The 54126-nt window shown below is 69.3% G+C and carries 68 protein-coding genes (1 of these 68 only partly in view); 24 read left to right on the forward strand and 44 right to left on the reverse strand.

Annotation, left to right across the window (positions count from 1 at the left end; translation table 11 throughout):
• Positions 1-56: 56 nt before the first annotated feature.
• From ACH0A8_RS03540 to ACH0A8_RS03575, 8 genes are all read right to left on the reverse strand, one after another.
• Positions 57-812, reverse strand: a complete 756-nt coding sequence (locus ACH0A8_RS03540) for a copper resistance protein CopC (RefSeq protein ID WP_406906531.1) — start codon at positions 810-812, stop codon at positions 57-59.
• 79 nt (positions 813-891) lie between these two features.
• Positions 892-1329, reverse strand: a complete 438-nt coding sequence (locus ACH0A8_RS03545; RefSeq protein ID WP_271825854.1) for an ester cyclase — start codon at positions 1327-1329, stop codon at positions 892-894.
• Between the two features lie 165 nt (positions 1330-1494).
• Entirely contained in the window at positions 1495-2280 is a 786-nt protein-coding gene (locus ACH0A8_RS03550) for a DUF4097 family beta strand repeat-containing protein (RefSeq protein WP_406906533.1), read from the reverse strand.
• Between the two features lie 62 nt (positions 2281-2342).
• On the reverse strand, positions 2343-3005 hold the full coding sequence (locus ACH0A8_RS03555; protein WP_209684806.1) for a response regulator transcription factor: 663 nt from the start codon (positions 3003-3005) through the stop codon (positions 2343-2345).
• Complete coding sequence (locus ACH0A8_RS03560) at positions 2993-4201, reverse strand: sensor histidine kinase (RefSeq protein ID WP_209684804.1); 1209 nt, start codon at positions 4199-4201, stop codon at positions 2993-2995. The genes ACH0A8_RS03555 and ACH0A8_RS03560 overlap by 13 nt, the downstream gene beginning before the upstream one ends.
• Before the next feature lie 142 nt (positions 4202-4343).
• Entirely contained in the window at positions 4344-5195 is an 852-nt protein-coding gene (locus ACH0A8_RS03565; RefSeq protein ID WP_406906536.1) for a LamG domain-containing protein, read from the reverse strand.
• Positions 5192-6073: a S26 family signal peptidase gene (locus ACH0A8_RS03570; RefSeq protein WP_209684801.1), complete on the reverse strand. Its 882-nt coding sequence runs from the start codon at positions 6071-6073 to the stop codon at positions 5192-5194. Before ACH0A8_RS03570 ends, ACH0A8_RS03565 begins: the two co-directional genes overlap by 4 nt.
• Positions 6074-6367: 294 nt before the next feature.
• Positions 6368-7021, reverse strand: a complete 654-nt coding sequence (locus ACH0A8_RS03575) for a hypothetical protein (RefSeq protein ID WP_209684798.1) — start codon at positions 7019-7021, stop codon at positions 6368-6370.
• 164 nt (positions 7022-7185) lie between these two features.
• Here ACH0A8_RS03575 and ACH0A8_RS03580 point away from each other — a divergent pair, with 164 nt between their 5' ends.
• Together ACH0A8_RS03580 and ACH0A8_RS03585 are read left to right on the forward strand one after the other, a co-directional pair.
• Complete coding sequence (locus ACH0A8_RS03580; RefSeq protein ID WP_271825857.1) at positions 7186-7638, forward strand: MarR family winged helix-turn-helix transcriptional regulator; 453 nt, start codon at positions 7186-7188, stop codon at positions 7636-7638.
• A gap of 75 nt (positions 7639-7713) precedes the next feature.
• Positions 7714-8697 carry a TerC family protein gene (locus ACH0A8_RS03585; RefSeq protein WP_209684796.1) on the forward strand — a complete coding sequence of 328 codons (984 nt, stop codon included), beginning with the start codon at positions 7714-7716 and terminating at the stop codon, positions 8695-8697.
• Positions 8698-8742: 45 nt separating this feature from the next.
• Here the strand turns inward: ACH0A8_RS03585 and ACH0A8_RS03590 are convergent, their stop codons facing one another.
• The 4 genes from ACH0A8_RS03590 to ACH0A8_RS03605 are packed head-to-tail and all read right to left on the reverse strand — an operon-like array spanning position 8743 to position 13334.
• Positions 8743-9843: an AI-2E family transporter gene (locus ACH0A8_RS03590; protein WP_209684795.1), complete on the reverse strand. Its 1101-nt coding sequence runs from the start codon at positions 9841-9843 to the stop codon at positions 8743-8745.
• A complete protein-coding gene (locus ACH0A8_RS03595; protein ID WP_406906539.1) occupies positions 9840-10964 on the reverse strand; it encodes a Brp/Blh family beta-carotene 15,15'-dioxygenase in 1125 nt (374 codons plus the stop codon). Before ACH0A8_RS03595 ends, ACH0A8_RS03590 begins: the two co-directional genes overlap by 4 nt.
• Positions 10961-12427, reverse strand: a complete 1467-nt coding sequence (locus tag ACH0A8_RS03600) for a lycopene cyclase family protein (protein WP_406906541.1) — start codon at positions 12425-12427, stop codon at positions 10961-10963. Before ACH0A8_RS03600 ends, ACH0A8_RS03595 begins: the two co-directional genes overlap by 4 nt.
• Positions 12414-13334: a bacteriorhodopsin gene (locus ACH0A8_RS03605; RefSeq protein ID WP_251160767.1), complete on the reverse strand. Its 921-nt coding sequence runs from the start codon at positions 13332-13334 to the stop codon at positions 12414-12416. Before ACH0A8_RS03605 ends, ACH0A8_RS03600 begins: the two co-directional genes overlap by 14 nt.
• Positions 13335-13525: 191 nt before the next feature.
• Between ACH0A8_RS03605 and ACH0A8_RS03610 the strand changes: the two genes are divergently transcribed.
• From ACH0A8_RS03610 to ACH0A8_RS03620, 3 genes are read left to right on the forward strand one after another with little or no spacing between them, the layout of a single operon-like run.
• Positions 13526-14179 carry a DNA-binding response regulator gene (locus ACH0A8_RS03610; RefSeq protein WP_406906542.1) on the forward strand — a complete coding sequence of 218 codons (654 nt, stop codon included), beginning with the start codon at positions 13526-13528 and terminating at the stop codon, positions 14177-14179.
• Positions 14180-14188: 9 nt separating this feature from the next.
• Positions 14189-14668, forward strand: a complete 480-nt coding sequence (locus ACH0A8_RS03615; RefSeq protein ID WP_251155627.1) for a MarR family transcriptional regulator — start codon at positions 14189-14191, stop codon at positions 14666-14668.
• 23 nt (positions 14669-14691) lie between these two features.
• The gene (locus ACH0A8_RS03620) at positions 14692-15246 is read left to right on the forward strand and encodes a GNAT family N-acetyltransferase (protein WP_406906544.1); all 555 of its coding nucleotides are present in this window, start codon (positions 14692-14694) and stop codon (positions 15244-15246) included.
• A 55-nt stretch (positions 15247-15301) separates the two neighbouring features.
• Here the strand turns inward: ACH0A8_RS03620 and ACH0A8_RS03625 are convergent, their stop codons facing one another.
• A complete protein-coding gene (locus ACH0A8_RS03625; protein ID WP_251155629.1) occupies positions 15302-15658 on the reverse strand; it encodes a hypothetical protein in 357 nt (118 codons plus the stop codon).
• Between the two features lie 245 nt (positions 15659-15903).
• On the opposite strand from ACH0A8_RS03625, the gene ACH0A8_RS03630 reads away from it, so the two are divergent.
• On the forward strand, positions 15904-17565 hold the full coding sequence (locus ACH0A8_RS03630) for a putative Ig domain-containing protein (protein WP_406906546.1): 1662 nt from the start codon (positions 15904-15906) through the stop codon (positions 17563-17565).
• A 114-nt stretch (positions 17566-17679) separates the two neighbouring features.
• On the opposite strand, the gene ACH0A8_RS03635 is transcribed toward ACH0A8_RS03630, so the two are convergent.
• The gene (locus tag ACH0A8_RS03635) at positions 17680-18414 is read right to left on the reverse strand and encodes an SDR family NAD(P)-dependent oxidoreductase (protein ID WP_144411401.1); all 735 of its coding nucleotides are present in this window, start codon (positions 18412-18414) and stop codon (positions 17680-17682) included.
• Positions 18415-18491: 77 nt separating this feature from the next.
• Between ACH0A8_RS03635 and ACH0A8_RS03640 the strand changes: the two genes are divergently transcribed.
• On the forward strand, positions 18492-19070 hold the full coding sequence (locus tag ACH0A8_RS03640) for a TetR/AcrR family transcriptional regulator (protein WP_406906548.1): 579 nt from the start codon (positions 18492-18494) through the stop codon (positions 19068-19070).
• Between the two features lie 36 nt (positions 19071-19106).
• Here ACH0A8_RS03640 and ACH0A8_RS03645 read toward each other — a convergent pair whose 3' ends face one another.
• Together ACH0A8_RS03645 and ACH0A8_RS03650 are read right to left on the reverse strand one after the other, a co-directional pair.
• A complete protein-coding gene (locus tag ACH0A8_RS03645; protein WP_406906550.1) occupies positions 19107-19490 on the reverse strand; it encodes a VOC family protein in 384 nt (127 codons plus the stop codon).
• Positions 19491-19621: 131 nt separating this feature from the next.
• On the reverse strand, positions 19622-20314 hold the full coding sequence (locus ACH0A8_RS03650; protein WP_406906552.1) for a helix-turn-helix transcriptional regulator: 693 nt from the start codon (positions 20312-20314) through the stop codon (positions 19622-19624).
• 237 nt (positions 20315-20551) lie between these two features.
• On the opposite strand from ACH0A8_RS03650, the gene ACH0A8_RS03655 reads away from it, so the two are divergent.
• Together ACH0A8_RS03655 and ACH0A8_RS03660 are read left to right on the forward strand one after the other, a co-directional pair.
• Positions 20552-20773 (forward strand): hypothetical protein, encoded by a 222-nt coding sequence (locus ACH0A8_RS03655; RefSeq protein ID WP_406906554.1) that lies wholly within the window; start codon positions 20552-20554, stop codon positions 20771-20773.
• Positions 20774-21153: 380 nt separating this feature from the next.
• A complete protein-coding gene (locus ACH0A8_RS03660) occupies positions 21154-21390 on the forward strand; it encodes a hypothetical protein (protein WP_066657508.1) in 237 nt (78 codons plus the stop codon).
• Positions 21391-21434: 44 nt separating this feature from the next.
• Here ACH0A8_RS03660 and ACH0A8_RS03665 read toward each other — a convergent pair whose 3' ends face one another.
• The gene (locus ACH0A8_RS03665) at positions 21435-21728 is read right to left on the reverse strand and encodes a hypothetical protein (RefSeq protein WP_400428633.1); all 294 of its coding nucleotides are present in this window, start codon (positions 21726-21728) and stop codon (positions 21435-21437) included.
• A gap of 107 nt (positions 21729-21835) precedes the next feature.
• On the opposite strand from ACH0A8_RS03665, the gene ACH0A8_RS03670 reads away from it, so the two are divergent.
• Positions 21836-22141, forward strand: a complete 306-nt coding sequence (locus tag ACH0A8_RS03670) for a hypothetical protein (protein ID WP_400428631.1) — start codon at positions 21836-21838, stop codon at positions 22139-22141.
• Between the two features lie 361 nt (positions 22142-22502).
• On the opposite strand, the gene ACH0A8_RS03675 is transcribed toward ACH0A8_RS03670, so the two are convergent.
• Positions 22503-23450, reverse strand: a complete 948-nt coding sequence (locus ACH0A8_RS03675) for a hypothetical protein (protein WP_406906556.1) — start codon at positions 23448-23450, stop codon at positions 22503-22505.
• Positions 23451-23956: 506 nt separating this feature from the next.
• On the opposite strand from ACH0A8_RS03675, the gene ACH0A8_RS03680 reads away from it, so the two are divergent.
• The 3 genes from ACH0A8_RS03680 (at position 23957) to ACH0A8_RS03690 (ending at position 25099) form a co-directional block, all read left to right on the forward strand.
• Entirely contained in the window at positions 23957-24157 is a 201-nt protein-coding gene (locus ACH0A8_RS03680) for a hypothetical protein (protein ID WP_144411404.1), read from the forward strand.
• A gap of 134 nt (positions 24158-24291) precedes the next feature.
• Positions 24292-24507, forward strand: a complete 216-nt coding sequence (locus ACH0A8_RS03685; protein WP_144411405.1) for a hypothetical protein — start codon at positions 24292-24294, stop codon at positions 24505-24507.
• 85 nt (positions 24508-24592) lie between these two features.
• Positions 24593-25099 carry a hypothetical protein gene (locus tag ACH0A8_RS03690; RefSeq protein WP_144411406.1) on the forward strand — a complete coding sequence of 169 codons (507 nt, stop codon included), beginning with the start codon at positions 24593-24595 and terminating at the stop codon, positions 25097-25099.
• An 838-nt stretch (positions 25100-25937) separates the two neighbouring features.
• On the opposite strand, the gene ACH0A8_RS03695 is transcribed toward ACH0A8_RS03690, so the two are convergent.
• Positions 25938-26579, reverse strand: a complete 642-nt coding sequence (locus ACH0A8_RS03695; RefSeq protein ID WP_406906559.1) for an N-acetyltransferase family protein — start codon at positions 26577-26579, stop codon at positions 25938-25940.
• Between the two features lie 65 nt (positions 26580-26644).
• Here ACH0A8_RS03695 and ACH0A8_RS03700 point away from each other — a divergent pair, with 65 nt between their 5' ends.
• On the forward strand, positions 26645-26779 hold the full coding sequence (locus tag ACH0A8_RS03700; protein ID WP_268746761.1) for a hypothetical protein: 135 nt from the start codon (positions 26645-26647) through the stop codon (positions 26777-26779).
• Between the two features lie 20 nt (positions 26780-26799).
• Positions 26800-27042: a GNAT family N-acetyltransferase gene (locus ACH0A8_RS03705; RefSeq protein WP_326998619.1), complete on the forward strand. Its 243-nt coding sequence runs from the start codon at positions 26800-26802 to the stop codon at positions 27040-27042.
• Between the two features lie 598 nt (positions 27043-27640).
• Here ACH0A8_RS03705 and ACH0A8_RS03710 read toward each other — a convergent pair.
• Together ACH0A8_RS03710 and ACH0A8_RS03715 are read right to left on the reverse strand one after the other, a co-directional pair.
• A complete protein-coding gene (locus ACH0A8_RS03710) occupies positions 27641-28225 on the reverse strand; it encodes a uracil-DNA glycosylase family protein (RefSeq protein ID WP_058740981.1) in 585 nt (194 codons plus the stop codon).
• Positions 28222-29379: a TDT family transporter gene (locus tag ACH0A8_RS03715; RefSeq protein WP_406906561.1), complete on the reverse strand. Its 1158-nt coding sequence runs from the start codon at positions 29377-29379 to the stop codon at positions 28222-28224. Before ACH0A8_RS03715 ends, ACH0A8_RS03710 begins: the two co-directional genes overlap by 4 nt.
• A gap of 70 nt (positions 29380-29449) precedes the next feature.
• Between ACH0A8_RS03715 and ACH0A8_RS03720 the strand changes: the two genes are divergently transcribed.
• On the forward strand, positions 29450-30376 hold the full coding sequence (locus tag ACH0A8_RS03720) for a LysR family transcriptional regulator (protein ID WP_058740983.1): 927 nt from the start codon (positions 29450-29452) through the stop codon (positions 30374-30376).
• Here the strand turns inward: ACH0A8_RS03720 and eno are convergent.
• From eno to ACH0A8_RS03750, 6 genes are all read right to left on the reverse strand, one after another.
• On the reverse strand, positions 30361-31695 hold the full coding sequence (eno, locus tag ACH0A8_RS03725) for a phosphopyruvate hydratase (protein WP_083519810.1): 1335 nt from the start codon (positions 31693-31695) through the stop codon (positions 30361-30363). The genes ACH0A8_RS03720 and eno overlap by 16 nt on opposite strands.
• A 134-nt stretch (positions 31696-31829) precedes the next feature.
• Positions 31830-32315 carry an inorganic diphosphatase gene (locus ACH0A8_RS03730; protein ID WP_406906563.1) on the reverse strand — a complete coding sequence of 162 codons (486 nt, stop codon included), beginning with the start codon at positions 32313-32315 and terminating at the stop codon, positions 31830-31832.
• Positions 32316-32362: 47 nt separating this feature from the next.
• Positions 32363-32734, reverse strand: coding sequence for a fluoride efflux transporter FluC (locus ACH0A8_RS03735; protein WP_406906564.1), 372 nt, complete (start codon positions 32732-32734; stop codon positions 32363-32365).
• A complete protein-coding gene (locus ACH0A8_RS03740; RefSeq protein ID WP_251160803.1) occupies positions 32731-33234 on the reverse strand; it encodes a CrcB family protein in 504 nt (167 codons plus the stop codon). The genes ACH0A8_RS03735 and ACH0A8_RS03740 overlap by 4 nt, the downstream gene beginning before the upstream one ends.
• On the reverse strand, positions 33231-33977 hold the full coding sequence (locus ACH0A8_RS03745) for a 2,3-diphosphoglycerate-dependent phosphoglycerate mutase (protein WP_251160804.1): 747 nt from the start codon (positions 33975-33977) through the stop codon (positions 33231-33233). The genes ACH0A8_RS03740 and ACH0A8_RS03745 overlap by 4 nt, the downstream gene beginning before the upstream one ends.
• The gene (locus ACH0A8_RS03750) at positions 33974-34480 is read right to left on the reverse strand and encodes a universal stress protein (protein WP_175324845.1); all 507 of its coding nucleotides are present in this window, start codon (positions 34478-34480) and stop codon (positions 33974-33976) included. Before ACH0A8_RS03750 ends, ACH0A8_RS03745 begins: the two co-directional genes overlap by 4 nt.
• 391 nt (positions 34481-34871) lie before the next feature.
• Here ACH0A8_RS03750 and ACH0A8_RS03755 point away from each other — a divergent pair, with 391 nt between their 5' ends.
• A complete protein-coding gene (locus tag ACH0A8_RS03755; RefSeq protein ID WP_251155648.1) occupies positions 34872-36056 on the forward strand; it encodes a permease in 1185 nt (394 codons plus the stop codon).
• A 34-nt stretch (positions 36057-36090) separates the two neighbouring features.
• On the opposite strand, the gene ACH0A8_RS03760 is transcribed toward ACH0A8_RS03755, so the two are convergent.
• The gene (locus ACH0A8_RS03760) at positions 36091-36567 is read right to left on the reverse strand and encodes a DUF4396 domain-containing protein (protein ID WP_251155649.1); all 477 of its coding nucleotides are present in this window, start codon (positions 36565-36567) and stop codon (positions 36091-36093) included.
• Positions 36568-36795: 228 nt separating this feature from the next.
• Between ACH0A8_RS03760 and ACH0A8_RS03765 the strand changes: the two genes are divergently transcribed.
• The 3 genes from ACH0A8_RS03765 (at position 36796) to ACH0A8_RS03775 (ending at position 39051) form a co-directional block, all read left to right on the forward strand.
• A complete protein-coding gene (locus tag ACH0A8_RS03765) occupies positions 36796-37248 on the forward strand; it encodes a hypothetical protein (RefSeq protein WP_251155650.1) in 453 nt (150 codons plus the stop codon).
• A 107-nt stretch (positions 37249-37355) separates the two neighbouring features.
• Positions 37356-37952, forward strand: a complete 597-nt coding sequence (locus ACH0A8_RS03770) for a DUF305 domain-containing protein (RefSeq protein WP_251155651.1) — start codon at positions 37356-37358, stop codon at positions 37950-37952.
• A 385-nt stretch (positions 37953-38337) separates the two neighbouring features.
• On the forward strand, positions 38338-39051 hold the full coding sequence (locus ACH0A8_RS03775) for a M23 family metallopeptidase (RefSeq protein WP_175325088.1): 714 nt from the start codon (positions 38338-38340) through the stop codon (positions 39049-39051).
• A gap of 78 nt (positions 39052-39129) precedes the next feature.
• Here the strand turns inward: ACH0A8_RS03775 and ACH0A8_RS03780 are convergent, their stop codons facing one another.
• The 12 genes from ACH0A8_RS03780 to ACH0A8_RS03835 all read right to left on the reverse strand — a co-directional run bounded on the left by ACH0A8_RS03780 (position 39130) and on the right by ACH0A8_RS03835 (position 49650).
• The gene (locus tag ACH0A8_RS03780; protein WP_251160807.1) at positions 39130-40053 is read right to left on the reverse strand and encodes a cytochrome c oxidase assembly protein; all 924 of its coding nucleotides are present in this window, start codon (positions 40051-40053) and stop codon (positions 39130-39132) included.
• Positions 40054-40218: 165 nt separating this feature from the next.
• On the reverse strand, positions 40219-40947 hold the full coding sequence (locus tag ACH0A8_RS03785) for a cytochrome c biogenesis CcdA family protein (RefSeq protein WP_175325090.1): 729 nt from the start codon (positions 40945-40947) through the stop codon (positions 40219-40221).
• 40 nt (positions 40948-40987) lie between these two features.
• Entirely contained in the window at positions 40988-41572 is a 585-nt protein-coding gene (locus ACH0A8_RS03790; protein WP_175325091.1) for a signal peptidase II, read from the reverse strand.
• Positions 41569-42159 (reverse strand): TlpA disulfide reductase family protein, encoded by a 591-nt coding sequence (locus tag ACH0A8_RS03795; RefSeq protein ID WP_251155653.1) that lies wholly within the window; start codon positions 42157-42159, stop codon positions 41569-41571. Before ACH0A8_RS03795 ends, ACH0A8_RS03790 begins: the two co-directional genes overlap by 4 nt.
• A 23-nt stretch (positions 42160-42182) precedes the next feature.
• Positions 42183-42860 carry a thioredoxin domain-containing protein gene (locus tag ACH0A8_RS03800; protein WP_175325093.1) on the reverse strand — a complete coding sequence of 226 codons (678 nt, stop codon included), beginning with the start codon at positions 42858-42860 and terminating at the stop codon, positions 42183-42185.
• 15 nt (positions 42861-42875) lie between these two features.
• A complete protein-coding gene (locus tag ACH0A8_RS03805) occupies positions 42876-44108 on the reverse strand; it encodes a M23 family metallopeptidase (RefSeq protein WP_251155654.1) in 1233 nt (410 codons plus the stop codon).
• A gap of 23 nt (positions 44109-44131) precedes the next feature.
• Complete coding sequence (locus ACH0A8_RS03810; protein ID WP_175325095.1) at positions 44132-44728, reverse strand: copper resistance CopC family protein; 597 nt, start codon at positions 44726-44728, stop codon at positions 44132-44134.
• A 12-nt stretch (positions 44729-44740) separates the two neighbouring features.
• Entirely contained in the window at positions 44741-45190 is a 450-nt protein-coding gene (locus ACH0A8_RS03815; protein ID WP_175325096.1) for a M23 family metallopeptidase, read from the reverse strand.
• A 531-nt stretch (positions 45191-45721) separates the two neighbouring features.
• Complete coding sequence (locus tag ACH0A8_RS03820) at positions 45722-46138, reverse strand: hypothetical protein (RefSeq protein ID WP_175325097.1); 417 nt, start codon at positions 46136-46138, stop codon at positions 45722-45724.
• Between the two features lie 151 nt (positions 46139-46289).
• Positions 46290-48254 (reverse strand): cytochrome c oxidase assembly protein, encoded by a 1965-nt coding sequence (locus tag ACH0A8_RS03825; RefSeq protein ID WP_251155655.1) that lies wholly within the window; start codon positions 48252-48254, stop codon positions 46290-46292.
• Between the two features lie 110 nt (positions 48255-48364).
• The gene (locus ACH0A8_RS03830) at positions 48365-49291 is read right to left on the reverse strand and encodes a cation diffusion facilitator family transporter (protein ID WP_175325098.1); all 927 of its coding nucleotides are present in this window, start codon (positions 49289-49291) and stop codon (positions 48365-48367) included.
• Positions 49288-49650: a metalloregulator ArsR/SmtB family transcription factor gene (locus ACH0A8_RS03835; RefSeq protein WP_251155656.1), complete on the reverse strand. Its 363-nt coding sequence runs from the start codon at positions 49648-49650 to the stop codon at positions 49288-49290. Before ACH0A8_RS03835 ends, ACH0A8_RS03830 begins: the two co-directional genes overlap by 4 nt.
• A 106-nt stretch (positions 49651-49756) precedes the next feature.
• Between ACH0A8_RS03835 and ACH0A8_RS03840 the strand changes: the two genes are divergently transcribed.
• The 4 genes from ACH0A8_RS03840 (at position 49757) to ACH0A8_RS03855 (ending at position 52361) form a co-directional block, all read left to right on the forward strand.
• Positions 49757-50110 (forward strand): helix-turn-helix transcriptional regulator, encoded by a 354-nt coding sequence (locus ACH0A8_RS03840; protein ID WP_251155657.1) that lies wholly within the window; start codon positions 49757-49759, stop codon positions 50108-50110.
• Complete coding sequence (locus tag ACH0A8_RS03845) at positions 50107-50790, forward strand: cation diffusion facilitator family transporter (protein ID WP_251160808.1); 684 nt, start codon at positions 50107-50109, stop codon at positions 50788-50790. The genes ACH0A8_RS03840 and ACH0A8_RS03845 overlap by 4 nt, the downstream gene beginning before the upstream one ends.
• Positions 50791-51112: 322 nt before the next feature.
• Positions 51113-51502, forward strand: a complete 390-nt coding sequence (locus ACH0A8_RS03850) for an IS5 family transposase (RefSeq protein WP_007929259.1) — start codon at positions 51113-51115, stop codon at positions 51500-51502.
• Positions 51465-52361: an IS5 family transposase gene (locus ACH0A8_RS03855; RefSeq protein ID WP_374109597.1), complete on the forward strand. Its 897-nt coding sequence runs from the start codon at positions 51465-51467 to the stop codon at positions 52359-52361. The genes ACH0A8_RS03850 and ACH0A8_RS03855 overlap by 38 nt, the downstream gene beginning before the upstream one ends.
• 118 nt (positions 52362-52479) lie before the next feature.
• Here the strand turns inward: ACH0A8_RS03855 and ACH0A8_RS03860 are convergent, their stop codons facing one another.
• The 4 genes from ACH0A8_RS03860 to ACH0A8_RS03875 form a co-directional block, all read right to left on the reverse strand.
• Positions 52480-52707 (reverse strand): hypothetical protein, encoded by a 228-nt coding sequence (locus ACH0A8_RS03860; RefSeq protein WP_251160809.1) that lies wholly within the window; start codon positions 52705-52707, stop codon positions 52480-52482.
• A gap of 370 nt (positions 52708-53077) precedes the next feature.
• A complete protein-coding gene (locus tag ACH0A8_RS03865) occupies positions 53078-53566 on the reverse strand; it encodes a GNAT family N-acetyltransferase (RefSeq protein WP_251160810.1) in 489 nt (162 codons plus the stop codon).
• 29 nt (positions 53567-53595) lie between these two features.
• Positions 53596-53991 carry a low molecular weight phosphatase family protein gene (locus tag ACH0A8_RS03870; protein ID WP_251160811.1) on the reverse strand — a complete coding sequence of 132 codons (396 nt, stop codon included), beginning with the start codon at positions 53989-53991 and terminating at the stop codon, positions 53596-53598.
• A 12-nt stretch (positions 53992-54003) separates the two neighbouring features.
• A protein-coding gene (locus tag ACH0A8_RS03875; RefSeq protein WP_251160812.1) for an FAD-dependent oxidoreductase crosses the window boundary here: on the reverse strand, positions 54004-54126 show its end. 1278 nt of this gene lie beyond the right edge of the window; the window shows 123 of its 1401 coding nt (coding positions 1279-1401); its start codon lies beyond the right edge, outside the window; the stop codon is at positions 54004-54006.

The following is a 54126-nucleotide window of genomic DNA, read 5'->3' on the forward strand; positions in this document are numbered from 1 at the left end:
TTACTGGGCGTGCGGCGCGGGGGCAGCGTCGGCCGACGGGACCTGCGCCGCCCGGGTCACCGCCGTGTGCCGTCCTCGTCCGTGCCGTGTCCGACCGTGCCGTGCCCGACCGTGCCGTGCTCGCCGGAGTCGGGCCCGGCGGTGCCGTCCTCGACGTCCGGTCCCGCGGCGGGGACACCGTTCCGACGGGCCAGCAGGGCGCGGACGCCGACGACGCCCGCGAACACGACGACGACCAGCGCGACGATCAGCAGCAGGATCGTGTGGTGTCGGTGGTCGACCGGGGCGGCGGCCGCCTGGGTGGCCGACACCTCGTCGGAGGTGCCGGACGCGGCGTCCGCCGTCGCGGTCGCGGTCGGCGCTGCGGAGGACGCAGCAGCGGTCGGGGTCGGCGTCTCCGCGATGCCCGAGGTCGTCGAGGAGTCGAGCGCTGCCGGGCCGCTCGACGCGAACCGGTACTCGCCGGAGATCGGGTGCCCGTCGACGGAGACGCTCCGCCACCGCACCGAGTACGACCCCGCTTCGGAGATGTCGAGGTCCTTGCCGATGGTGTTGCCCTCGACCGTGACCTCGCCGGACGTGTGCTCGGCGTCCTCTGCGTCGGTGACGCTGATCACGATGCCGGTCTGCAGGCCGCTGAGCGGCGGTTCGGAGAGGGTCAGGGTGATGCGGTCCAGGTCACCCGCGACCGTCGCGTCGGCCACCGGGTCGGACGCGACCAGCACGTCGTGGGCCGATGCCGGCCCGGCGACGAACAGGACGGGCGCGAGCGCTGCAACGAGGACGGTGGCGAGGAGGGCTCGGAGACGCACGGGTGCCTTTCGACGAGGGCGGACCCGGCTGGTACCGGACGCCCCGAGCGTACCCGGGGCGTCCGGCAGAGCGGCCCGGTCAGCCCTTGCTGACGAACTGCACGTCGGACGAGCCGAGCTGCAGCTGCTCCTCGATGCCCTGCTGGTCGGTCGAGCCCCAGCGCTCCGCGATCTTGCCGTCGACGAACTTCGACACCTGGATGCCACGGACGGTGAACGAGCGTCCGGTCGGCTCGTGCCCCTGGAACGGACCCGTGTGCGTGCCGTGGATCGTGAACACCGCGGTGACGAAGTCGTCGGTGACGATCAGCGGGTCGGCCTCGAGCGTGACGTCGGGGAACGCCGTCGTGAACTCCGTCCAGAAGTCGACGATGCCGGCGAGTCCGGGCGCCTGCCCGGGTGCGGGGTCGTGGTCGACGACGTCCTCGTGCCAGGCCTCGTGCATGCGACCCCAGTCGCGGGCCTCGAGGATCCCGCCGAGCTTCTCCTGCGTGGCGGCGTTCGCGTCCTTGGTCATGTGGGTTCCTCCCGTGGTCGGACGGTGAGGGTCCTGGCTACGCCGGAGACCCCGGAACGACCCGGGTGTCCGAGGGACACGCTGTCCGATCGGCGAACGACGGTGGCGACGGACGGGAGGAGCGTGGCGACCCCGCCACGCTCCTCCCGTCCGTCCGCCGACCGGTCAGCGGCCCGTCCCGCGCTGGATCTCGACGTCGCCCGCCACCGCCGTGAACCGGTACTGCTGCGCGGCACCGGGGTCGGTACCGAGCTCGTTGTCGACGTCGCCGACGGTGGCCTCGGCGGTGATCCGGTAGTCGCCGTCCGGCAGGCTGACCACCTGGTCGCCCGACGTCGTCTCGACCGTGATGCTCCGCGGCGCCGCAGCGAGGGTGAGCTGCACGTCGCCCGAGGTCGCCTCGACGGCGAGGGCGTCCGCCCGCCCGTCGAGCGTGACGTCACCGGCGGTGCTCGTCAGTGCGACGTCACCCCAGCTGCCGGCGAGCAGCACGTCGCCGGCGGTGGCGTCGACCTCGACCGGGACGTCCGCGGCGTCCTCCGGCACCCGCACGGTCAGGTGGGCGCCCTGTCGGACCCCGACGGAGAGGTCGACGATGCTCCACGCCGGACCGGACACCGTGAGGTCGAGCACCCCGTCGCGGACCGCGTGCCGTTCACGGAGTCGGGTGTCACCGGCGACGAAGACGACCTCCGTGCGGTTCACGTCGACCCGCTCGACGCGGACGTCGGTTGCCCCGGTCTCGATCCGGATGCGGTCGAAGGACTCGTCGACGGCACTCGTCCGTGAGTGGTCCTGCCGGTCGCTGGCGGCGACGGACTGCACCACGACGACGGCGAGCAGTGCGACGAGCAGCACGGAGCCGACCACGAGCAGGACGGTCCGCAGGGTGCGGGGACGTCGGGGAGCCGGTGGGGGCGTGGAGTCGGTGGGCGGGGCGGTGGTCGTCACGGGGATCTCGTTCCTTCAGGTGCTGGTGCGGGGTGGGCGGGCGGGGCGGGGCGGGTGCGCGGTCAGCGTCCCCGGCCGGCGGCCTCGGACAGGTAGCGGAGCACGGCGAGCACGCGGCGGTTGCCGGTGCCCTCGGCCGGGACGCCGAGCTTCGTGAACACGGCGGAGACGTGCTTCTCGACCGAGCTCTCGGTGATGTGCATCGCAGCGGCGACCGCGCTGTTCGACCGACCCTCGGCCATGAGCTGCAGGACCTGGAGCTCCCGCGGGGACAGGGTGTCGATGCCGTCCGTGCGGCGCGAGCGAGCGAGGATCTGCGCGACCACCTCGGGGTCGAACACGGTGCCACCCGAACCGACCCGCGCGACGTCGCCGAGGAACTCGTCGACCTCGACCACGCGGTCCTTGAGCAGGTACCCGAGTCCTGCGGTGTCGCTCGTGATGAGGTCGGCCGCGTAGCGCTCCTCGACGTACTGGGAGAGCACGAGCACCGCGACCCCGGGGTGCTGCGCGCGGATGAGGACCGCGGCGCGCACCCCCTCGTCGGTGGAGGTCGGGGGCATCCGTACGTCGACGATCGCCAGGTCGGGGCGGTCGGCGGCGACGGCGTCGAGGAGGGCGGGAGCGGTGTCGACGGCCGCCGTCACCTCGTGCCCGGCGTCGGTCAGCAGGCGGACGAGTCCGGCCCGCAGGAGGACGGCGTCCTCGGCGATCACGATGCGCACGGGAGCTCCACGGTCACTCGGGTCGGGCCGCCGACGGGGCTCTCGGTCAGCAGGGTGCCGCCGGCGGCGCGGACGCGGTCGCGCATCCCGCTCAGTCCGCCGCCGGGGTGACCGTCGGTGCCGGCGCCACCGACCCCGTCGTCCCACACGACGGTCCGGACACCGCCGGGCACCTGGTCGACGGTGACGGAGCACCGCGTGGCACCGGAGTGCTTCGCGACGTTCGTCAACGCCTCGGCGACGGCGAAGTAGAGGACCGCCTCGACCTCGGGCCGCGGTCGACCGGTGAGCACCACGTCGACGGTCGTCGGGACGGCGTTGCGTGCGGCCACGGCGGACAGCGCGGCGTCGAGCCCCCGGTCGGTGAGGATCGCCGGGTGGATGCCTCGGGCGAGCTGTCGGAGCTCGGTGATCGAGTCCTTCGCGTCGCGGTGCGCCTGGTCGAGGAGCTCCCGGGTGGCCGCGGGGTCGCTGTCGAAGCGCGACCGGGCCATGCCGAGGGTCATCGCGAGCGCCACGAGCCGGGGCTGGACGCCGTCGTGCAGGTCGCGCTCGATGCGGAGTCGTTCGGTGGTCGCGGCGTCGACCGCACCCTGCCGGGCGTCGGCGAGGGCGTGGATGCGGTCCTGCAGCGCCGCGGTCCGGCTGGAGCCGAGGAGCAGCGGTGCGAGCGCCCGGTCGAGACTGCCGGCGCCCCACACGTAGAGCACGGTCACCACGAGGAGCACCACGCTCGCCGTGACACCACCGGCCGTGCCACCGGGGAGCAGTCCCGGCAGGGGACCGGATCGAGCCGTCGTCACGATGAACGGAGCGAGCGTCACGAGCGAGAGGAACCCCCACCCGAGGACGGTGGACACCAGGTGGTGCGCCAGCGCCCGCCAGGTCACCGGGTCGGCGAGGTCGACGAACGCCTGCACCACGGGACGCCAGAGCCCGGTCGTGCGGGTCGTCCGGCGGATCGGCCGTGGGATCTCGACGTCGCGGAGGGCCGCGGCGCGGCGGCGCTCGAGCTCGGCGGCCCACCGGGCCGTCAGGGTCGTGGCCACCAGCAGGAGCACCCCGACCCCGGCGGCGGGGATGCTGCCGATCGAGGTGGCGAGGAACGTGACGAGGAGGACGGTCCAGACGAGGCCGAGGAACGCGTCGAGGAGGAGGTCCACGGCGGAGCTCCAGAGGGCGATCGCTTTCTGCACGGCTTCACAGTAGGGGCGGACGCGAGCACCGCTCGACGGTGGTGACCGCACGATCGGGTGGGGGTTTCCCCCACCCGCCCACGGACGGACGGGAGGCGCGCGGCGACCCCGTCACGCGCCTCCCGTCCGCCGTGTCGGTGGGTCAGCGACCGGCGGCGTTGTGGTTCGCGACCTGCGTCGCGGACAGCTCCGTCGAGTAGACCGCGGCGTACCGCATCGACCCGGTGAAGTACTCCCTGGACGGCGCCCCCGGCCACCCGCTGATGGTGTCGTACCCGATGCGGAAGTACCCGGTGTAGTTCTCCGGGGCCTTGAACGCGGTGTTCGACGCGACGAGGGTGCCGTCCAGGTACAGGCGCATCCCGTTCGTCGGCGACATCGTCGACACGACGTGGTGCCACGCACCGTCGGTGACGGCCTTCGGGGACGTGATCACCTGCGTGGTGCCGTTGTACGAGCCGAACACGAGCTGCCCCGAGGTGTTGACGTAGATCTGCCGGTCGTGCTGCCCCGAGGTGGCGACCTGGTTGCTGCCGAAGCCGATGAGCAGTCCACCGGCCACCGTGGTGCGGAACCAGACCTCCTCGCTGAAGGTCGTCGGGTTCGCGTAGGCCCGCGGCGTCGAGACGAAGCTCGTCGACCCGTTCAGCGTGTACGCCGGACCACCGTCGCGGGAGCACGCTGCCGGGTTCGCGGTCGTGGTCATCGACCCCTGGTAGGTGCCGGCGTTGCCCTTGCCCGACGAGTCCGCCGCGGTCTTCGCGCCGGCAGCCTCGTCGAGGTCGTAGGCGAACAGCGCGCCGGAGGCGTCGGCCAGCGCTGCGGCACCGCAGGTGAAGTACGGCGCGGTCGCCGCGGTGTTGCCGGTGTTCGCGACGGTCGCGCTGTACGCGGACCGCGTCGGGGCGAACTGGTTGAGCAGCACGACCACGGCGAGGGCGACGACGAGCAGCGCGGCGACGACCCGGCCGTCGCGGAGGCGAAGGGCCCTCACGAGGCACGCACCGGTTCGACACGGCCGACGGCCAGGCAGAGCACGAGCGGCACGAGGCAGACCAGGACGAGCGCAGCCCAGCCGACCGGGTCGAGGTGGATGTTCGAGGTCAGCTGGTAGTGCCCGTTCGCCGTGAGCTCGTGGATGACGACGCGTCCGACCTGGCCGTCGACCAGGTGCACGGTGGTGCCGCCGTGGGCCTCGACGCGGACGGGGAACATCCCGGAGGAGACGATGGTCGCCTCGACACCCTCGGGGCTCGAGGTGTTCGTGATCGTGGTCACGTTCACGAACGGCTTGAGGACGAAGGCTGCGTACGAGGTCGTGAGGGCACCACCGGCGATGCGCAGGCAGGTGCGGGTCACGCGGTCGGTGAAGGCGCTGGTGAGCGTCCAGATCAGCAGGGTGCCGACGAGCAGGATCGGTGCGGCGCGGAACAGCCAGCCGAGGTGGGGCACGAGGAGCACCGGTGCGCCGATGACGTCGTGCTGCGTGAGCGTCCACGGGTCGGTGGCACCGTTGATGTCCCCGCGGGTGTGCAGGCCCTGCGCGTCGATGCCGATGATGCGGTGCGTGTAGACGACGCCGGGGTTCGCATCGGTCGCGAACGAGACGACGTCGCCGACCGCGAGCGTGTCCACGTCGACCGGCATGTCGAGCACGAGGGTGCCGACCGGGGCGGCCACGCCCATCGAGGGCGTCTCGACGACGAACCAGCGACCACCGGCGGACAGGAACAGCACCGCGGCGGTCAGCAGCACGGCGGCGACCGCGGCGACCGTCCAGGCGAGGACGGTCTCGGAGCGGCTGACGGCACGGCCGCGCAGGACCGGACGGTCGAGCGTGCCGCTGAGCGGGATCGCTGCGGTCTGGCTCATCTGCTGCTCCGGTGGGGTCGGCCGCCCCGGAGGGACGGCGGGTGGTGCGGGTGCGGGGAGTGCGTGGGGAAGGGGGGCGGCGCTCGGGCGTGGGGGGACGTCCGAGCGCCGCCGGGGTGGACGCGTCCGACCGGACGGGGGGACGACGGTCGGACTGCGCCGGGGGTGACGTCACCCGGCCGGAAGGGGGGAGGCCGGTCGGGGGGCGTCGGTCTGTGGAGTTCGGTCTGGGAGCGGGGGGTACCGTGCCGGCGGGACGGGATCAGGGCGTCACGCCGGCTCGCTCCCTGCGGGTCAGGCGGTGAAGGTCCAGGTCATCGGGACGGACGCTGCGAGGCCCTGGTACGTGTTGCCGGCCGACGGGTCGAGGGTGACCGCGAAGTTGAACGGCACGGTGGCGCCGGCGGCGGGGGCCTGGGGCATCGTGAAGGACGAGGCCGGCGCACCCTTGAAGCTGGCGAGGGTACCGCTGAAGACGGTGGTCGAGCCCGAGGTGATGACGAGGTTCATCTTCGCGCAGAGGTCGGTCGCGGTGCCGTTCTGCGTGCCGTTGGCCGACTGCGTGCAGGTCGCACCCGGGGTCAGCGTGAAGGTCGCGGCGTTCGCGGTACCGGTGTTCTTGATCGAGATCGCGGTGTTGACGGTGTTGCCGGGCGTCATCGTCGTGCTGCCACCGAACTTGTTGATGGTGGAGCAGGTCGCCGCGTTCGTGGAGACCGAACCACCGTCGGTGCTGAGGCAGGTGACGGTCGCGCCGGCGTTCTGCTCCTGCATGACCAGCGTGCCGGTCGCGGCGGTGTTGCTCGAGTTGGTGATGCTCGCGGCGAACCCGGAGAGGGTGCCGGTGAGCGAGAGCGACAGCAGGACGGCGGCGAAGATGCCGGCGAGGAGTGCCACGGGGGCGAAACGGATCCGCTTCATCGCGGAGGTGCGGAGCTTGGTGGACACGGTGTACCTCATCGTTCGGTGGTGGTGCGGGCAGTCGGAGCAAGTGGTTCGGGCTCACTTGCTTCAATGATCAAGATAGTCAGTTGTTCACCAATTTGACCACTCGTATACTTACCCCAGAGCGGGGGACGCCCCGTGTCCCCCCTTCGACGGAAGCAGGTCCCGTGGCCCCCTCCACCGACGACGCCGACCTGATGGCGGCGTTCGCCGCGGTCGTCCGCGCGAACACGAGCCTGGTCGGCCAGCTCAGCACGCGAGCCGGCATCCACGAGAACGCCCTGCGCGCGCTCGTGCTCGTCAGCGACACCGGGTACTCGACCCCCACCGAGGTCGCCGGCTACCTCGGGCTGACCTCGGGTGCGGTGACGAACATGATCGACCGCATGACGGCCGCCGGGCTGATCGAGCGCGCACCCAACCCCGCGGACCGACGGGGGTCCCTGCTGCGCCTGCTCCCGGCTGGCGACGCCGTCGTCGACGACTACCGCGCGCGCTACGGCGCGATGCTGCGCGCCGTCGACGGCGCGCACGGCGGCGAGCTCCACGAGGTGCTGAACTCCCTGGCAACCAGCCTGTACGAGCAGGCGGCCGACGCGATCGGCGTCCGCGGGGACTGAACCGGGACGCGACGGACGGGAGGCACGGCGAGGGCCCGCCGCGCGCCTCCCGTCCGCATGCCCCAGACTGGAACGATGCCCCAGCTCCCCGTCGTCTTCGAGGTCGGCTCCATCATCGCGCTCGTCGCGATCCTGCTCGTCGACCTGCTCATCGTCGCCCGCCGACCGCACGTCCCGAGCCTGCGCGAATCGGGCACGTGGGTCGGTGTCTACGTGGGGCTCGCGCTCGTCTTCGCGGTGCTCATGCTCGTCTTCGCCGGCGGGGACGCCGCAGGGCAGTTCGTCGCCGGCTGGCTGACCGAGTACAGCCTGAGCATCGACAACCTGTTCGTCTTCGTCATCATCATGGCGCGGTTCAGCGTGCCGAAGGCGATCCAGCAGGAGGTGCTGATGCTCGGCATCATCATCGCCCTGGTCCTGCGCGGGGTGTTCATCCTGGTCGGCGCGCAACTCATCGAGGACTTCACCTGGATCTTCTACCTGTTCGGCGCGTGGCTCATCTGGACCGCGATCCAGCAGCTCCGTGAGGACGACGACGAGGAGCAGCAGGACAGCGCCCTCGTCCGCCTGCTGCGCCGTCGGGTGCGCATCACGGACGAGTTCGACGGCATGAAGTTCCGCGTCTCCCAGGACGGCGCGAAGCACTTCACACCGCTGCTCATCGTGCTCATCGCGATCGGCACGACGGACCTGCTGTTCGCGCTCGACTCGATCCCGGCGATCTTCGGCATCACCGAGAGCGCGTTCATCGTCTTCACCGCGAACGTGTTCGCCCTGATGGGTCTGCGGCAGCTGTACTTCCTGCTCGGCGGGCTGCTCGAGCGCCTGGTCTACCTGAAGTACGGGATCGCGCTCATCCTGGCGTTCATCGGCGTGAAGCTCGTGCTGCACGCCCTGCACGAGAACGAGCTGCCGTTCCTCAACGGGGGCGAGGGGTTCTCGTGGGCGCCGGAGATCCCGACGTGGGTGTCCCTGGTGGTGATCCTCGTCGCGATGGCGGGCGCGACGGGGGCGAGCCTCGTCCGGATGCGACGGGACGCGGTGGTCAGCGGGCGCTGACCGTCCGGGCCGCGGTGGTCGGCCGGCGCTGACCCTGCGGCCGCGTCAGGCGGCGGGCTCGGCGCTCTGCGGGATCGGCAGGGCGATCTCGACGTCGGGGTCGTCCTGCCGGGCCGCCCGGATCATCGAGTTCGCGGTCGCGGCGAGCGGTACGGCGAAGAACCCGCCGGCGATCCCGCCGATCGTCGTGCCGGCGATCACCGCCAGCAGCACCGCGAGCGGGTGCACGGCGACGACGGACCCGGTCAGGAACGGGTGCAGCACCTGGCCCTCGAGCTGCTGCACGAGCACGACGACCCCGAGCATGACCAGGGCGACCACCCAGCCCTTGAACAGCAGTGCCAGGAGCACCGCGACGGCCCCGGCGGCGAAGGCCCCGACGACCGGGATGAACGCCCCGACGAACACCACGACACCGATCGGCCCGGCGAGCGGCACCCCGAGCAGGAACGCGCCGAGTGCGATGCCGATCGCGTCCGTCGCCGCGATGACGACCTGCACGCGGATGAAGTGCGTCAGGGTCGTCCACCCGGCCTCGCCGGCGACGCCGATCCGGTGCTGCGCGGCCCGGGGGAAGAGCGAGACGACCCACTCCCACATCCGCCGTCCGCCGGTGAGCGCGAAGATCGTCACGAAGGTCACGATGAAGAGCCCTTCGCCGAGGTGCACGAGCGTGGCGCCCGCGACGACGACGCCCTGCTGCAGTTCGGCGGCGTGCTGCTCGACGAAGGTCCTGGCGTCCGTCGAGAGCGTGTCGAGGTCGACCGACGGCAGGCCGAACGGTGGGTGCCGCAGCAGGTCCTGCACGGTACCGATGAGCGCCACCGTGCGGTCCTCGAGGCTCGGGAGCTGCTCGCTGACGCGCCAGACGACCAGGAAGACGAGCAGGGCGATCCCGACGACGAGCGACAGCAGCGCGAGGACGATCGCGAGCCACCCCGGGACACCGTGACGCTGCAGCAGGGCACTGAAGGGCACGAGCAGCGCGGCGACGACCAGCCCGATGAGCAGGGGCACCACGACGTTCGACAGGGTGAAGGCGATCCACCCGACCAGGCCGACGGCCGCCGCGATGACGAGGATGCGACCGGCGAACACCGCGCCCGTGCGCAGGCCGGACGGGCGGGGAGCGGGTGTGGTGGTCACGGGGTGTCCTTCGTTCGGGGTGCTGGTGCCGGGCGATCGGTCGAGCGCTCGGCACGGGGGTGCGCCACGTGGTCCGGTGTGCGTCGGGACCAGGTGCGCTGCACGTGGTCCATCCACGTGACGACGACGGTGTGCGGGGTGGTGAGCGCCGCGATGAGGACCAGGTAGACGCCGAGGTCGGCTCGGCGGACCACGGCGGCGAGTGCCACGAGCATCGCCACCGCGATCGCGGTGATCGGCCACGCCTGGCGGGCGAAGCGGAGGAACGGCGCGAGCAGCCGGCCGCGGTGCAGCTGTCCCGCGCTCGTCGGCTCGGTCAGCTCGAGTCGCAGGATGTGCCGGACCGCGTGCCACAGCGTGAAGTAGAGGCCGACCGCGAGCACCGGCGGTACGACGGCGAAGAACGCGACGAGCACGAGGTCCTCGGAGACCTGCCGCCAGCGCGGTCCGCCGGCACGGGCGACGACCACGACGTGCAGCACGACGAGCGCGGCGACCAGGACGGCGCCGGCGAGCCGGACCGCGCCGGGCACCACGAGCACGGCGCCGTCGAGCCCGCCGTCGACCACCGCCGCCGACTCGACGACCACGTGCGCGGCGGCACCCGGCTGCGCGACGAACGGCACGGTCATCGGCAGGGCTCCGCGCACCGCCACGGTCAGGGTGGACCCGAGCGCACCCGGCACGCCGTCGCCGAGCAGCCGGTCGACGAACAGGTCGCCCTGCCCCCAGTGGAACCAGGTGATCCCGACGAACACCGCGAAGCCGAGCAGCGGTGCGGTGGTCCAGAGCGCGACCGTCGCCGCGCCGACGACGAGGTACAGCGCCACGACGGTGACGACCGACCGCGCGGTGCTCGTCCCCGGCCGCAGGCGCGCGGGGACCAGGTGGTCGAGGGCGCCGTGGGGGAGCCCGAAGACCAGCACGCTCACCGCGAAGGGCACGAGCTGCACCGCCACGGGGACGGCAGCGCCGCTGAGCGTCGTGACGGCGCAGGCGAGTGCGACGAGCGCGAGCACCGCGGTCACCGGCGCGAGCACGCGGTCGGCGACCCAGGTGCGGAGCGCGGGCGGCGCTGCGAGCCCGCGGTCGGGCAGGACGCCCGCCGGCACCGCGGTCACGATCGGCCCCCGGACCGGACGGCCGTGTCCCGGTCCGTCCGGGTCCGGGTCCGGGTCCGGGTCCGGGTCCGGGTCCGGGTCTGGGTCTGGGTCTGGGTCTGGGTCTGGGCGATCGTGTCCCGGTCCGTCCGGGTCCGGACGACCGCGTCACGGGCGGTCCGCGCCAGTGCCGCCAGGAACGGGCGCTTCTGCAGCGCCAGGACGATGCGCAGCTCGTCGATCAGGCCCGACCGCTCCGACAGGAACCGGACGACGAGGGGACCGGGCAGCGCGAAGAGCCGCCGGAACGCCTCCGCTGCCTGCTCCGGCCGGTCCCGCAGGAACCGCAGGAACACCGCGTCGAGGAAGCGCGTCCGCCACCCGTCGACGAACGGCGGCACCGCGGTCCCGGCGGCGAGGTGCTGCGCGACGACGGCGCTGTGCCGGTTGCTGCGGGCGAACCCGTAGCCGCTGCTCGGTCGGGTCGTCCCCACGACGGCGGTCGCTGCCGACCACCGGGCGTCGGGCCGTGCGGGTGCGTCGGTCATCGGGATGCACCCGCGTTCCTCGTCGACCACGCGCCACTCGTCCGGACGGAGCCCCCACCGTCGCCCGACGTAGCCGGCGACGTGGCCCTCGTGGTCGAACGGGTCGGCGGCGTCCGGGGTGAAGACCGTGCTCTCGACGAGCGCCTCGGTGGGGGAGACCGGCAGGACGTAGACGAACCGGACCGGTCCGGCGGCGTCCTGCCCGGTGAAGTCCATGAGCGTCGCGGTCGACGTGTCGAACACGGGTCGGTCGGCGGTGACCCAGTGTCCGACGAACCGCTGGTGCAGGAGCACGCGGCCTGCTCCGACGTGGTCCGGGCACCGGGGTCCACGGGCGTCGAGCACCTGCCGTGCGCGCACCGTCCCGAGTCGGGAGGTCACGACGCACCCGTCGTCGGTGCGCACGACCGTCGAGACGGGGGCACCGCCGACGACGCGGACGGTCCCGGCGGTGTCGTGGCCACCCGCGGCGATCCGTCGCTCGGCTGCCTCCCGACGATCGGCGGCCCGGACGAGCACGTAGGGGTGTGCGGGGTCGGTCCCGGTGCTCGTTCCGTGGTCCGTGCGGACCTCCCACCGGTCCCAGCTCGCCGACCGCGCCTCCGGCAGGGGATCGCTGCCGTCGTCCCACGAGCACCACGAGCGCGGGTCGGGCGTCGAGCGCCCCTCGAGCACGAGGACGGTCGGTGCGCCCGCGGAACCGGCCTCGGCACCAGCACCGACACCGGCCCCGGCCCCGGTCTCGGCCCCGGCCCCGGTCTCGGCCTCGGCCTCGGCCTCGGCGAGCCGGATCGCGGTGGCCAGGCCGGAACAGCCGGCCCCGACGATCGCGACGTCGACGGTGCCGGGCAGTGCCGGACGGACGGGGCCGGGGGCCGGAACGCCGTGCGCTCCGACCCCCTGGCTGGTCGCGACCGTCGGGTCAGCGACGAGCACGCTGCGCACCGGGGGCGGCGGTGGCGTGCTGCGAGTGGTGCGCCGTGGCGGTGTTCGGGAGCGTGCCGTCGGAGAGCTTCTCGGACGAGATCCAGAGCGCCTCGGGGAGGGTGTCGACGCCGGTGCGGACGTCCTCGGCGGAGCGGAGCTTGGCGATCTTGTGGATCATCGAGCCGAAGCCGACCTTCGCGACGATGTCGGCCGCGGACAGGATGATCTGCATCCACGTGATGACCGCGCCCCCGTGCCCCCAGCCCTGCAGGCCGAAGACGACCGGGTACGCCATCCACGTGATGATCAGCAGGATGCCGGCATTCCGCAGCGTCGCGGCGGCGGGGGTGCCCTTGAGGTCACGGCCCCCCTTGACGACGACGTAGACGACGAGGACGTACAGAATCACCATGAAGATGCCGGAGATGATGCCCCAGGTCCACAGCGCGCCCGTGTTCGTGCCGGAGTCGATGACGACGCCGCCGACGAAGCCGGTGCTGATCATCAGGAACGCGGCGGCGATGCCCACCGCACGCAGTCGACGGGCCGCGGCACCGGCGAGGGTGGCGACGGCGATGAGCTCGATCACCAGCAGCGGCACGGTGACGGTCCAGTCGAAGTAGCGCGGCGCCCAGGACAGGATCGCGTTCGCGTTCGGCACCCAGGACGCACCCTTGCGGTCGTAGCCGATCGCGAACTCGAGCACGAGCAGGACGTACGACAGGAACGCGATGCCGGTGATGCACAACCCCGCGTACACGCCGCTGCGGTACCGGCCGGTGACCTCGCTGACCGAGACCCACGACTTCACGAAGAACGCGAAGAGCGCGAGTCCCGCGACCGAGAGTGCGTAGACGATGAGCGTGTGCTCCGCGAGCGTCAGCGTCGCGTTCCACGGAGCGAGTGCATCCGACATGGGGGTCCTTCCGGGGGATCGAGGGCCGACGGGACGCCGCCGACCAGGAAAACTTGCTCCTGGGCAACCGTCGCGGTTCCCAGGCCCGGCTGCGGATGGGGTACAGCACCGTCCGTAGCGTGGTGATCCCGAACGAACCAGGGCACGATCGCGCCCGTCTCACCCCCAGGGGTGGTCCTGAGAGGATCCAGATGTCCGAGCGCATCCGCGTCGCACTCGTCAACGACTACGAACTCGTCCTGCGCGGCCTCGCCGACCTGCTCGCCCCGTTCTCGGACCGACTCGAGGTCGTGCAGCTCGACGCCCGTCACCGGGTGACCGTGGACGTCGACGTGGCGCTCTACGACACGTTCGCCCAGCCGCAGCCCGACGACGAGGACGTGACCCGGCTGGCCTCGAACCCCCGCATCCGGACCGTCGCCGTCTTCACGTGGAAGATGGACCAGGACCTCATCGACGCCGCCGTGTCCCGTGGCGCGACGGGCTACTTCGCGAAGAGCTCGACCGCCGAGCAGCTCGCCGACGGGCTCCTCCGCGTCGCGGCGGGCGAGCGGGTGCTGGACGAGCCGCGACGTCGGGTGGCGAGCGGGCCGGGTGTCGACTGGCCCGGCCGCGAGCTCGGGATCTCGGACCGGCAGTCCGAGATCCTCGCCCTGATCACCCAGGGGAAACGCAACGACGAGATCGCCGACCTGACGCACCTCAGCCCGAACACGGTGAAGACCCACATCCGCACGCTCTACAGCAAGATCGGCGCCCGGACCCGGGTCGACGCGGTGCTGTGGGGGACCGACCACGGGTTCCGGCCCGACCACCGCAGCGTCGACCGGGCCACGTCGCCGTAGGCTGGCCCGGTGGGCGACGACGATGAGCAGCAGTCACGAACGGAGTCGTCCGTCGTGGACGCGTCGGTCGTCGGGCTCGGCATCGTGCTCCGCTCCCTCGCGCCCGCGCTCGAGCAGGTGACGCTGCAGCAGTACCGGATCCTCGTCCTCCTGGCCACCCGCGGGCCGCTGCGGGCCGGGGACCTGGCCGTCGAGCTCGGGCTGCTCCCGTCCGGCATCACCCGGATGGTCGACCGTCTGGTCCGCGACGGGTGGGTGACCCGGAGGACGTCCGGTCGCGAGGTCCTGGTCACCGCCGGTGAGGACGCCCTCGCGCTCGTCGAGCACGTGCTGGCGCGCCGGGCCGTCGAGTTCCGGGCGGCGCTCCGCCGGATGACCCCCGAGGAGCGGTCCGCCGTGCGCACGGCGGCGGACGCGCTGGCGCGCACCGCGGTCGCGGACCCGGTGCTGGACGCACAGCTCCTGCTCGCCACCCCACCCGAACGGTGATCCCCGGGTCGTACCGTGGGGGCGTGACGATCACGCTGACCAGGACCGACCCGCAGGGCGCCGACCGGGAGGCCCTGGTCACCTTCCACACGTCTGCCCGCTTCCCCTTCCACGTCCGTCCGCAGCCCACCCGCGTCGACCTGGAGCGCGCGATCGACCGCGGTGCGTTCCGCGACGACGAGCACGACTCGTGGTGGCTCGACGACGAGCGGCTCGGACGCGTCGGGCTGGTCGTCCTCGAGGACCTGCAGGACCCGGCACCACTGCTCGACCTGCGGCTCGCCCCGGCGTTCCGTGGGCAGGGACTCGGGGTACCGGCGCTCCGAGCGGTGACCGGTCACGTGTTCCGCACCATGCCCGACGTGACGCGCTTCGAGGGGCAGACGCGCGAGGACAACACCGCGATGCGACGCGTGTTCCTGCGCGCCGGGTGGGTGCAGGAGGCGCACTACCGGGAGTCGTGGCCGGTCGAGGGTGGAGCACCGCTGGCGTCGGTGGCGTACGGCGTGCTCCGGCGGGACTGGGAGACGGGTCGGGTGACGACGTTCGCGTGGGACGCCGTCACGCTCGACGACTGACCGAGGAGTCGTCGCGATCAGCCCGACTCGTCACGGTCAGCCCGACTCGTCACGATCAGGACGGCTCGTCGACCAGGGCGGTGAACCGACTGCCGACGCCGTACACGAGGTGCCGCGTCGTCCCGGCCGCGGGCGGCGGCACCTCGTCGTGGTCGTCGCACACGAGCAGCGTCCAGTCCGGCCACCACTTCTTCGGCCGCTCCTGCTCGGAGAACCCGCAGACGGCGCACTCCAGGTGCGTCCAGACCTTCTTCGTCCCCGTGCGGTTGCCCCGGGACTGCACCAGCCAGGCGGGCGGGTCCTGCTCGATGCGCTCGAGCTCGGCCTCGCTGATGTGCGACGGGATGCCGTGGCGAGCGGCCATCTCGAGGGGGATGTCGAGCCGGATCGCGGCGTCACGGCGGGAGAGCATCCGTCCAGGGTAGGTCGTCCCGAGGTGTGCGGATGCGCCGGTTCCCGCGTCGCCACCCGGCCACCCGGGTCATCCGCGCGGCGGATCTTGCCTGAGCTCCCGTTCAGCCCACGGTGGAACGACCGGTGCTGACCGGGACTTTCCCGTCTGCCCCTCGGGCGGGGGACCAGCCGCGCGCCCAGGATCCTCCTACTCTGCGCGAACCGACAGATTCCCGTTCTGTCACCTGACCCCTGGGGGAACCCGTGCGCCGTAGCACCTCCACCGCCCGACGCGCCTGCGCCGTCGGCACGACCATCGCCCTCGTCGGCCTCACGACCGGCCTCGGCATCATGACCGCGACGTCGGCCTCCGCCGTCGAGCCGACGACGAGCACCGCCGTCGCGGACGGCGGGACCACGTCGACGGTCGCCCCGAGCACCGACAGCCCGAGTACCGACACGCCGGGCACGGAGGCACCCGCGACGGGGACCCCGACCTCGGACGCCCCCGCCACCGAAGCACCGTCGACGGCTGCTCCGACGACCGACGCCCCCGCCACCGAAACCCCCGCCACCGTCGCGCCGACCCCGTCCGAGGGCGACGAGCCGACCGGCTCCTCGACGACCGCCGACCGCCCCGCGGCCGCCGGCACCGTGACGATCGACGGCGTCGCCGCGGTCGGGTCGAAGCTCACGGCCGAGCCCTCGGGCTTCACCGCCCCGACGAACCTCAGCTACTCGTGGACCGTCGACGGCACGTCCGTCAGCCAGGGCCAGAGCTACGTGGTGAAGCCCACCGACGCCGGCAAGGTCGTCATGGTCACCGTCACGAACACGCAGGGCGGGATCGCCGTCGAGTCCGAGTCGGCCCAGACCGACCCGATCACGCAGGCCCCGGTCTTCGTCGACGAGGACGGCGAGCCGGTCACCGACGGCATCACGACCGAGGGCGACCTGACCCTCACCGCGACCGCGGGCGAGGCGTTCTCGTACACCTTCCGCGCGATCGGTTCGCCGAAGCCCGTGCTGGCCCTCGACTACTACAACTCCGAGGACGGCGAGGACGCGGACGGCTGGACCCCGGCCGACCAGCTGCCCGAGGGGATCTCGTTCGACCCGGCGACCGGCGTGCTCAGCGGGACGACCGTCGATGCCTCGTACTGGGACTTCGCCGTCACCGCGACGAGCGGGACCGAGACCGTGACGCAGACCGTCGAGCTCGACGTGCAGGCCGCCGCACCGGTCGGGCTCGAGGCGACCGCGGTCGACCGCGCCGACTTCATCGACTACGCGAAGGCCGGCTTCCCGGTCGGCTGGTTCGACGACGAGGAGACGAAGAAGTCCGGCTCGCTCCGGTCCTGGATCATCAAGGCCGACGGGTCGGTCGTCACCGAGCACACCGACTGGGAGCAGACGCCCTTCGGCGGGTCGGAGTTCATCGACGAGGTCCCCGGCGGCACCCCGACCGTCCCGCAGGGCGGCACGCTGCTGCTGTCCGGCACCCTGGTCGACGAGTTCGGCAACGCGGTCGAGGACGAGGAGGACGACCTCGGCGTCACCACCGTCGACGTCCGCTCGAACGTCGCGTCCGACGTCGTGGAACAGGACTCCCTGCTCGGTGACTCGGGCTTCGTCGGGGTCACCTTCCCGCACGCCTCGGTGCACCGCCTGACGGTCAGCGCGTCCGACTTCAGCACCGCGTTCGACGTGCAGGTGACGCCGACGCCGGTCGCGGCCGTCCCGGGCGGCACCACGACACCCGCTGCGGTGCAGCACGGCACCGCGTCGGCGCCGAAGGGCCACGGCCGGCTCGCCTACACCGGCGCCGACGAGACCTCGCCGATCGCGTGGGCACTCGGTCTGCTCGTCGCCGGTGCCGGCCTGATCGGCGCACGCACGCTGCGTCGTCGACGCGCCCGTTCCTGACCCGGTCCCTCCCGTCCGTCAGGTGCCCACCTGACGGACGGGAGGCTCCTCCCGCGGCCCCGCCACGTCCCTCCCGGACGCAGCGGGGCCGTCGCGCGTCCGTGGACGGGTGGGTCAGACGGCGATGCGGCCGCCGTCGACGGGCAGGACCGCGCCGTGCACGAAGGACGCCGCGTCGGCCGCGAGGAACGCGATCGCCTCGGCGACCTCCTGCGCGGAGCCCGGGCGACCCGCCGGACCGGCCGCGGCCAACTGGTCGAGTGCCTCACCCATGGCCGCGGTGCCCTCGGTACGGGTCGGTCCGGGGCTGACCGCGTTCACGCGGACGCCGGAGGGACCGAACTCGGCCGCCCACGACTTCGTCAACAGGACCAGCGCCGCCTTGGTCGAGCCGTACAGGCCCATGCCGGCGGCGCCGAACTCGGCGACCATCGTGGTCACGTTGACGATCGCGCCCGTGCCACGCTCCGCCATGCCCGGCGCGAGCGCTGCGACGAGGAAGTACGGCGCCTTGACGTTGAGGTCGTAGACCTCGTCGAACCCCTCGGGCGTGGTGTCGGCGGTCGGGCCGAACGGGAAGATGCCCGCGCTGTTCACGAGCACGTCGACCCGACCGTCACCGATGCGCAGCGCCGCAGCGGCGAGGGCCCTGGCGCTCTCCGCGTCGCCGAGCTCGGCGCGCACGAAGTCTGCGGTACCGCCGGCCGCGCGGATGCCGCGGACGACCTCCTCGCCGCGCTCGGCGCTGCGGCCGGACACGACGACGTGCACGCCGCGCGAGGCGAGGAGCTCGGCGGTCGCGCGGCCGATGCCGCTGGTGGAACCGGTGATGAGGGCGGTGGTGCTCATGGGACAGTCCTAACTGAACAGATCTGTTTGGTTTGTGGTGCTGGTAACTGTACAGATCGGTGCAGTAAAGTCAAACCATGGCCGAGCCCACCAAGACACGCCGCCGTCCCGCGTACGAACGCGCCGTCGTGACCGCCGACCGGCTGTTCTACGAGCAGGGCATCCACGCCGTCGGGGTCGACCAGGTCGCGGCAGCAGCGGACATCTCGAAGGCGAGCCTCTACACGCACTTCCGCACGAAGGACGACCTCGTGCTCGGATACCTGCGCGGCCGGAGCACCGCCTGGCAGGACCACGTCGCGACCGAGCTCCCGCAGCGCGGCGCGACACCGCACGAGCGGATCGTCGCCGTGTTCGCGCTGCTCGGCGAGTGGTTCGACGAGCCCGGTTACCGCGGGTGCCCGTTCATCAACGTCGAGGCCGAGTACGGCGGCGGACACCCCACGCACGAGGTGACGCTCGAACATCGCGACTGGGTGCGCGGACTGTTCAGCGGCCTCCTGGCAGAAGCCGGCTCCGCGGACGTCGACGGCACCGCGCTCCAGCTCTGCCTGCTCTACGACGGCGCCATGGCCAGTGCGCAGGCCGACCCGTCCCGACCGTGGGCCCGGGCGGCAGCGGCAGCCGCTCGGGCACTGCTCGGACCGGCGCTGTAGCCGGTCCGCCGGGAGGGGCGCGGCCCGACCTCGTGGTCACCGGGCGCGGTCGGGCGCCGGCCTGCTGAACAGGTTGACGACGTTGCCGTCGGGGTCACGGACCAGCGCGGAGCGGTTGCCCCAGGGCATCGTGGTCGGCTCGAGGACGACGTCCTCCGGTCCGAGCCGGAGCTCCGCGAAGGCGCCGTCGACGTCGGCGACCGCGAACTCGATGAACACCGACCGGTTCGTGGCGGGCGTCAGGGCCCCGCCGAGCATCGCGACGGTGGCGGTACCGGCGATCGCGAGGGCCGCGCCGGGGCCGGTGAACTGCGCGAAGACGGGTGCGGGGCGTTCGGCGCGCTGGCCGGTGACCCGCTCGTAGAAGGCGACGAGACCGTCGAGGTCGTCGGTGACGATGCGGATGGATGCGAACGACAAGGGGTCCTCCGGTGGTGCTGGTGCTGACGTGGTCGGCGCCCAGCCTCACCGGGGGTCGCGACACCGTCCTGTCGGTGTTCGCGGGATCCCGTCCGTGTCCGCGGGATCCCGTCGTGAGAGCGCGGACGCGGTCAGTCGACGACCGGGCGCAGTCGCCCGTACTCGACGCCCAGGTCCTCGGTCCGGAGCACGCGCCTCGGTGGTCGTTCGTCGGTGACCTCGATCGCCACCATCCGGTCGGCGCGGAACGCACGGACGCCGTCACGCAGTCGGCACCACGCGACCAGGTACCACTGCCCGTCCTTCTCGATCGATCCCAGCGGTTCGACGTCCCGGATCGAGACCGCGCCGTCCGCAGCCCGGTACCGCAGGCGCACCACCCGGTCCGCACCCAGCGCCTCCGCGAAGGCGACCGGCGTGACGGGGTCCTCGTCGGCCTCCAGGAAGTGCACCCGGGACGCAGTGGCACCGGCGCGAGCCGCGTCGCGGTCAGGCATGACCGCGAGCACCTTGCGTGCCGCGGTCCGGGCGGCCTGCCGGAACGGGCTGTTGCCGAGGGCGCCGAGGCCGATCAGCACCGCGAGGGCCTCGTCCGGCGTGAAGCCGGCGGGGCCGAGCGTCGCCGATGCGTCGATGACGTACCCGCCGGTGCGGCCGGGCTCGGCCCAGATCGGCAGACCCGACTGCTGCAGCGCCGCCAGGTCCCGCTCGACGGTCCGCACGGACACCTCGAACCGCTCCGCGAGACGGCGTGCGCTCCGCGGACGGGGTGCGGCCGCCCGGAGCTCCTCGACGATGCCGTAGAGGCGGTCGGTGCGGTTCACGGACCCATCATCCGGCAGGGCGGACCGGTCCGCGGACGTCGGGTCCCCGAGCGCCCTTCGGTGCGACGGTGCTCACACGTGCGCGAGCCGACCAGGCGGGAGTCGAGCCAGCACGCCCCCGGGCAGCGCCCCCTGCGCGACGCAGCATCTCGATCCGGCGTTCGGAGCGGCGCGAGCGGATGCTTCTCGTTGACTCAGACGACCGTCGGGCCGTCAGACCGCTGTTACCTTCAGCCCATGAGTACCGGGCATGGCAATGCACCGCTTCGCTTGACTCCGGCGGTACGGATCGCAGCGGTGCTCGCCGCCGCGTACGGCTTCTCGCTCGTCGCGCTGGCAATCGTGCTCGCCACGGATCAGGCCCTCCATCGAGGAACGTCGGCCACCTCCACAGCCTCGCTGCGTCTCGCGGGGTCGTGTACTTCATCGTTGCGTGTATCGCCGGCGCTGCTCTGCTGATGACGGGCAGCGTCCGAGCATGGCGCGGCGCGAGGGGGCTTCCAGCGCTCATCCCCCTCGGACTCATCGTTGCCATCGGTTGCATCGGCGAGCCGATCGACATCTTGACCGGTCAGAGCTTGAGCTCCGACATCACCGGTGTGGCGATCATCTGCGCCGCCGCCCTCCCGGCAGTACTCCTGATCCTGCCCCGAAAGGACACTGCGTAGCGATCGGCTGATGAAACGGCGGCCGTCTGGCCGTCAGCCGATGCCGAGCAGCGGTCTCGCTGACCGATCGGCTGTCGAGATGCGAGCCGTAGTTTTCATCGCCGACTGGTTTGATGAGCTGTGCGACGACAACGCGGAGAACCGGACACGCGCAAGCCAAACCTGGCACTCGTGCTGGCGCTCGTCGCCGGATTCTTCTGGCTCCTCGCGCTTGCGCTGCCGATCTACCTGCTCGCCCTCATCGGCAACCTCCCCGGGGAGGACCCCGAGCGCGCCGAGCGGTCCCTTGTCATCGCTTCCGGCGCTTCCTTGAGTTCCGTGCTCCTCGCAGTCCCGGCAACGATCGGCTCTTTCGTTGTGCGCCGCGCAGGAGTCCGCAGAACCAGCGCCGGAGCGGAATCGACCTGAGATCCGTGTCCGACAGCCGGTCCTTGACCGGACGGCTCTAGGGTCTACATCCCCTTGCGCTTATTGGTCTCCCAGTAGCCGAGCACCACGTCGTCTCCCTCCGGCAGCTCTCGTTCGACGAGCAGCAGCAGACGACGTCCTTGGCGTTCGTGGGAGCGCGCAGCCGCCTCAGTCGGCCAGCCAGTTTCGATGCCGTAGTTCTCGTTGAAGTCGCGAGCCCATTCGAGAATCTCGTGCTCAAGTCGGGGCGTGAAGGACGGCGTGCCAGCGTCGCAAGGACCGTCGTCGTGCAACAGCGGCCAGTCGCGGCTGTACTCATTCATCAGCCGGTAGCGCACACCAGCAGGATCGCACAGGTAGCGAGACCCTGTCCGAGCCCGATCTCCCGGAGGATGTCGTCGAGCTGCCGCTGCCGCCCTTCGACCAACTCTCCGACCAGGCCAGCATGGACGGTCTGAGCGACACGGACCTCGAGCAGTTCCGCATGCAGGCCGTGTCGCAGCCCGCCTCCGTCCTGCGCGATCCGGTCGTGTTGCACGATCAGGGAGGCACGCGTGTGCCGACCACGCTGGTGTGTTGTTCCTTCCCGAGCGCGCAGGTCCTCGAGCTTGCCCGCGCGGGGCATCCGATGTTCGCGCCGATCGCAAAGCTCGAGCGAGTCGACGTCGTCGATCTCCCGACCGGGCACTGGCCGATGTGGAGTCGTCCAGAAGAGCTGGGACGGCTGATCGCCCAGGAGTCCGCGCGGTAGTGGCGCCTTCGACGACGACGTCCGGAAGCTCAGCGGTTACCGGACGCTCGGCGATGAGAACCGATGCTTCACTTTGGTCTCCGCCCTGAGCGCGGGATCCAGATCGCGACTCCCGCGTGGGTCGACACCTCGACGAGCGACGACCGCCCCAGCATCGAAGGCTGCTGGGGCGGTCGTCGCCTCACCGCGGTCCTGGCCTCTGCCGCTTCCGTCGGGCGATCACGGCATCTCCAGCGATGAGGGCGAGTGCTGAGGCGGCTCCGATGATGGCGAGCAACCACCAGCCTATGTCGGTGAGGAAGCCGATCAAGCCGAGGACGACGATGGGAATCGGAATGTATTTCAGCAAGTTCATTGCACCTCAACTGCAGTTGCTTCGAGCGGTCTTCACGAAGGGTCGAGACTCGCCGCCGATCTTCGTCTGGTAGCAGGAGTTGCCCGCGTACTTCTTGTTCGAGTAGATCTTCGCGATGCTCGTGAAGACCTGCTTCACCGTCACTCCTCCAACGGCGGTGCAGAGGATCGCGGCCGCTTTCGCGGGTCCCGCCGGGAGTTTGGTCGCGCCCCCGCAGATGGCGGCAGCGCTGAGTCCCGTAACGGCTGCCACTGCCGTAGCGATCGCCTTCATCTCCGCTCCGGTCAGGTTGATGTACGCGCCGGGCCCGTAAGGAGTGCCGGTGATACCCGCAGTGATCTTCGGATCTGCGACCACTGGGTACGTGGTTCCTGCATTCCTGTGTTCGACCACCTGGACGAGGCGTCCGCTGTCCACCTCGTAGTGGGTCGGGACAGTGACACCAGCCGCGTCCTTTGCCCAGGGAGCGTCGATGATGCCTGCGACGGGCGGCACGGTGTCGTCCGTCTCCGGGCTGTCGAAGAGCACGACTGAACCGTCCTCGTTCAGAACTGGGACGACCGAGTCCGGCAGTGCGTACGTGAAGCGCGACGGCGCGGCGTTGTCCTGCAGGACTGCCTGGACGCGCACTCCATCGCTGAGCGCCTGTGCTGCCACGTCAGTCGACGTCGCGGCGTTGGCGTAGACGACCGTACCGTCCGCCGCAGCTTGCCCGACCGCGTTCCGTGCAGCCCCCGGCAGGCCGAAGCGCAATGTGCCGTCCGCAGTTGCGAGCTCGATCGCACCGGCGGTGTCTTCTGGGAGCGTCGTCACCGACGAACCACCGTCCTGCACATCCAATTCAGGAGCAACGCGCGCGATGTCCTGAGCAACTGCGTCCGCGTCCGAGGTGCCGTCGGCGTGCGCCACTCCAGCGCCTGCCAGAACCAGTGCTCCAGCAGCAACGGTGGCCAAGAGTGCGTGTGTCCTCACCTGCATGTTCGATCCCCTCATCGTCCAGTGGGCAGTGCGCCGGTCGGAGCTTGACAGCTACGCGAGGGCCCGCGCATCCAGCCGAGGAGGGAGGCGCTCTGGCCAGACGGCCAGCACGTGACCCCAGGCGGACGTCTGAAGTGCACCTCAGCTGAACGTAAGGATCCGTGACCGGCTCGGTTCGACAAAGGCGGGCTCTCTGACCTCCTCGTGGATCTGAGGCTTCCAGCTGACCGTGATGGCGGGTCAGCTGGTCGGGGTGTGGAGGCGAGCAGCACTGGGGTGCGGCGCGTCAGCCGACGGCGTCGCATTGGGGAGTGTCGAGTTCAGGGCACCGAAAAGGACGCGGATTGCCCGCAGTTCGAGGCGATGGTCGGGTCGTACGAGGACGGGGACATGCCCTCCCCCTCCACAGAGTCCCGATAGCCGATCAACTACCGGACAGCTGAGATCAAGCCTCGCCGTCTGCTGCTCGCTACCTTCGATTCATGAGCAAGTCATCGTTCTGGCGTCGGGCGAGCATTGCTACCGCCTCCCTTGTGCTGGGCCTGGCGTGCCTACTGACGCCAGCGCGGACCGCGATCACGACACACGGCTTCCCGACGTGGGTCCTCGCCGTCGTTCTTCTGATTGGCGGCGCGGGCTTGTGGGTTGATGCGCTGATCGGCCGAGCTCGAGATCGCGATTGAGTCGAAGGGGTTGGAAATTTCCGGCTGCTCTTCTCAGTGCTCGTCAGCTGTGCTCTCGACGTCACATCGGCGTATCAGATGACAAGCCCCATCGGGCGTTACGGCTGCCTTTCTGCACGGTGCAAGATGGGGTCGTGAGCAAAGAACCCGAGAAGAAGCGAACGTGGTCGCGTGGCACCATGATTCTCGTCGGATCCTTGGTCGTCCTGTCCCAAGTGCTCACGATCACGTCCCGAATTCTTGACGGCGACAGCTTCTTCAGCCCGTGGGTCATCTTCAGCGCGGCCCTCGCCGTAATCGGTGCAATCTTCGCCGGGATCGCGCTCACCAGGACGAAGCGGTCTCGCTGACGCCTCTCGCGTCCGGTAGCCGATCGGCTATCGAGACGGCATGGTGGGCTGTTCCTCTGGTTTGGGCGCGGCCTAGGCTGAACGGATGTCTCGCGTCTCTGACAATTTCGGTTCTATGACGGTGACTGAGTCCGGCGGGACGCCCGGGCGTCGGACGTTGCTGTCTGTCTTGCCGTTGACGACGGCGTGGGCGGGGGCCGCAGCTGTTGTCGCCGTCCCGATCGCGGGCGTTGTCGTCGGTGCCGTTGTCGAGCGTTCGACCAGTGGTTTGTCGTTCATCCCGATCATGGTTCCGGTGCTCGTGGGAGCGGCGGCGGCCACATTCGTGTTCGGGCTCGCTGCTGGAGCGTTGGCGGGTCTACCGGATTGGTTCCTGCGTCGACGTCCACTCGGCACGGTCGGCGCCGTTGCGGCCGTCGTGATCCTGACTCTGGTCGTGGCGGGCGCATCGAGCGCCGCGTTTCTGGTGGCGCCCTACTTGATCCCATGGCCGGTACTGACGCAGGTGTGCGTCGTGGCAGCAACGACAGCGATCGCGACGCTGGTGGTCGTCGCCTTGCACCGCCGACGCGAACGTCAACGACACCAGTAGACGAGCGGCGTCGCTGCTGCCCCTATTCGGCGGAACGGTGTCCGGAGGACCATCGGCTAGCGAGACAAACCCTCAAGCGACTACTGGCCCGAACCAGAGCAACACGGGTCCCAGGGCAAGCAGGACCGCACTCGCGGCCATGACTGCCTCGCTGCGCTTAGCCCCTGCTTCCTTTCGGGACCGTGCCGCTAGCGCGAGGGCGGTCCAGGTTCCGCCCCACGGTCCTACGGCCAGTAAGAAGACAATCGGGTAGAGGAAGAGGGTGCCCTCGCTGCCGGTTAGGAGCACGGGGAGCCACATGATCGCCCAAAGGATCGCGAAGCCCGCCGCAGAGCAGATCAGCAGCGCCAGCGCTGTGCTGTAACGCCCGTTGGTCGGCGACTCAGGCTGAACAAGCGTCCACATAGCATGATGCTAGCCAGACTGTCGCTGCCGCGTCGGCTATCAGACGCAGGGGGACGGGGCACAGTAGTGCCATGTCTTGGCTCGCGGCGCAAATCTTCCAGCGGAACCAAGACCGTCGCGCGCGTCAGCATGCAGCTCACAGGCTGGCTGCACCCCCGGCGCTTCACCCGATTCTGGGAGTTGGAGGTCGGTCGATTCAACTCTCGATCGCCTCGGACGTCCCTCCCGACCCTGGCGCGTTTGAACTTGCAGCCGAGCACATACACACTCTCGTGATGCAGCAAGACACTGAACGTAGCGACCTCTTACAGGCGGCGCGGTGGCTTCGTGGTCTCTGGTCCCCCGAGGCCCCCGCGTCAGTCCTCGCTCGACTCGACGACGACCTCGAGGAGCTTGGCCGCCGTCAGACGAAGGGGTATTAGTAGCCGATCGGCTACCGGGCAGGCGCGTCGGGTAATGACACGGTGAACTTGAAGCCCACGTGCGAGTCGATGAAACCGAGACGACGGTAGAAGCGGTGCGCATCGGTACGCGCAGCGTCGGAGGTCAGCTGCACCAGCGGAGTCCTGAGTTCGATCGCGGCCTGCGCGACAACCCATCGCATCAGACTCGTTCCGACGCCCGAAGACCGCTCTGTGCCGGAGACGCGGACTGCCTCGACCAGCAGCCGGGCACTGCCTCGTCGAGCCATTCCGGGGATGACCGTCAGCTGCAGCGTGCCGATGACGGCTGCGAGCTCGTCTTCCAGGACGAGCACATCATTGCTCGGGTCGCCGATGATGCGTTGCAAGGCTTCCGCATAGGCCGCCTCGTCCGCGGTGCTCCCCACGTCGCCACGCCCGGCGCTGATCGGATCGTCCGACAGGAGCCGGATGATCGGATGCAGGTCCGCGGCTGTGGCCCGTCGGAGCAGCAGCTCACGGTCGCGGGAGGGGATGGTGGCGGGGAGAGTCAATCCAGAGATCACACCGCATTGTCTCTGACGTACAAGAGTCAGGAAGCAGACCGCCACCGCAGTGAAGCGGACACGGATGAAGGATGCAGATGCGGTGCGGCGAGCAATCAACTGACGCACCTACAGCTCATCGTGACCGTCCCGATAGCCGATCGGCCACCGGACGCCGCTGGAACGATGAACGTGTGACGTTCCACACCATGACCGAGCATGACGTCGAACCCATTCGTGCTTTCCTGCGCGACGCCGACCTGACCCTTGCCGGTCTCGACGAGCCGACCGTTCACCTCTGGATCGAACAGGAGAAGCGGGGACAGTAATCGGTAGCACCGGCTTCGAGCTGAGCCGGGACGGCACCGACGCGCTGATCCGGAGCGTCGCCGTGGCACCCGACCGTCGTGCGGCCGGTGCCGGCTCGCGCCTCGCCATGTTCGCACTCGAACAAGCGGCACAGGCCGGGGCATCGTGCGCCTGGCTGTTCTCTCGACGATCGGGGCCGTTCTGGCAGAAGCTCGGCTTCACCAACGCCGACCGAGAACGCCTGGCGGCCGTGTTGCCCGAGACGCAACAGGTTTGCCTCTGACTCGGCAACACCGAACGCGGAGCCATCCAGCGCGGGCGAGGTCGGCGCGTCGCTGAGGCGTCTGCTAGCGCTGGCTGTCGGGAACTCTTGTCTCAGATGGGTGGACCGCGATCCTTCTCGGTGAAGGTGCGTCATGCGGACTCTTCGCGCGCGCTCCCCGGACCCGGGGTGGGCGACGGACCGGCGCCCCCGCGCCCACGGGAACGGCGACGAGTTGTGCGCGAAGGAAACGGGTCATGGGCGCGGCGACAGGTGTGAGTGGCGTCGCAAACTGTCGCGTCTCACCGCGTGCTTCCGCCGATTGCAGCTTCGCTGTCGCGGCACTTGTGAAGAGTTCATTGTCGCCTGGAGTAAAGCCCCGGTCGGAAGCCGTGTCTTCGAGCCGAGCTGAGAACCACTCCTGCTCCGTTCGGGGCTCGACGTGGAACCTGAGGTCCGCGCTACCGGTGCCTTGAGGTTCCCCACTCCGCGGCTTGGACTACCTATACGACACGGCCACGAACTACCACGGCCACTGCGACCAACGAGACTAAAGAGCCTGAAGACGGACCGGCTATCGGCCACGCTTGCCTTGCAAGCGAAGGAAGCCGAAGCCTCGCTATATCCGACGCGTCCGTGCGGCGAGCCGGAGTGCCTGGACGGAACGTCGGTACTGTTCCGCGCGGTGGCGGCCGTTGGCGGGAGAGGGGTGTGGCGCCGCGATGACGGGGACGAGTCGGGGGTGTTGGTCCAGGGTGAGGTGCCGCATGACTCCGTCGAGGGCGACGGTCCCGTACGTGACGATGGCGCCGAGCACGGGGAGCACCTCGAGCAGAGCTGCGAGGGCGCGTCGCCCCTCGTCGATATCCGCAGGTCCTACGCGGCCGGGGATCTCCCACGGGATGAGGTTCCAGCGGACGTACTCGATGCGTGCGAGTCCGGACTCGATGCGGGCCGCGCGGAATGCGGCCGCGGTCGGCCCCGGGTTGTCCTCGCTGCAGATCGCCGAGTGCGCTGCGGCGATGGTCTGGGGGCCGGGTGACTGCATGAGGACCAGCACGCGGCTGGACGTGCCGCCGGATCGTGGGTCGAAGCTCGGGACGAACCGCCGCGAGCCGTCGGGTGCGGTGCGCCATGTCTCCGCAAGGGCCTTCAGCGATCGAACGTCCGCGACCTCATCCGCGAATTCGTCGGGAGTGCTCATGCCGGCTGCGGCGGGGCCAGCAGGGCGCCTCGGACGACGGAGCCGTGGAAGGTGCGGACGGCGACGGTGATCCACGCGGCGACGAGGCCGACGTAGTAGACGACGGCGAGCACGGCGACGACGGTGAGTCCGGAGTGCAGGGCGAGACCGTTCAGCCCGGTGACGCAGGTACCGACGGGGAACGTGAAGGACCACCACGTCAGGCTGAACGGCAGGTGCTCGCGGGCGGTCCGGATGGTGATGGCGAGGGCGATGACGGTCCACAGCAGTGCGAAGCCGAGCATCGCGAACCCGTACACCAACGCCACGACCAGCAGTGCGTGGGCCGTGGAGGCGTCGACGACGGTGGGGGCGTTCGAGGCGAGGAGGTTCACCGCGGTGATCGACTGTCCGACCGGTCCGAGGACGATCCACAGGGTCGGCACCATGCCGGCGGCACCGACCTTGTGTTGCGCGAGACGGTTCCAGATCAGCGTAACGACGACCAGGGACGTGATGAGGCTGAGACCGAAGAAGCCGTAGCAGGACCACAGCAGCGTCTCCCGCACTTGCCCGGCGGGTGCGTACGGCAGCAGGAGCGCGCCGGTGGAGGCGGACACCATCGGCGGGACGATCGGCATCAGCCAGCCGCCGAACGCGGAATCGGGCGTGTTCTCGTGGCGGGTGAAAGCCAGGTACGGCACCAGGACCGCTGTGAGCAGTCCGCCGATGGTGCCGATGGTCCAGAGGACCCAGTCGACGGTGACGGCGGCGGGGAGGCCGATCCAGTCCTTGCCGAGGAGGATCGTGCCGGCGCCGACGGTGAGGAACGCCATGGGCGGTGCGCCGTAGAAGTGGGAGATCACCGGGTTGAGGTGGTGCTTCGCTGCGGTGCTGCGGTAGCGGACCCAGTGCAGGGCCGTCGCGATGGTGAGGGCGACGAGCAGGACCGCCGCGATCGCCCAGACGACCGTCGCCGCAGTCCGGAGCCCCGGGAACTGCAGTGGCAGCGACGCGGCTGCGACGGCGACGATCCCGGTGCCCATGATCGACGCGAACCAGTTCGGGGTCAGGTTCGACACGATCAGGCCGGGCCGCTCCAGCTCCCGGAACAACCGCCGGTCGCGCGCATCGTGCTCGGAGGCCGCGGGTGCGTGGGCGAGGTGAGCGGACATGCACCCATCGTGCGCGCGTTCCCCCTGGTTCGGGAACGGCGGACTCGTTGGCAGGGCACAATGGTTGCTTGTGGCACTGCGGCGGTTGACGGACCGGATCCTGGACCTTGACACCCTCGAGGTCCTCGTCCGCGTCGCGGAGACTGGTTCGTTGACCCGTGCAGCCGAGGTGTTGCGGGTGACACAGCAGGCGGTGTCGGCGCGCTTGCGTGCCGCGGAGCAGGCGATCGGTCAGCCGCTGGCGCACCGGACGGCGTCCGGGACCGCGCTGACCGACGCCGGCCGGGTGGTGCTCGGTCTGGCCGTCCCGGTGTTGGAGGCCTCCCGGCGGCTCGAAGCAGGGGTCGTCGCGCTCAGGGAACCGGCGGGATTCCTCGTGGTCGCAGCGTCGCAGACGATCGCCGAACTCCTGCTGCCTGGATGGTTGCTCGCCCATCGGGCTGCTGCGCCGGATGCGTCGGTGCGCCTGATCGCGGGGAACTCTGCCGCCGTGATCGACCTCATTCGTTCCGGCGCTGCCGACGTCGGGTTCACGGAGACTCCTGCTGCGCCAATCGGCCTCTCGTCGCTGGTGGTCGACGAGGACGAACTGGTGGTCGTCGTCGCGCCGCACCATCCCTGGGCAAGCGCTTCAGGTATCACCGCGGATGAGCTCGCGGAGACGCCGCTACTGCTCCGTGAGGAGGGGTCCGGCACCCGCGCCACGGTCGAGGCATGGCTTAACGATGCTGGGCTCCGCTTGGTGGCGCCAGCGGCGGTGCTGGAGACAACGGGCATCATCCGCGCCAACGTTCGAGCGGGCATCGCGCCCGCGGTGATGAGTCTCCGCACCGTCGGCAGTGACCTCGCCGAGGGTGCCCTCGTCCGGGTGCCGTTGCTCGGCTCGCCACTGATCCGGCTGCTGCGTGCGATCTGGACCGGCCAACCGGGGCCCGCCGTCTCGGCGTTCCTGGACACTGCTCGCAGCTCGAGCGCCGGTGGTCAGATCAGTCCGTAGGGCAGATCCGGGTGCTGCTCGGCGATCTCGGTGAGCCGGTTGTACTTCGCGACCCGTTCCCCGCGGGCGGGTGCACCGGACTTGATCTGCCCGGTGCCGGTCCCGACAACGAGGTCTGCGATGAATGTATCCGTGGTCTCGCCGGAACGGTGGGAGACCATGCTGGCCATCCCGATGCTGGTGGCGGTGGCGATCGCGCCGAGGGTCTGGGAGACGGTGCCGATCTGGTTCGGCTTGATCAGTGCCGCGTTCGTCAGCTGTTGCTCGCCGCCGTCGCGGATCCGTTGCGGGTCGGTGACGTAGAGGTCATCGCCGACGGTCTGGATCCGGTCGCCGAGCGCTGCCTGCATGCGGCGGAACCCGTCGTGGTCGTCTTCCGCGAACCCGTCTTCGATGCTGCGGATCGGATACGTGTCGACGAGGTGTCGGTAGTAGTCGACCAGCCCGTCCCGGTCGAGGCTGTCGTCGAGCATCCGATACGATCCGGCGCCCTGGTGGAACTCGTTCGCGGCCGGGTCGAGGGCGATCGCCACTTGGTCGACACCCGGCTCGTAGCCGGCGGCACGGATCGCAGCGACGAGCAGGTCGAGCGCTTCCTCGGGTGCAGCAATCGAAGGGGCGAAGCCACCCTCGTCGCCGAGGCCGAGGCTGCCGAACCGGTCCCGCACCAGGGCCGCGAGGGCGTGGTAGACGTCTGTGCCGATGCGGACGGCGTCGGCCATCGATGAGGCGTTGACGGGGGCGATCATGAACTCCTGGAAGTCCAGCTTGTTCGCTGCGTGGGCGCCGCCGTTGAGGACGTTGAAGTGCGGGACCGGTAGGCGCGGCGTCGACCCGGTGATCGCGGCGATCCACTGCCAGAGCGGGAGGTCCGCGGCGTGGGCGAGGGCCCGGGAGGCGGCGATGGAGGCCGCGACGACGCTGTTCGCGCCGAGCCGGCGGTACCCGGTGGTGCCGTCGAGTTCGGCGAGGGCGGCGTCGATCTGCCCGATCGCCGTCCACGAGCGGCCGGTGAGGAGCCCTGAGATGTCGGTGTCGATCAGGTGGAGCGCCTGGGTGACGTCGCGGCCGCCGAACGCGGTCCCGCCGTCACGGAGCTCGACGGCTTCGTGGGCGCCGGTGGATGCGCCGGCAGGGGCGTCGCCGGTGACGGTGCGGCCGTCGTCGAGCTCAAGGGAGACGCGGACAGTCGGGTAGCCGCGGGAGTCGAGGATGCGGGCGCCGTGGACGGCGTCGATGGTGACGGGGTGGTCGTGGTGGGTGACGTACTCGCCCTGATGGGCTCCGTGGTGGTGGATGCCGCTGATGTAGTCGTTCATGGTGACGCTCCTTCGGTTCGGGTCATGCGTCGAGCTGGCGGGTGGTTGCGGGAAGCCGCGGGGAGGCGGAGGGACGACCTGCTGGCGATCACTCGGCGCCAGTGCCTCCCCGCGGCAGTCTGTGGACCCGTGGGTCACGGGTGTCGGGTGTGGGCGTCCTGTGCGGTGCGGATGATGGCTTCGGCAGCGGCCCGGTCGGCCCACCCATTGGTGGTGACGTGCTTGCCGTGCTCGATCTCCTTGTAGTGGGCGAAGAAGTGCTCGATCTCCGCCAGCGTGTGTTCCGGCACGTCGGTGATGTCCTGCAGCTGCGCGAAGCGGTCGTCGTTGGCGGGGACGGTGAGGATCTTGTCGTCGCCGCCGTTCTCGTCGACCATGCGCAGCATCCCGACCGGGCGGACCGTTATGACGACGCCGGGGAACGTGGGACGGGGTAGGAGCACGAGGGCGTCGAGGGGGTCGCCGTCATCGCCGAGGGTGTTGTCGATGGAGCCGTAGTCCTGGGGGAACACCATGCTGGTGAACACCGCCCGGTCGAGCCGGATCCGGCCGGTGGTGTGGTCGACTTCGTACTTGTTGCCGCTGCCGCGGGGAATCTCGATCGTGACGTCGAACAGCATGGATGCCTCCGGTTCTGGAGCGGGTGTGTGGTCCGTGGGCGGGGTGGTCACAGGGTGCCGCCGAGGAGGATGCCGGCGGTCGCGGCGGCGACGGAGACGACGAGCATCCCGAGCCCGTTGACTGCGGCGGCGGTGATCCGTCCGCTGCGGGCGAGGCGGACGGTTTCGAAGCTGGCGGTGCTGAACGTGGTGTAGCCGCCCATCACCCCGGTGCCGAGGACGGCGACCGGCACCGCGCCGAGGTGGGTGGCGGCGCCGACGGTGATCCCCAGCAGCAGCGACCCGGTGATGTTGATCGTCAACGTGCCGACAGGGAGCCGGAACTCTCGGCCGGTGTTGATGAGCCCGTCGAGGAGGAACCGGCCGGCAGCGCCGGCACCGCCGCCGAGGGCGACGGCGAGGACCAGGAGCGGGCTCATGCTTCCTCCGTGCGGGGTCGGAACCAGCCGGCGACGACGAGACCGACCGCGGTCGCGATCGCGCCGGACAGGACGGTTAGGAGTGCGTAGCCGGTGCCGGCGAGGCCGTGCCCGTCGAGGAACAGGGCGGCGGTGGACTCGGCGAGGGTGCTGTAGGTGGTGAACCCGCCGAGGACCCCGGTGCCGAGGAGCAGCCGCAGCACGCGTCGGCGGCCGGCGTCGGGCCCGCGGTGCGCGAGCGCTTCCAACAGCACACCGAGGGCCAGCGCTCCGGTGATGTTGATCCAGAAGATCGACCAACTCGCCCCGCCTTGGGCGGGGAGCAGGCTACTGATGACGTCGCGGAGGGCAGTACCGGCTGCCCCACCGATGGCGACGAGGCCGACGTACCGCCACCGCAGATGCACCGGCCGCATGGTCGTTGCCGGGTCGGAGACGTCGACGTCGGGGTCGGGAGGGAGCTGGTCGTCGGGCATCGGGGTGTCCGTTCGGGTGGTCATGTTCCGCCTTCTGCCGCGATCAGCGCCGCGGCGTGCTGTGCTGCTACCGGATCGAGGAACGCCCCACCCCGAGGGACGAGAGCACCCGTCGGGGCGAGGTGGTACTGCACGGGTTGCCCGGTCGGCAGGTTGAGCTGCTCGAGCTCCGGGTCGGTGAGGTCGTCGATGCATGCGCAAAACGCACGGAGCGAGTTCCCGTGCGCGACGACGAGGACGCTCCGCACGGCCCGCAGCCTCGGCAGGAGTCGTTCCTGCAGGATGGGGCGGACCCGCTCGATGACGTCCGAGAGTGCCTCGGTGCGTCGGAGGGCGCCGTCGGGCAGGCCGTGCAGCGCGGAGCTCGACCGCAGTTCCTCCCATAGCTGCAGCGACATCGGTGGCGGTGTGCCGGTACGGGACCTGCGGAGCCGCATGTACTCGTCGTCACCGAGCCTGTAGCGGGCGTCGGTCTTCGTCATCCCGGTCAGGGCGCCGTAGTTGCGTTCGTTGAGCTGCCACACCGCTTCTGTGGGCAGCTGTGTCCCGAGGGCGTCGCAGACCAGTTCGGCGGTGCGGACGGCACGGCGCAGTGTGGAGGTGACCACGACGTCCGGCGTGATGTGGTTCGACCGGAGGAGCCATCCGGCTGCGGACGCTTGCCGTCGTCCGTGGGGCGTGAGCGGGACGTCGAGGAGCCCGGTGAAGGTGCCGGCTTCGTTCGCGGTGCTCTCCCCATGCCGCAGGAGCGTCAGCGTGCCAGTCACGGGGCTTCCGACGGGAGGAGGACGGTGGCGCCGACCGGGTCGTGCGGGACGACCAGCACCGGCCGGTGCTGCTGATGCGTCAGATGCGCGGCGACGGACCCGGTGAGCAGTTCCGCCATCCGGCGTCGGCCAGCCTGGGATCCGACGACGATCATCACCGCGTCACGTTCCTCAGCCACCGCAGCGAGTGCGTGACTCGGATCTCCGACCCGGGAGAGAATCTCGACGCCCACTGACCGCGCCGCAGCAAGACCGTGAATGACCCGCACGTCATCGTCGGGAAGCTGCTGCGGGTCGCTGTCCGCCGTGTCCGGGTCGATCGGTTCGATGATCTCCGACCCGTCCGCACGCATCCCCGCTGACAGCAGCGCCGGATCGACGACCACACACACCATCGGGGCGCTGAAGCGTTCAGCGACGGCAGCCGCGACACCGACGACGTCGTGCGCCTGCCCGGACTGCACACCGACGACGACAACACCGGCAGTGTTCGATTCGACCATGACATCTCCCTACCTCAGGCGTGCAGAAGCGCGACCAGCTGAGATAGGGACTGTTGTCGACGAGTGTCGAGGTTGGGTCCGGCAAGCCCCACTGCCGGGTCCGAAGACACCACCAGTATGCACCCACCACCCCATGCCCGCACCGACGATCTTCCGCACCTCGAGAACCGGTCCGCTTCGTGACGCGGGACGACAGGGAAAGAAGCTTGAAGGGCGACACTGAGCGGAGCTGCTCACAGCCGACGCGGACCGCCTCCGAGGGCCCAAGTGTCCGGTTGGGGATCGTCTAGTGAGACATCGTCTGCCTTGCGCGTGCGTGCTTTCACACGTTCGCGCCAATACCGAGATCGTTGCAGCGGAGCAAGGTTGAATTCCGACGAAGGAGGGTCCCGTGTTCGTGCTGCGAGGAGTTGGTGATGCGCTGGCGGCTGCTGGCTCGATGGGGTGGGAGATCCTCTGGCCCCTCGTGCTCGGCTTCACCCTGTCCGGCATCATCCAGGCGATCGTCCGTACGGATCAGATCACCAAGCTGATGCGCGACGACTCGCCACGCGCGATCAGTGTCGCGACCGGGCTTGGCGCCCTGTCATCGTCGTGCTCCTACGCCGCGGTCGCGCTCGCGCGGGCCCTGTTCCGGAAGGGTGCGAGCCTGAGCGCCGCGATGGCGTTCGAGGTTGCGTCGACGAACCTCGTTGTCGAGCTCGGGCTGATCCTGGCGTTCGTGATGGGGTGGCAGTTCACGGTCGCGGAGTTTGTCGGCGGGCCGATCATGATCATCCTCATCGCCCTCGGCTTCCGGCTCTGGATGCGCGGCAGGATCCTCGACGCCGCCCGTGAGCAGGCCGACAAGGGGCTCGCTGGGTCGATGGAGGGGCACGCGGCGATGGACATGTCGGTGCCGGGCGATCAGGGGTTCTGGCGACGGTTGTTCTCGAAGCCTGGGCTGACGAGCGTGTCGCAGTACTTCGTGATGGACTGGGCGTCCGTGCTCCGCGACATCATCATCGGTCTGCTCATCGCCGGCGCGTTCGATGCCTGGGTGCCGAAGGCTTGGCTGCAGGCGGTCTTCTTCGAGGGACATCCGACGTTGGCGTTCATCATCGACCCGATCATCGGGCCGGTGCTGGCGATGGTGAGCTTCGTCTGCTCCGTGGGGAACGTGCCCCTCGCGGCGGTGTTGTGGAACGGTGGGATCAGCTTCGGCGGGGTGGTCAGCTTCATCTTCGCGGACCTGATCATCATCCCGATCATCGTCATCTACCGGAAGTACTACGGCTGGAAGGCAGCCCTCCGGATCACCGGGATCTTCTACGGGGCGATGGTCCTCGCCGGCTACGCCGTCGAACTGCTGTTCACCCCGCTGGGCCTGATCCCTACGAACCGGCATCTGAGCATCGTGGCGACCTCTATCAGCTGGAACTACACCACCTGGCTCAACATCGTGTTCCTGCTGATCGCGTCGTTCCTGCTGGCCGTGTTCATCCGCAGCGGCTCCTGGTCGATGCTACGGATGATGAAGGGCGCACCCGACGACGGCGGCCACGACCACCCCGCACACGAACACTCACACGCCTGACCGCGCGCCGCGATCGAGTTGACTAGCGGACCGGTCAGTGGTGGCCGTGGACGACGGCGTGGCCGAGGCCGCGGCTGATCATCCACCGGTTCACGGGCGTGGTGATCACGAATGCGATCGCGAGGGAGAACAGCAGCGCCGTCCAGAACAGCCAGTCGCTGAGCTGCGCGTCCATCGCGCCGGGGATCGCAACGATGACGGTGTTGTCGATCAGCTCCATGACCGCGATCGACACGGTGTCCGCGGCGAGAGCGACCTTGAACGCAGCGCCGAGGCTCAGACCCGACTTGATGACGCCGCGCATGGTGAGGGCGTAGCCGAAGATGAACGCGAGGACGATTGACAGGACGATCGTGCCGGCGTTGTGGAAGCCGGCAGCGGTGCCGATGACCATGCCGAGGACCTCACCGATCGCGCAGCCGGTGAGGCAGTGCAGCGTCGCTTGCGCAGCCATCGACCACGTCGTCGCCCCGTGCCCGCCGCTGTGGCCGGCGTGCTCGTCTCCGCTCATCTGATGGTGCTCGTGCGTGTCCATGCTGCTCCGATCTGGCGCGGTCGACGCCAACAGTTCACATATACCCCTAGGGGGTACCATGCGCTGTAACGCGAAACTCCACGCGATGTTCCCGGTTCGGCCGGTCGCGGCGGGTTCGGTGTGAATCCGGACACCAGGTTGCCGCCGCCGTTCGGGGTACCGCACCATAGAAGCGCTCCTCCGACCCGTCTGCTCGAAAGACTGATGCTCACCACCGCCACCTCCCCGCGTCGCCGGCTGCTGTTGCAGGCCACGGCGACGCTGGCGTTGCTGCTGCTGGTCGGGTTCACGGTCCTGATGCACACGATGGCCGGGCACACCGCCGGCCACGAGCACCCGATGGCTGCTCCCGCAGCCACCGCCGAGCACAGCCACGTCGCCGCCGGCCACACCGAGCACGCGGCTCCTGCGACTGCGGTGATGACCGTCCTCACCGATGCGGGCTGCGACAGCGGCCTGTGTGCGCTGATGTGCTCGCTGATGGGGATGGCGTGCGCGCTGACGATCGCCCTGTTCACGTGGGCGCTGCTGCGCGCACGGACCGGCGGCATCCTCTACCTGCTCGCGCGGCTTCTCGCGCTGGCTGACCGGCTGCCGCGCCGCATCGCGGCACCGAAACCGCCATCACTGACGGCGTTGCAGATCATCCGCATCTGATCCGCCCCCAGCGGGATCCCACCCCCGATGGGTGGCCTCCGCATGCCCAGAACCGGGAGGCGTCCGCCTGCCCGGAACGCCTGACGCATTCACGGGAACGGAAGATCATGCACACCACCACCACGCGCACGCTCGCGATCGCTGCCGCGCTGACCCTCGGCCTCACCCTCGCAGGCTGCTCCACCAGCAATAGCGGCTCCGACGCGGGCTCGTCGTCCTCGTCGACGTCGGCGGCGTCGGCGCACAACGACCAGGACGTGATGTTCGCGCAGATGATGCTGCCGCACCACAAGCAGGCCGTCGAGATGAGCGACATGCTCCTCGCCAAGGGCTCGGGCGTCGATACCGACGTCGCTGGACTCGCGAAGCAGATCAAGGCCGAGCAGTCCCCGGAGATCAACCAGCTCACCGGTTGGCTCAAGGGTTGGGGCGAGCCGGTCGAGTCGGAGCACTCCGGGATGGGGCACTCCATGTCCGGGATGATGTCCGACTCCGACATGACCGACCTCGACAAGGCGTCCGCGAAGGACGCCGGGAAGCTCTACCTCGAGCAGATGATCCAGCACCACAAGGGCGCCGTCGACATGGCCAAGACCGAAGTCGACAAGGGCAAGAACACCGACGCCGTCGCGATGGCGAAGTCGATCGTGTCCAGCCAGACCGAGCAGATCACCCAGATGCAGGACATGCTCGCGTCCCTCTAAAGCCCCGGCGTGGGTCGCGGCGGGCTCCCCCCTTTCCTGCCGCGGCCCACGACCGGCCCGCCCTCTCCTCCCTGCTCGACTTGCGTTCGGGTCACCCCTCCCGTTTCGGCCTGCCGGCCACCACCACTCTTGGAGCCTGCCCGTGCCTCAGCAGCATCCCCTGACCCCCGCCATTCCCGCACCCCGGACGCGCCGCGAAGCCCTCGCCGCCGAACGCTCCGCCTCAGCCCCGACCGCCAGCCGCACCCGAACCGCGACGATCACTGCCGCTGCCCAGCCGGCGCTGCGGCCGCTACCGACCGTCGCGGCTGCACCCGCAACACCGGTCCGCTCACTGCGGTCACGCGTTCTCGCCGCGGTCCCGATCACTGGTGCCGCGGCCGCGATGGCGCTGTTCACCGCTGCCGCGGCGCTGCCCGCGCAGGCGACGACCGGCTCCGCCGCAGTCGTGTCCAGTGTCGCTCCTGCCGCCGCCGGGCAGAGCTTCACCGCGTCCGGGCTGGCCCTCACGGTCGACCGCGATGGGTACACGATCACCAAGCCGGCCCCGAAGCCCGTGATCACCAAGACCGCACCCGCCTCGCAGGCCGCGCCAACGGGGGCCACACCGGCCTCGACGAAACAGAGCGTTCCCACGACCACGGGCGGCACGATCGTGAACACCGGAATCGGCGACATCCGATGGCCTGTCGCCGGAACTATCACCGTCAGCTCACCGTTCGGTCCGCGAAGCGCCCCATGCGCGACCTGCTCGTCGATTCACCAGGGCGCGGACCTCACCCCCGGCGCCGGCACCCCCATCGGAGCTGTCGCTGCCGGCACTGTCCGAGTGTCGACAACGCACCCCGAGTACGGGCAGTACGTCATCATCGACCACCAGATCGACGGTCGCCTCGTGTCCACCCTGTACGCGCACATGATATTCGGCTCCTCGCCGCTTCGCCCAGGCGACACCGTCGCCGTCGGGCAACTCGTTGGCCTCGTCGGCAACACCGGCGCGAGCACCGGTGCGCACCTGCACCTGCAGGTCATGCCTGGCGGCACCACACCCATCGACCCGATCCCGTGGCTCACCGCCAACGCCGGACGCACGCTGTAGCACCTAGCCCCAGCGGTGTCCAACCAGCCATCGGCTATTAAGACGGGTGGAGGGGGCGCCCTCGTATAACAATGCGAGTCAGCGCCCACTGCCTTGTCGGAGGCCTTGGAGGTAGGCGTTGTAGTTGTCGAGCTCAGTGTCTCCATGCCGGTCGGCTTCGCGAGTGGCGCGAGCGGCTTTTCGGGAGTCCTGTCGCTGCCAACGGATGATGCTGGCGAGCAGGATGATGGCGACCGGTAGCTCGCCGTACGTCCAGACCAGACCTCCGGCGAGTTGCTGATCGCGAAGTGCGGTGGTCTCGAACTCGGCGCTCGGCGAGGCGAATGTCGCCACAAGGGGTGCGCTGCTGAACATCAGGGTGAGCCCGAATGCGGCATGGATCTGCATCTCGACGAACGCATCGACGATGCGGATGACGTACGACGTGCGCCGGGGAAGTGGGTCAACGGTTGCGAGCGGCAGCATGATCACTGTGCCAAGAGCCACGAACGTCAGTTGGAGCGCGATTCGACCTGCTTCCGTGGAGAGAAGCGCATCCGCTGCCCCGGTGAGGTAGAGCCCGAAGAGGGGCACGACGAGCAGCGGCACGACTGCCAGCGGATGCAGGATCAGCCGGGCGAACGAGGATCGGAGAACGCCGACCGCCAGCCTGAGCACACGGCGGCCGAATCCGCGACGCGGCATGCCTCGCAGGAGCACCGTTCCCGGGGAACCGAGAATCAGCAGCGGCGGGACGATCAGCAGCAGAGTCAGCTGCTGGAACATGAACGCTGAGAGCAGCTCGCGGCTGTAGGTCTGGAGGCCGGTTGTCGTCGCTGTGAACATGACCGCGCACCCGAGGATGAACACCACGGCCCGACCGAGAGCTGGGGCACGCGGTCCGCGCCGGGCGTTGACGTACAGGACGAGGTAGGTCGTCGCTAGGAGAACAGCGACGACCGCTACGGGCGACAGCGGTCCCGTCGCCCAGGACCAGAGGACGTTCGAATCGAGACGGGGCATCGTTACAGTCGCTCCTGCTGTTCAACCGGGCAGCTCCGTCGAGCTCGTTCTCGGTGAACGCTGTCGGTGAGTGGCGGTTGCATCGTTTCCTCGTCTGCGGTGGTGACGGCTGATCGCGTTGAGTCGGCGACTCAGCGGGGGGAACTGGGTCGTCGTGGCTTGGTCTCAGATCGGCATCGTGGTTCCGGAGATGAGGGCTTGCATGGCGTACATGATGCGTGTCCATACGCCGGTGACCATGGCCGCGCCGGTGAGGATGAGGATCGCGCCGCCGATGATGTTGACCGCGCGGATGTGGGTGCGTAGGAACCGGACGGTGTTCTTCGCCCAGCCCAGTCCGGCTGCGATGAGGACGAACGGGATCCCGAGGCCGAGGCAGTAGGCCAGGCCGAGGAGTGCGCCCCGGCCCGCGGTGCCCGCGTCGAGGCTGAGTGCGGTGATGGTGGCGAGGGTGGGGCCGAAGCACGGGGTCCAGCCGAGACCGAAGGTCGCGCCGAGGAGCGGTGCGCTGGTGAGTCCCGTGGGTGGCCGCCAGGACGTCCGGACGGTGCGCTGCAGTGGGCGCAGTAACCCGATGAAGGCTGCTCCCATCACGATGACGATGACGCCGAGGAGCCTGATGATGAGGTCCTGCCATTGCACGAGCCAAGTACCGAGGGCGCCGAACAGTGCACCGTAGGCGATGAACACTATGCCGAATCCGGTGACGAACAGCAGCGCGCCGATGATGGTGCGTCTGGTCGTGGATGCGGCGACGGATCCGGTGACGTAGCCGAGGTAGCCCGGCACGAGTGGCAGCACGCACGGGGATGCGAAGGAGATCAGGCCGGCGAAGAGCGCGATCGGGATCGCTGCAATCATCTGCCCGCTGAAGACGGCTTCCTGCCAGTTCATCGTTCCAGCTCCTCACGTGGGCAGGCTGCGTCGAGCGAGGTCATCGCAGCTTCTCTGACGTCGAGGTCGCCGCGTTGGTGGTGGCGGTGGTAGCTCCGCGGTGGCGGCGTTTGGACGGCGAGGTGCGTGCGTAGGTGAGGGCGAGGAGGCCGACGCCGACCGCGATGGCGATATCGGCGATGTTGCCGATGGCCAGATTGGCGTAGTTGATCATGTCGACGACGACGCCGCTGCCGAATTGGTCGCCGCGGGCGAGCCGGTCTAACAGGTTGCCGACGGCGCCGCCGAGCAGCACGCCGACTCCTGCGGTGTATTTCGGCGGGATGCCGAGGACGGTTCGGGTGAGGAGTCCGATGACGACAACGGTCGAGGCCAGCGACAGGATCCAGGTCGTGTCGCTACCGAGGGAGAACGCTGCCCCGGTGTTGAAGGCCAGCCGCAGGCCGAGCAGCTCTCCGACGAGGGGGATCGTCCGGTGCGGGTCGAGGTGCCAGAGGGCCCACTGCTTACTGATCTGGTCGAGGACCGCGATGGCGGTACCGGTGACGATGACCGCGATGAGTGTGCGCCGGGATCGCCAGCGTGATCGTTGTCGGTCAGCGCCGACGGGTGCGGGCTGCGTCATCGGCGCAGCTCGTCGTCGATGAGTGTGGACAAGGTGCCGGGTCCATCGATCGCGCCGACGATGCGAGCGGCGACGCGACCCTTGGTGTCGAGCACGATGGTGGTGGGGACAGCGTTCGGGGCTACTTCACCGGAGAGCGCCAACTGCATCCGGGCCTGATCATTGTCGAGCACGCTGGGGTAGGGGATGTTGAAGCGCCGTTCGAAGGCGTCCGCTGTGCCCTTCGCGTCGCGGACGTTCACGCCGATCATTTGCACGTTCTGGTCCTGGTAGCGATCCCAGACGGTATTGAGGTGCTTCGCTTCCGCGCGGCACGGCGGGCATGCGGCGTACCAGAAGTTGAGCACGACGACCTTGCCCTGAAGGTCGGCGGAGCGCATCGGTTCTCCGTCCGAGGAGACCTCGTCGAAGTCGATGACGGTTTTCCGGTTCGCAGTGGGCACTTGGGTGACAGTGCCGTCCCCGGAGACGTAGTTTTTCGTGCCGCCGTCACGGTATTGCGCGCTCAGACCGGTGTTGGTGTCGCTGTTGGAGGAGCAGCCGGTGAGCACGAGCGCGCTGCTGACGGCGAGCACAACGGTTGCCACGATGATCCGGGTTTGCCGGGGCCTCATTGGGCTTCCTCGAGTGCTGCGTCGACGGCGTCCTGCAGGTCGGTGTACGACTGCAGCGTGACCGGTTTGCCGTTGATGAAGAACGTCGGGGTGCTGCTCACACCGAGCTGGGTGCCGAGGTTGACGTCGTCCTGGATGAGCTTCTGCACGCTGGAGCTGTCGACGTCGCGGTCGTACTGTCGCATGTCGAGGCCGAGGTCTTCGGCGTAGCCGCGGAACCGGTCGGCCTGGGAGTCGGTGCCCCGCTCACCCCACTCGGCTTGCGTCTCGTACATCCGCTGGTACATCGGCTCGAGCTGGTTCTGGCGAGCTGCTGCTTCGACTGCGCTTGCGGAGGTGCGGGAGTTGCCGTGTCCGGGGAGCGGGAAGTAGCGGAACCCGAACGTGATCTTGCCGGCGTAGTCCTTCCGGAGCTGTTCGACGTAGGGGTAGAACGCACCGCACGCTTCGCATTCGAAGTCGAGGAACTCAACGACGGTGATCGCTCCGTCGCCTTCCTCGCCGAGTACGTGCGTCGGCGTGAGCGCTTCAGCTGTGGCCGCTGCCGTGCTGGCTGGAGTACCAGCACGGGTGTTTTCGATGTTCGCCCGGATGACGAACACGGCGATGAGGATGATGACGAGCGCTCCGGCGATGACGCCGGAGATGATGCCGATGCGGGCGCTTTTGGTCATGTGCTGGCCTTTCAATCACGCGCCGCGCGCGTTGAGGAACGGTGTCGGGGGGACGGGGGTGCCGTTCTGACGGATCTCGAAGTGGAGGTGACAGCCGGTGGACAGGCCGGCGTTACCGACTGCGGCGACGGTCTGGCCGGCGCTGACTTTCTGGCCAGCTCGCACGAGCACCCCCGAGGAGAACATGTGCGCGTAGTTGCTGGTGACGCCGCCGCCGTGGTCGATGGTGATGAGGTTGCCGTAGTCGCCATAGGGGCCCGCGTAGGTGACGGTGCCGGCAGCGACGGCGTAGAGGCCGGTGCCGCACGCGGCTCCGAAATCGTCGCCGGCGTGCAGCCGGTAGTAGTTGAGAATTGGGTGGAGGCGGTTGCCGTAGGCCTGGTACGACGAGTACGACCGGATCGGTTTCGTCCATCCGGACGACGACGCGGCCCCTGGGTTCCCGCCTGGTGCAGCCGCTGAGTCTGCAGTGCTTGGTGGGGTCTGTGCTGCGCGGGCCGCAGCTGCTGCTGCGGCGATCCGGGCAGCTTCCGCTCGGGCTGCTGCGACGCGGCGCCGTTCCGCTTCTGCGTACGCCGACTCGGTGTTGAGCGTGTGGTCCCGCAGGACTGCAAGCTGGTCGGTGAGTTCCTGCTTCCGGGATCGTTGCGCCGTCTCGGCCTCGGCAGCCTCTGTGGCGGCTGCCGTAGCGGCAGCGAAGGTGTCAGCTGCCTTCTGCTGCAACCGGTCCCGTTCGCGGCGGGCGGCGGCTGCTTGCTTGGTTAACGCCTCCGCGGTTCCGGCGCGGGTTGCCGCGTCCTCGAGCGCAGCGTTCATGGTGTCGGTCACCTTTGACGCGGTGCCGAGCCGCTCGAGGAGGGTGTCACTATCCGCGGTGATCGATGCGGTCAGGTCACGCCCGGCCGACCGGGACAGGTACGCCGACCACGCCGCGATCTGCTCCTCAGCGCCTGCTGCTTCTGAACGGGCGGTGCTGGCTTGCTTGGTGAGGGTGTCGTACTTGCCGGTTGCGGTGTCCGCTGCATCTTGCGCAGTTTGCAGCTCCTTGCCGCGGGCTGCTGCAGTCTGCTTCGCTGCGGCGGTCGCGGTTTCGAGCTGCTGCACCAGGGCAGTGATCTCCGCGGCTTTCGATTCCGCGGCCGCTTCACTCTTCCGCGCCTCGAGCACATCAGCCCATGTCGGCGCGGTCGCCGCGGCGGCGGGGACGGCTATGACAAAGCTGGCGACGGCGACAGTGAGGGCAGTCACGGCGGCGAGGACATGCCGGCGCATCACTCGGGTGCCTTCGGGCGGCGGCGAGTGAGGAGAAGAATCCCGACGATTGCCACGATGAAGAGGGCGGTCAGGCCGGCAAGGACCCAGATTCCGGCGCTGTTACTCGGGGCCGATTCCGCGCCGGAGGCGGCAGGAGTCGCCGCGGATGACGCTGCAGCTGTCGGAGTGGGGGTCTCCTGCGGGGTTGACGCGGATGGGGTGGGGGAGGGTGTGCTGCCGGTGGAGGTGAACTGGTAGCTGCCGGAGATGGGGTGACCGTCGACAGACACGCTCCGCCAGGTGACGGTGTAGGAACCGGGCGTGGTGATGGTGATCGGCTTGGTGAGGGTGCTGCCGTCCACGGTGATCTGGCCGGTGGTGACTTCTTCATCGTCCGGGTCGACGACGCTGATGATGATGCCGCTCTCCAGCGCTGCGAGCGGCGGCTCTGAGTACGTCAGGGTGATCTGGTCGAGGTCCCCGGCGACAGTACTGTCGGCGGCTGGGTTGGCGGACGCGAGGGCGTCGTGGGCTGCGGCTGGGGTTGCGGTGACGAGGACAGCGGCGAGGACCGCAACGGGAACTGCGGTGGCGATCAGAGCGCGAAGACGCACGGGGAACCTTTCCTAGAAGACACGGCCAGCGTTGGCGCGAAGCCACGTGTCCGGATTGATGGGCGTGGTGCCGTCCTGGTGCACTTCGAGGTGCAGGTGCGCGCCGGTGCTCCGGCCGGAGGAACCGACGAGACCGACCCGGTCGCCTGCGGCCACGGTCTGCCCGACCCGCAGCGGCGAGGAGCCGACGATCATGTGTGCGTAGAGGGTGGAAACCAGTCGACCGTTGATGCGGTGGTCGATGATCGCGTACTGGCCGAATTCCGAATGTCGGCCGGCGACGCGCACGGTGCCGGCAGCGACGGCACCGATCGGCGTCCCCATACCAGGCGTCAAATCCAGCCCCTGGTGGGCGCTTGAGCAGGTTGCGCATGGGGCGATCCGGTACCCGAACCCGGAGCTCATCGGCACCGGGCCGGGGAACGGCCACTGCACGTCCCCACCGCCGGTCGACGCCCCCACTGCCGGTATTCCTGACGAGCCTGCCGACGTCGCGGGGGCCGGTGCAGGGGCGGAGACCGTGAAGCTGTCGCGGGTGAGGTTCGGGTCGAGTGCTGCGGCTGCGACGGTCAGTGTCTGCGCGGGCGCCGCAGTTGCTAGTGGCATCCCGGGTGTGGCCGCGACCGCAGTCGGGCCCGGGAGGGCTGCGGACGCGAATAGCACCACCGCTGCCGCTGCCGCCGTCGCGGCTGCAGCTGACGGGACGGGACGCGCCCGACCAGCGGACGTTGCGACTGGAGCCGGCGGCGTCACAGTCCGGCGAGGGGTGCTGCGACCACCGGTTCCTGCAGTCACCCGTCTGCGGGTGACGGGGCGCGAACGGGTTTCGAGGCGCTCAGCGGCAAGGGCTTCACGGCGGGTCAGTGGAGCCAAGGGACGTTCGGAGTTGGCAGGGGTGGGTGCGGGAGTATTCACGCGTCGAAAGGTCTTCCGGTGAGGTGCGGGCAGGACGCAACTGACGGCCCCGCAGCGCAGGGTCGTCTGGAAGAGTGATCAGACGCGCGCGATCGAGAGCACCGTCAGCGATACCGCTGATGGTGCTGCCATACGCCGCGGCACCATGGCCACACGGGCGAGCATCTGCGACAGGGTGAACAGCGACCGCCGCGGCGAGGTGATCGCTGCCAGCGCGGCGACCGCGCCAACGACCATCGCCGCCAACCCGAGCAGGGCGCAGAAGATGCTCGCGGCACCATGCTCCGCATCCACATGCGTCGCCGCCGGGTCGACTTCGGCTGTGTCGAGGGCAGATGCGACGGCGCCGGTGAGCGTCGGGATTGCTTCGTCGGTGTGGCTGGCGAGGTTCTGCAGTGTTAGCGCACCCAGCAGCAGCAAGACGGCAGCAACGACCGCGGTGACTGCTCGAAGCAGCCGGAGCGGGAGGTCGTGGCGAAGTGTCGTCATGATCATGTGGGGGCCGTGCGCGGCTTCATCCAGTGTGCAGGACGCGTTCGCGCCGCACAGACTGGATGGTGGCGTGTTGCCGCCGCGCTGATTGTCGGGGATCCGGATGGGAGAGCACTGCAAACCGGCGCCAGTGGCGGGTCGTGCTGCTGTTGGGCTAGTCACGGTCGTTGAGGGCGGCGAGCCGGTCGTTGTAGGCGGTCAGGTCTGCGTCGCCGTCCCGGTCAGCTTGCCGGTCGAGGCGTTTCGCGGTGCGCTCTTCCGAGCGTCGCCAGTTCCGGACGACGAGGAGCGCGACGAACACCATCGGCAACTCACCCGCTCCCCAGGCGATCCCGCCGCCGGTGCGTTGGTCCGCCAGGAGCGCTGCGGTGTCGGTCTGTCCGAGAGCACGGAACCAGTCGAGCGCGTACACGGTTGCGCTGCTCATCACCGCGACGCCGAAGAACGCGTGGAACGCCAGCGTCGCCAGCAACGCGATGATCAGGATCGGGTACGGCGGCCGGCGGGGGCCGGGGTCGATTCCGACGAAGACCCAGAAGAACAGGTACCCGCTGAGCACGAAGTGCAGCACCATCGCGACGTGCCATTCATGGGACTGCATCGACGCTTGGAACGCACCTGTGAAGTAGAACGCGACCAGCGAGCCGGCGAAGATGACACCGGCGACGGCGGGTTGGGCGAGGAACTGCATCCACTTCGAGTGCACGAACAGCAGCAGCCACTCGCGGGCGCCACGGGAGCCGTCGTTGCGGATCGGCAGGGTCCGGAGGGCAAGGAGAACTGGACCGCCAAGGACCAGCGGCAACGGGACGAACATCATCAGCAGCATGTGCTGGATCATGTGGCTGGAGAAGTGGATCATGCCGTACACGGCGGGGCCGCCGTTCATCGTCCAGATGAACACCGCGCAGCCGAGCACCCAGCTGATCGTGCGACCGATCGGCCACCGATCGCCGCGCTGCCGTAGTTTCCGGACGGCCAGGAGATACCAGACGATCCCGGTCACGGCGAGGGCGGTCCACACCCAGTCCCAGTGCCATGCGGTGAGAAACCGTTGAAGCGTCTGCGGATCCGGGTACGTGTACCCGATCAGCCCGTCGCGCGTGTCCGCGCCAACTGTAGGGGCCTGTGGGATCGGCGGCTGGCTGCGAGATACGGCCACGGATGCGCCGATGGCGATCGCCATGAACACGATTTCCGCTAACGCGAACCGGACGAACAGCCGTCGGTTCGTGGGCTCGCGCAGCAGCCCCGGGACGATTTTTCGTCGTTGGACCGCACCAGCAACGCCGAGGAGCACCAGAGCTCCAGCTTTCACGGTAATCAGCCACCCGTAGGAGGTGGTGACCAGGTCCAGCGGGCCGGTGAGACGGAGCGAAGCGTTCACAACGCCGGAGAACGCGACCGCGCCGAACGCCCACCCGGCAAGGGCCGAGTAGCGGGCGATGACCCGGCCGGTGGCACCCTTGGTGCGGGTCCGCAGCAGCAGCACCGCGACGAGCCCCCCGACCCATACGCACACCCCGACGAGGTGAATCGCCAGGGAGTTCACGGCGTTGGCGTGTTCCAGGGAACCCGCGGCGTGACCGGAGAGAGATAGTGGCAGCAGCGCGAAGAGCGCAGCAACGGTCGCGACAGCGAGGGTCGTTACGCGAGTCGCGAAGGCGGCGAGGACTGTTGCAATCAGCGCCGCGATGGCGGACACCAGGTACACCTGGCCTGCCTCCAGGCGGAACAAGAACTCCGGGAAGATCCGGTTGAACACGGCGCTGCCGATGGGAGCGCCAATTGTGTTCGCGCCGGTGAACACGATGCCCGCGACAGCGGCGAGGAACCAGACTGCTCCCGATGTTGCCGCCCACCGGGCAGCACGGTGTTGGACGCTGGAGACAGCGCCGTGGTCGGTGCGGCGGGCCGGCAACGCGAACGCGGCCACGATCAACAGCCCAACAGTGACGGCCGCCATCGCGTCATGTAGGACTCGTGCGACGGGCATGCCCCAACGGACGAGGCTGCCGGCGTCGACGAGCTGCGTTTCCTCGTTCAGCGCGCCGGTCATCGTCAGGCCGAGCAGCGCGCAGCCAAGGGCAACGGGCACGGCGACGGTCAGCACCGTCACCGTATTGGCACCCTGTCGGCTGAGCTGCTGAGGGGCTGTGGGAGCGGTCACCGAAGCCACCTGCCTGCGCGGGTTTGGGTGCGGTGGTCGGTGCGGGGCATGGAGTCCGATCAGGTGTGTGGGGTGTGCTCGTGCTGCGTGTGACCGGCAGGTTCGAGCTGGAATGTCGAGTGCTCGACGCTGACCTCGAAATGCTCGGCGACACAGGTCTGCAGCTCATCCAGAAGCGCCGGCAGTGAACCGTCTGTGAAGGAGTCGCGGTCGACGATGACGTGCGCCGTCAGCACGGGCAGTCCGGTCGCGATCTGGCTGGCGTGCAAGTCGTGCACATCCACGACGCGGTCCCGTTCCAGGAGGTGCTGCCGCACCGCGTCGAGGTCCAGACCCGACGGGGTGGTCTCAAGCAGCACGCTCACTGTCTCACGAAGCAGCTTGAAGGCCCGCGGAAGGATCAGAACGCCAATCAGCAACCCCGCAATCGCATCCGCGCCACCCCATCCGGTGACCGTGATGACGAGCGCGGCGACGATGACCGCGACGGACCCGAGCGCGTCATTGACGACCTCGAGGAACGCCGCCCGAAGATTGAAGTTCGCGTTTCGTCCGCTGACCAGGACCAGGATCGACGCGATGTTGCCGACCAGGCCGATCACACCAAACGTCAGCAGCCCCGCCGAAGCGATCTCCGGCGGCGCGAACAACCGCTGAACACCCTCGATCAGCACGAACAGACCCACCGCCAGCAGCACCGCAGCCTGCGCGGTCGCAGACAGCACTTCCGCGCGAGCGAACCCCCACGTGCGCTTCGCTGTGGCCGGTCGGCGTGCGAGGTTCGCTGCGATCAACGCGGTCGCGAGGCCGCCGGCGTCGGTGAGCATGTGTGCCGCATCGACCAACAAGGCGAGGCTGTTGGTCAGGATCGCGCCGACCACTTCCGCGACAAGGATCGTCGCCGTGATCGAAAACGCGATTGCGAGGCGCTTGCGATTCACTGCGTGCGCGTGCGCGTCCGCGGCGTGGTCATGTCCGGTGCTCATGCGTCGTGCTCCGCACTGTGGTGGTGTCGCACCACGTCGCCGACCGTGTGCTCGGCTTGGAAGATGGCGTCGTGCACGAGCTTGTTCGCGTGGTCGTTCGCCAGCCGGTAGAACACGCGATTGCCCTCCTGCCGGGTGGTCACCATCCGCGCCATCCGCAGCTTCGCCAGGTGTTGAGACACCGCCGCCTGCGACCGGTCGACCGTCGCCGCGAGATGGTTCACCGACAACTCGTCCTCCCGCAACGCCAGGATCAGGCGAATCCGGGTGGGATCAGCGAGCATCGAGAAGATCTCGGCCGCAATCTCGACGTGAGCATCGTCAAACTCCGACAGTCCCACGTTCGAATATTCGCTCATGCGAATATCCTTGCATGGCGAGCAGGCAGACGGCAACGCCGTGTCCGTCGGTTTCTGTAGTCGACAACTACCAGCTACACGTCATTGGAGACTGTATAGTCACCGCATGCTGACCATTGCTTCGCGGCTTGACGTGATGACCCGTCTCGGACGTGCCCTGGCCGATCCGTCCCGAGCCCGGATCCTGCTTCGGCTGCTGGACGAACCCGGCTACCCGGCACGCCTGGCGGACGAGCTGCAGTTGACCCGCACGAACGTGTCGAACCACCTTGCGTGTCTCCGCGGCTGCGGCATCGTCGTCGCCGTCCCGGAGGGGCGCAGCACCCGGTACGAGATCGCGGACCCGCACCTCACGCGAGCGCTGGGCGCACTGGTCGACGTCGTTCTCGCCGTCGATGACGGCGCCGAGTGTACGGACGAGGACTGCGACGTCCCGCTGTGCTGCGGAGCCGGCGCATGAGCGCCGCGATGCAGCTTGGTGCGCCCCTGACCGCCGCGCGTCGGACGCTGTTGCAGCGACGGGTGCGGTGGATCGTCGCCGCGACGATCACCTACAACGTGATCGAAGCCATGATCGCGATCGCCGCCGGCACGGTGGCGTCCTCCACAGCGCTGATCGGGTTCGGTCTCGACTCCATCGTGGAAGTGCTCTCCGCTGCAGCGGTCGCGTGGCAGTTCGCCGGCCGCGACCCGGAAGCGCGCGAGCGCACCGCGTTGAAGGTCATCGCGGTGTCGTTCTTCGGCCTCGCGCTGTACGTCACCGTCGACGCCGGCCTCACCTTCGCCGGGCTTCGCGAGCCAGAGCACAGCACCGTTGGCATCGTCCTCGCCGCGGTGAGCCTCGCGGTGATGCCGTTCCTCAGCTTGCTGGAACGGCGCACCGGGAAGGAACTCGGCTCCGCGTCCGCTATCGCTGACTCGAAGCAGACCCTCGTGTGCAGCTACCTGTCCGCCGCGGTCCTGGTTGGCCTACTGCTGAACACGCTGTTCGGGTGGACTTGGGCTGACCCGGTGGCGGGGCTGGTCGTGGTGGTCTTCGCGGTCCGGGAGGGGTTGGAGGCCTGGCGCGGCGACGCGTGTAAGCAGCCGGTGTCGGCGCTGACCGGTGAGCGCGACGTCGACACCTGCGACTGCTGCTGACGGGCTGGGCTCCTTGTGCAGCGCGGGGAGCGGTTCCTGCTCGACTGGTTCGAGTTCGAGGCCATCGCGGACGGGTACCGGCTCTGGTCTGCGGACGATCGAGAGCCCGTCGCGGACGTCGAGGCGCTGCCGGAACAGTGCCAGGTGTGCATGCTCCGCTCGGGGCTCCGGTTCCGATACGACAGTCTCGATGACGTCGAGCGGCGGGTGGGTGCATGTCGCCTGCTCGGTCTGTAGGGGTCTCGGCAGACCGTCCCGCGGCCCATCTGGCTAGGGCGTGTTGATCAAGAGGTTCCGCTCCTCGGTGGGTGAGTCTTGAACGGTGACGCGACAGGAGATCTCTGACGAGGTGTGGGCCGTGATGGAGCCGTTGATGCCGACGGTGACCGGTCGGTCGCGGCCGTGGACGGATCACCGGCTCGCTATCGAGGGGATGGCGTGGAAGTACCGGACCGGTGCGCCGTGGCGTGACGTTCCGGAACGGTTCGGGAAGTGGAACTCGATCTACAAGCGGTTCAACCGGTGGGCCGGGGACGGCACCTGGCAGAAGCTGCTCACCGAGGTGCAGAAGCAGGCCGACGCCGCTGGGGAAATCGACTGGGTCGTCTCGATCGACTCCACGATCGCGCGCGTGCATCAGCACGGCGCGACCCTCGCCCGGGACACAGGGGGCTGTGCCGAATCACAAGAATCCGTGGTCCGAGCCGCCTGATCACGGGATCGGACGCTCCCGCGGCGGGCTGACGACCAAACTGCACCTGGTCTGCGACGGCCGCGGCCGGCCGCTGAGCATGATGATCACCGCCGGGAACATCAACGACACCACGATGATGAGCGCGGTGCTGGAGAACATCCGCGTTCCCCGCGACGGGAAGGGCCGCCCCCGCACCCGCCCCGACCGGGTGCTCGCCGACAAGGGGTACCCCTCAAGGGCGAACCGCGCCTGGCTCCGCGACCGGAGGATCGCGGCGACCATCCCCGAGCGGGACGACCAGATCGCGCACCGCCGCAAGAAGCCGGGCCGGCCGATCGCTTTCGGCGACAAGCAGAAGGAACGCTACAAGGGACGCAACGTCGTAGAACGCTGCTTCAACCGTCTCAAGCAGTGGCGCGGCATCGCGATGCGCTCGGACAAACTCGCCCGCAACTACCGAGCCGCCGTCAGCCTCGCCGCGGCGCTGATCTGGATCAAGACCGATCTCCGCCGAGCGCTTCGCGCTCCTGCAGCGTGCGCTCAAGCTGTCCCACCGTCGGCGCACCCGCAAAGCCGCGCTCGGTCAGATAGACCCTGCACGCCAAGTCGGCAGTGTTCCCCTGGGACGGGAACAAGTCCTGACCGTCCAGAAGAATCGTGGGCGAGCCCGCGAAACCAGAGCTCACCGCCTCAGCCTCGGTGCGGATCAACACGAACTCCACCGGAACATCGCCCCGTCCGATCGAGTCGAGCACCAGCCGTACTCGATCGCCCGCCTCCTGCCAATTCGGGCAATCCTCGATATGCAGCACCTGGATCTTCATACGCCCATTCTCCCGCGCAACTCGCGGCGGCTGGCCACCCCGCACCTTCTTGATCAACACGCCCTAGGAAGACGGGCCATTGGTGCTTGCAATCTCACATGAGGCACCCCTATCGATACAAGTCAAGGTAGAGCTCTCCTTCCCGAATGAGGGTTGGCGTTTTTTCGGCGGCTACTTCTTCCCAAGGCGGGCTCGTCGCAGTTCTGCGACGATGCGTGCCCGCTCGGGGTCTCTGGCCAGCGTGCGATCGTCGACGACGTCCACGATGTGCTTGACCAGCTCCACGACCTGCTTGCGCAGAAGGAAGCCGAGCACGGCGAGGACGACCGTGATGACGACGGTCAGGATGGTGCCGCCGAAGGCCGTCAGCATGTCCACCATGGTGTCGGTGATGGGCATGTTGCCTCCTTCGGGTTTGGCCGTGTGGCCAGCCCGCTCGTCGTGAGCGGGGGGTCCAGAGCGTCGGTAGCGGACGCGAGCGCCCGGTGGGCGCGTAATGCCTCTATGCGCGGAGCGGTCGGCTTGCTGTGCGCTCGCGCGTTGAGGGCATAGAAAAGGCCGGCCCTGACGGGTCCGGCCTGTTCGTGGTGTTCGGGAGCTGCGCTGAGGGCAGAGTCGTCTCGAGCGGTTCCAGCCTACGGTTCGGGCCGGACATGACGAAAGCCAGTCCAATGGACCGGCTTTTTGCGCGCACTAATGACGCGTGCCTCAGCATAGCAGGTTCTGGAACGTACCTGCAAGCATGCGGATTGGAGCGTGCCGCTCCCGCTCAGGAGCCGACGTGCCGGCTTCGGTGTTCGACGAGGACGTTGTCGCGCCACTGCCCGGCCCACGGCCCGAACGTCATGAGGCCGATGCGTTCGCGGGTGCCGAGTTCGCGGAACCCGTGTTGGCCGTGGAGGGTTCGGGAGGCGGTGTTTTCGGGGAAGATCCCGGACTGGATCGTCCAGATGCCAGCTGCTTCGGTTGACGTGATCAGCGCGTTGAGGAGCAGGTGTCCGACGCCGCGGCCGCGCGCTGCGGCGGCGACGTAGACGGAGTGCTCGACGACGCCCCGGTACACCGGCCGCGTGGAGGTCGGGGAGACCGCCACCCAGCCGAGGACCTCGTCGCCGTCGACGGCGACGAACCGGTGCTCGGGCAGCTTGCCAGCGTCAAATGCCTCCCAGGTCGGCGGTTCGGCCTCGAACGTCGCGTTGCCGGTGGCGATGCCGTCCCGGTAGATCGCCTCCACGTCTGGCCAGTCGGCGGCGGTCATCGGCCGAACGGTGACCGGGGTGCTGCCCGTCATGGGTGCAGGAGCTCGTCCTGGATGCGGGCGGCGACGGCGTCGCGCATGGGGCGGACGTCGTCGGGGGACCAGGAGTCCGGGTCCGGGAACGACCATTGCAACACCGTCCCGCGGGGCGTCGTGGGAAGGTCGAGGCCGGGCTTCATAAGCACGACGACGTCGGCCTGATCCAGCAGTTCTGGCGTGACCTTCCGCGGGGTGCGGTCCCTGATGTCAAGGCCGAGTTCCGCGACGGTCGCGGCGATCGACGGGTTCACCTCGTCGGCGGGGGCGATGCCGGCGGAGGTGGCGGTGTAGCGGTCGTCGGCGGCGAGTTCGAGGAGGGCTGCGCCGAGTTGGGAGCGGCCGGCGTTGTGCTTGCAGATGAACAGCACGGTGGGCTTGTCGGTCATGTGGGGTCCGGTTCAGTTGGTGCAGCAGGAGCTGCTGGCGGGCGGAGCGGCCGGTGCGGGGGCGGCGCAGCACGACGACCCCTCGGTCGCCTCGGCCGTCGTCGCGGGGACGCTGCAGGAGGATGAGCCGCCGAT

This window comes from Curtobacterium sp. 179-B 9B NHS (assembly GCF_045370965.1).
GTDB lineage: Bacteria > Actinomycetota > Actinomycetes > Actinomycetales > Microbacteriaceae > Curtobacterium.

Bases quoted from the DNA above. Each gene is read 5' to 3' on its own strand.
- ACH0A8_RS03545 (WP_271825854.1), bottom strand. From the start codon at position 1,329: ATGACCAAGGACGCGAACGCCGCCACGCAGGAGAAGCTCGGCGGGATC.
- ACH0A8_RS03570 (WP_209684801.1), bottom strand. From the start codon at position 6,073: ATGAGCCAGACCGCAGCGATCCCGCTCAGCGGCACGCTCGACCGTCCG.
- ACH0A8_RS03585 (WP_209684796.1), top strand. From the start codon at position 7,714: ATGCCCCAGCTCCCCGTCGTCTTCGAGGTCGGCTCCATCATCGCGCTC.
- ACH0A8_RS03605 (WP_251160767.1), bottom strand. From the start codon at position 13,334: ATGTCGGATGCACTCGCTCCGTGGAACGCGACGCTGACGCTCGCGGAG.
- ACH0A8_RS03610 (WP_406906542.1), top strand. From the start codon at position 13,526: ATGTCCGAGCGCATCCGCGTCGCACTCGTCAACGACTACGAACTCGTC.
- ACH0A8_RS03625 (WP_251155629.1), bottom strand. From the start codon at position 15,658: ATGCTCTCCCGCCGTGACGCCGCGATCCGGCTCGACATCCCCCTCGAG.
- ACH0A8_RS03635 (WP_144411401.1), bottom strand. From the start codon at position 18,414: ATGAGCACCACCGCCCTCATCACCGGTTCCACCAGCGGCATCGGCCGC.
- ACH0A8_RS03640 (WP_406906548.1), top strand. From the start codon at position 18,492: ATGGCCGAGCCCACCAAGACACGCCGCCGTCCCGCGTACGAACGCGCC.
- ACH0A8_RS03655 (WP_406906554.1), top strand. From the start codon at position 20,552: ATGAGTACCGGGCATGGCAATGCACCGCTTCGCTTGACTCCGGCGGTA.
- ACH0A8_RS03670 (WP_400428631.1), top strand. From the start codon at position 21,836: ATGGACGGTCTGAGCGACACGGACCTCGAGCAGTTCCGCATGCAGGCC.
- ACH0A8_RS03680 (WP_144411404.1), top strand. From the start codon at position 23,957: ATGAGCAAGTCATCGTTCTGGCGTCGGGCGAGCATTGCTACCGCCTCC.
- ACH0A8_RS03690 (WP_144411406.1), top strand. From the start codon at position 24,593: ATGTCTCGCGTCTCTGACAATTTCGGTTCTATGACGGTGACTGAGTCC.
- ACH0A8_RS03710 (WP_058740981.1), bottom strand. From the start codon at position 28,225: ATGAGCACTCCCGACGAATTCGCGGATGAGGTCGCGGACGTTCGATCG.
- ACH0A8_RS03715 (WP_406906561.1), bottom strand. From the start codon at position 29,379: ATGTCCGCTCACCTCGCCCACGCACCCGCGGCCTCCGAGCACGATGCG.
- eno (WP_083519810.1), bottom strand. From the start codon at position 31,695: ATGAACGACTACATCAGCGGCATCCACCACCACGGAGCCCATCAGGGC.
- ACH0A8_RS03730 (WP_406906563.1), bottom strand. From the start codon at position 32,315: ATGCTGTTCGACGTCACGATCGAGATTCCCCGCGGCAGCGGCAACAAG.
- ACH0A8_RS03735 (WP_406906564.1), bottom strand. From the start codon at position 32,734: ATGAGCCCGCTCCTGGTCCTCGCCGTCGCCCTCGGCGGCGGTGCCGGC.
- ACH0A8_RS03740 (WP_251160803.1), bottom strand. From the start codon at position 33,234: ATGACCACCCGAACGGACACCCCGATGCCCGACGACCAGCTCCCTCCC.
- ACH0A8_RS03750 (WP_175324845.1), bottom strand. From the start codon at position 34,480: ATGGTCGAATCGAACACTGCCGGTGTTGTCGTCGTCGGTGTGCAGTCC.
- ACH0A8_RS03760 (WP_251155649.1), bottom strand. From the start codon at position 36,567: ATGAGCGGAGACGAGCACGCCGGCCACAGCGGCGGGCACGGGGCGACG.
- ACH0A8_RS03765 (WP_251155650.1), top strand. From the start codon at position 36,796: ATGCTCACCACCGCCACCTCCCCGCGTCGCCGGCTGCTGTTGCAGGCC.
- ACH0A8_RS03770 (WP_251155651.1), top strand. From the start codon at position 37,356: ATGCACACCACCACCACGCGCACGCTCGCGATCGCTGCCGCGCTGACC.
- ACH0A8_RS03775 (WP_175325088.1), top strand. From the start codon at position 38,338: ATGGCGCTGTTCACCGCTGCCGCGGCGCTGCCCGCGCAGGCGACGACC.
- ACH0A8_RS03780 (WP_251160807.1), bottom strand. From the start codon at position 40,053: ATGCCCCGTCTCGATTCGAACGTCCTCTGGTCCTGGGCGACGGGACCG.
- ACH0A8_RS03785 (WP_175325090.1), bottom strand. From the start codon at position 40,947: ATGAACTGGCAGGAAGCCGTCTTCAGCGGGCAGATGATTGCAGCGATC.
- ACH0A8_RS03790 (WP_175325091.1), bottom strand. From the start codon at position 41,572: ATGACGCAGCCCGCACCCGTCGGCGCTGACCGACAACGATCACGCTGG.
- ACH0A8_RS03800 (WP_175325093.1), bottom strand. From the start codon at position 42,860: ATGACCAAAAGCGCCCGCATCGGCATCATCTCCGGCGTCATCGCCGGA.
- ACH0A8_RS03820 (WP_175325097.1), bottom strand. From the start codon at position 46,138: ATGATCATGACGACACTTCGCCACGACCTCCCGCTCCGGCTGCTTCGA.
- ACH0A8_RS03830 (WP_175325098.1), bottom strand. From the start codon at position 49,291: ATGAGCACCGGACATGACCACGCCGCGGACGCGCACGCGCACGCAGTG.
- ACH0A8_RS03835 (WP_251155656.1), bottom strand. From the start codon at position 49,650: ATGAGCGAATATTCGAACGTGGGACTGTCGGAGTTTGACGATGCTCAC.
- ACH0A8_RS03840 (WP_251155657.1), top strand. From the start codon at position 49,757: ATGCTGACCATTGCTTCGCGGCTTGACGTGATGACCCGTCTCGGACGT.
- ACH0A8_RS03845 (WP_251160808.1), top strand. From the start codon at position 50,107: ATGAGCGCCGCGATGCAGCTTGGTGCGCCCCTGACCGCCGCGCGTCGG.
- ACH0A8_RS03860 (WP_251160809.1), bottom strand. From the start codon at position 52,707: ATGCCCATCACCGACACCATGGTGGACATGCTGACGGCCTTCGGCGGC.
- ACH0A8_RS03865 (WP_251160810.1), bottom strand. From the start codon at position 53,566: ATGACCGCCGCCGACTGGCCAGACGTGGAGGCGATCTACCGGGACGGC.
- ACH0A8_RS03870 (WP_251160811.1), bottom strand. From the start codon at position 53,991: ATGACCGACAAGCCCACCGTGCTGTTCATCTGCAAGCACAACGCCGGC.